The sequence below is a fragment of the Pseudomonas syringae genome, from assembly GCF_021606685.1.
Lineage (GTDB): Bacteria > Pseudomonadota > Gammaproteobacteria > Pseudomonadales > Pseudomonadaceae > Aquipseudomonas > Aquipseudomonas syringae_R.
This window is the reverse complement of record NZ_WKCB01000007.1, coordinates 1-57,671: the sequence shown is the minus strand read 5'-3', so window position 1 is coordinate 57,671 and position 57,671 is coordinate 1. Positions and strand designations below refer to the sequence as shown.

Sequence of the window (57,671 nt, the reverse complement as noted above, 5' to 3'; positions counted from 1 at the left end):
CAGTACGCCAGCAAGATCAAGCTGTACGAAGACAGCGTGCCGCTGTTCAACCGTTTCCAGATCGAAAGCCAGATCGAGACCGCTTTCCAGCGCGTGGTCGAACTGCCTTCCGGCGGCTCCATCGTGATCGACCCGACCGAAGCCCTGGTGTCCATCGACATCAACTCGGCGCGCGCCACTAAAGGCAGCGACATCGAAGAAACCGCCCTGCAGACCAACCTGGAAGCGGCTGAAGAAATCGCCCGCCAACTGCGCCTGCGTGATATCGGCGGCCTGATCGTGATCGACTTCATCGACATGACCCCCGCCAAGAACCAGCGCGCCGTGGAAGAAAAAGTCCGCGAATGCCTGGAAGCTGACCGTGCTCGCGTACAGGTCGGCCGCATCTCGCGCTTCGGCCTGCTGGAAATGTCCCGTCAGCGCCTGCGTCCGTCCCTGGGCGAAAGCAGCGGCATCGTCTGCCCGCGTTGCAACGGCACCGGCATCATCCGTGACGTTGAATCGCTGTCCCTGGCGATCCTGCGCCTGATCGAAGAAGAAGCCCTGAAAGACCGCACCGCCGAAGTCCGCGCGCAAGTGCCGATCCCGGTTGCAGCTTTCCTGCTCAACGAAAAACGCAACTCGATCACCAAGATCGAACTGCGCACCCGTGCCCGTATCGTGATCTTGCCGAACGATCACCTCGAAACCCCGCACTTCGAAGTGCAGCGCCTGCGTGACGACAGCCCGGAAGCCCACAGCGGCCAGTCCAGCTACGAAATCGCCGCTGCCGCTGCCGAAGTGGAAGAAGTCCAGCCGGCCGCCGCGACCCGCACCCTGGTTCGCCAGGAAGCCGCCGTGAAGACCGCACCAGCGCGTGCCAACGCACCGGTGCCGACTGAAGTGGCTGCCCCGGCTGCCGCACCGGCCGCCCTGCCTGAACCAAGCCTGTTCAAAGGCCTGGTGAAGTCGCTGGTCAGCCTGTTCGCTACCAAAGAAGAGCCAGCCGCTCCGGTCGTGGTTGAAAAACCTGCCACCGAGCGCCCGGCGCGCAACGAAGAGCGTCGCAACGGTCGTCAGCAGAGCCGTAACCGCAACGGTCGCCGTGACGAAGAGCGCAAGCCTCGCGAAGAACGTGCACCGCGTGAAGAACGCGCACCACGTGAAGAGCGTGCGCCTCGCGAAGCCCGTGAAGAAACCCCGACCGTAGCCCGTGAGGAACGTGCACCGCGCGAAGAGCGCGCACCACGCACCCCACGTGCTCCGCGTGAAGATCGCAAGCCACGTGGCGAGCGTGAAGAGCGCGTGCGTGAACTGCGCGAGCCGCTGGACGCAACGCCTGCCGTTGCTGCCGAAGCCTCCACCGAAGAACGCCCGGCGCGCCAGCCGCGTGAAGAGCGTGCACCCCGTGAAGAGCGCCAGCCGCGCGCACCGCGTGAAGAACGTCAACCACGCGCCGAGCAAGCCGCAGCTGCCAGCGAAGAAGAAGTACTGACCGGCGAAGAGCTGCAGGAAGATGGCCAGGACAACGCCGAAGGCGATCGTCCACGCCGCCGCTCCCGTGGCCAGCGTCGTCGCAGCAACCGTCGTGAGCGTCAGCGTGACGCCAACGGCAACGTAATCGAAGGCTCTGAAGAAGCCGGCGAGAACGCAGAAGCCGCTACCAGCGAACCGACTGGCGCCGACCTGGCTGCCGGCCTGGCCGTCACCGCTGCCGTTGCCAGCACGGTCATCAGCGCCCCCGCTGAAGCCCAGGCTCACGAGCAGGCTGAACGTGCTACCGCTGCTGTCGAAGAAACCGCTGCTGTAGAAGCGCCAGTCGCCGAGACGCCAGTAGTAGAAGCGCCAGCCGCTGAAGCCGCTGTCGTGGAAGCGCCGGTTGTTGAAGCCGCCGTGGTCGAAGCCCCAGTGGTCGAAGCGACTACCCCAATCGAAGCGCCAGCCGCTCCGGAAGTGGAAGTTGCCCCGGCTCAAGAAGCCCAGCCAGAAGTGGAAGTGGCCGCTGTCGAGCCTGCACCGGTCATCGAGCCTCAGCCAGTGGTTGAAGCCATCGTTGAAGCGCCAGTTGTCGAAGCTGCCCCGCAAGTGCGTGAAGTTCGCGAAGAACAAACCGCCTTCCAGTGGTCTGCCGAGCCAGCCGCACCGGTTGAAGCGCCTGCACCTGCCCCTGTGGTAGAAGAAGCGCCAGCACCGGTTGTCGAAGCCGTGGTTGCCGAGCCAACCCCAGTGGTTGAGCCAACACCGGTAGTTGAGGCCGCGCCAGTGGTTGAAGCGCCAGTGGTTGCCGAAGTCGCCGCCCCGGTGGTTGAAGCCGCACCGGCCAGCGCCCTGACCGAAAACGGCCGTGCGCCGAACGACCCACGTGAAGTGCGTCGTCGCCGCAAGGAAGCTGAGGCGGCCGCGGCTGCTGCAGCGGCTCAGGAAACAGAGCACGAGAGCAAACCTCTCGCCTGATTCCACCCGCGACTAAAAAGCCCCGCCTGATCACTCAGGCGGGGCTTTTTTTTGCAGTCTTGCCGGTGAAATGCCATTCAATGTGGGAGCGGGCTTGCTCGCGAACGCGGTGGGTCAGTCAATGTTTTGGGTGACTGGCGCACCGCATTCGCGAGCAAGCCGGCACTCACCGTCAAAGAGGTTTAAAGTCCAGCCGCTGAGGCAGATCGACATCCCACAACACCCCAGGATCGTTCACCTGCACCTCATGCACGGTCGCACGGGCGAATAGCGGCTTCGCGCCACGGTCCCCGCTCAACGCCATCAAGCCAGGCCCGAACTCACGGCCAAACGCCACAGGGTGGCCGTATTCACCCGCCTGCACTGGCACGCTGATGCTGCCCTCGTCCAGCGCGTCGATCACCTGTTCGATGCTCGACGACTGAATAAACGGCATATCCCCCAGCACCACCAGCCAGCCATCCGCCTCACCACTGGCAGCGACTACCGCTGCCAAGCTGTCGCCCATGCCGCCTGAGCGCAACAGCAAAACCTCGCAACCATAAGCCCCGGCCAAGCGAATAACGTCCGTACGCTCCGGCGTGGTCACGACCCAGCGATTCACCACCGTCGCCGGCAAATTCACCAGCACGTGCTCGATCACCGGGCGTGTCACGCCATCGCGGCCGACGCAATCAGCCAGCAACTTATCCTGACCCGCACCGGCCTGGGCACGAAAACGACTGCCCTGCCCCGCCGCCAGCACGATGGCCGTGATGTTCACTGCGCCACCACCGGCAGCGGCTTTTTCTGCAGCGGGGCCACGCCATTCTTGATCGCGACGATTTCGGCCATCAACGACAAGGCAATTTCCGCCGGCGTATGGCTGCCGATATGCAGACCAATCGGCCCATGCAAACGTGCAATGGCTTCGCCGGACAACCCCAGGGCCGCCAGGTCTTGCCGGCGTTTCTGGCTATTGACCCGCGACCCCAGCGCGCCAATGTAGAACGCACTGGAGTTCAACGCCGTCAGCAACGCCATATCGTCCAGACGCGGGTCATGGGTCAGGCAAACAATGGCGGTGCGCTCGTCGGTCTGGATATTCAACACCGCCTCATCCGGCATGCCCGGCACGAAGCGACCATGCTGCTCCTCCCAGCCGTAGACGAACTCCTCACGCGGGTCGCAGATCAGCACTTCGAAATCCAGCAACCGCGCCATTTCCGCGACATAGCGCGACAGCTGCCCCGCGCCGATCAACAGCAGGCGCCAGCGCGGGCCGTAGATGGCGCGCAGACGCTCACCGTCGAAGGTCACCACATCGGTCTTGCTGGCACTGCTCAGCGTCACCTGACCGGTGGCCAGGTCCAGCTCCCGCGCGACAACCTGATGGTCCTCACAACGTGCGAGCAGTTGCGACACCCATTCCCAGTCGTCCACATGCTCTTGGGTCAGGCGCAACGTGCCGCCGCACGGCAGGCCGAACCGCGCCGCCTCATCGCGCGTAACACCGTAGGTCACCAGTTGCACCGTGGGGCCGTCGGCGGCCAGGCGGCCGTCCTGCAGGCGCGCGATCAAATCGTCCTCGATGCAGCCGCCCGACACCGAGCCGATCACCACACCATCGCCACGCAGCGCCAACATCGCGCCCGGCGGACGCGGCGCGCTGCCCCAGGTCTGCACCACGCTGTACAACACCACTTGCTGCCCGGCGCGGCGCCATTCAAGCACGCTGCGCAGGACATTCAGATCCACACTGTCCATCAAGCCTCCCGCCAGCGTTATTGATGAAGTATTAACTGACTGTAAAACAAAAAGTTCCAAAACGGCCGGGCTGAAATGCAAACGCCCCGAACAAGTCGGGGCGTTTGTGGATCGCTTGGGCGTCAGTTCACGCCAGCAGCCTTTACTTCAGAGTCGCAGGAGCAGGGCCTTCGGCCACACCCAGGTCATCTTCAGGGCGGGTTTCCGAGATACCGGTACCGCCGGACGCCAGCTCGCTTTGCAGCTTGTCGGTGTCCAGTTCCTTGACCCACTTGGCCACAACGATGGTGGCAACGGCGTTACCAACCAGATTGGTCAGTGCGCGGGCTTCGGACATGAAGCGGTCGATACCCAGGATCAGCGCCAGACCGGCAACCGGCAGGTGGCCAACGGCCGAGAGGGTTGCAGCCAGAACGATGAAGCCCGAACCGGTCACGCCCGCAGCGCCTTTGGAGGACAGCAGCAGCACCAGCAGCAGGGTGATCTGGTGGGTGATGTCCATGTGGGTGTCAGTCGCTTGAGCGATGAACACGGCCGCCATGGTCAGGTAGATCGAGGTACCGTCGAGGTTGAACGAGTAGCCGGTTGGGATCACCAGGCCTACTACGGATTTTTTCGCGCCCAGACGCTCCATCTTGATCAGCATGCGTGGCAATGCGGATTCGGAGGAGGAAGTACCCAGAACGATCAGCAGCTCTTCACGGATGTAGCGAATCAGTTTGATCACGCTGAAACCGTGAGCGCGGCAGATACCGCCCAGAACCACCAGCACGAACAGGATGCAGGTGATGTAGAAGCAGATCATCAGCTGACCCAGCTGCACCAGCGAACCCACACCGTAGGCACCGATGGTGAACGCCATGGCGCCCAGGGCACCGATTGGCGCGAGCTTCATGATCATGTTGATGATGTTGAACATCACGTGGGCGAAGCGATCGATGAAGTCCAGCACCGGCTTGCCGTAGGCACCCAGGCGATGCAGGGCAAAACCGAAGATCACCGAGAACATCAACACTTGCAGGATGTCACCGTTGGCGAACGCACCGACGATGGTGTTCGGGATCACGTTGAGGATAAAGCCGACGATGCTCTGGTCTTTACCGGCAGTGACGTAGGCCGCTACTTTGGAAGCGTCCAGGGTCGCGACGTCGATGTGCATGCCGGCGCCCGGTTGCACAACGTTCACCACGATCAGGCCGATCAGCAAGGCGACGGTGGAAACGATTTCGAAGTACAGCAGCGCGTAGCCGCCGGTTTTGCCGACCGATTTCATGCTTTGCATGCCAGCGATGCCGCTGACAACGGTGCAGAAGATGATCGGGGCAATGACCATTTTGATCAGCTTGATGAAGCCGTCACCCAGTGGCTTGAGGGCCACACCGGTCTGCGGGTAGAAGTGGCCGAGCAAAATACCGATAACGATTGCAACGATCACCTGGAAATACAGGGATTTGTAGATTGGCTGACGAGTCGTCATTGCAAAGTTCCTCAATCGTCCCGTGTGGCAAATATCCGCCATTGCCCACGACACTTGAATTGCGAACCCTCCTGCACTGGAGGGATTTGTTGTTTGCGAGACCTGTTCGACCAGACCTGCGCTGCCGTATGTATCGCAAAGGGCGTGCCACTTTGCTGAAAACTCGTGCAAGCCTTTACCCATAGGGGCTGGGGTTTGTCAGCCGACATTCACGGCAGTCAAATAGGTGGCGGATTTCCGCCCACTCACCCAATCCCGTCCTACAATTTGGCGGATATCCGCCTTGTCGCTCTCCCGCAGGGGTGGCTACCATCCGCCACTCCACGGACGAGGCCATCGCATGCGTGAACGTACCATCGCCAGTCACTATGCCCGAGCAGCCCTGGGCGGTGCGCGTCGAGCCGGTTACGACTACTCGGGCCTGCTTTTGCAGGTGGGCATCGCCCCGCCCTTGCTGAACGAGCCCCGCGCCCGTATCGCGCCGGAGCAATTTACCCGGTTGCTGCAAATGCTCTGGCAGGCACTGGACGATGAGTACCTGGGTTTCGCCGACGGCCCCAGCAAACCCGGGACCTTCGCCATGATGTGCCACGCGCTGATCCACTGCCGCACCCTGGAGAAGGCTCTGGAACGCGGCTTATTGTTTTATAGCCTATTCCCGCAAGGCCCGCGCTGGCAGCTGACACGAGAAGGCGATATGGCCCGCCTGAGCCTGGATGACTCCCCGCTGTGGGACCCGGATCACTTCCTCAGCGAATGCCTGCTGGTGATCTGGCACCGCCTGGGCAGTTGGCTGATCGGCCGGCGTATTCGCCTGCATCAGGCCACCTTCAGCTACCCGGCGCCGGCCCACGCCCGCGAATATGACCTGTTGTTTCCCTGCCCCCAGGTATTCGGTGCACCGAACAGCAGCCTGGTCTTTCCCTGCCGCTACCTGGAACTGCCGCTGTTGCAGGACGAGCGCACCCTCAAGCATTTCCTGCAACGCTCCCCGGCCGATCTGTTGTCGCGCCCGGATGAAGGCGACAGCCTGAGCAGCCAGTTACGCCGCCTGCTGAGCCGCGACCGCACGCCCTGGCCAGACCTGGAGGCGGTGGCCCAGCACCTGCACATCAGCCCGCAAACCCTGCGCCGGCATCTGCGCGAAGAAGGCACCAGCTTTCAGGCACTCAAGGACGAGCTGCGGCGGGACATCGCCATCTATCACCTCGGGCGGGCGGATTTGTCGTTGCAGGCGATCGCCGAGCAGTTGGGGTTTTCCGAACCTTCGGCGTTTCATCGGGCGTTCAAGAAGTGGACGGGGTTGACGCCGGGGGCTTACCGGGCACAGGAGGGTTAGAGGTGTGGTGTTTGGGAGGGCCTCATCGGGAGCAAGCCCCCTCCCACACTTGACTGGGTTCACAGCACTGGACTTGTGAATACAGTCCAGTGTGGGAGGGGGCTTGCTCCCGATGAGGCCAGCAAGGCCACTAAAGATCAGACTGCCGGAAAATGAATCTTGAACGCCGCCCCACCCAACGGTGAATCCCCAAGCGTCAACCGCGCGCCATAGCTTTCAATAATATCCTTGACCACCGCCAGCCCGATCCCCTGCCCCGGGTGCTGACGGTCCAGCCGTTCGCCCCGTTGCAGTATCCGCGCACGCTGATCCGGCGGCACACCCGGCCCGTCATCCTCGATGCACAACTCGGAACCTTCGAGGCTTTCCACCAGGCTGATGCGCACTTCGCTCAGGCACAGGCGGTAGGCGTTTTCCAGCAGGTTGCCGAGCAACTCCAGCAGGGCGCCCTTCTCGATGGGTACATCGCAGTCCGGCGGCAGTTCAAAGGACACCGCCACACGCTTGTCGCGGTACACCTTGTTCAGCGTGTCGCACAGGCTTTGCAGCACCGGTTCCAGGCGCACCTGGTGGCGCACCAGGCCGCTTTTGCGCAAGCTGGCGCGCTGCAACTGGTAGCTGATCTGTTGGCTCATGCGTTCGATCTGAGATTGCAGCACCCACGCCTGGTCCCGATCCTCAGGGCGCTGGGCCATGTCTTCACTCACGCCCTGCAGCACCGCCAGCGGGGTTTTCAGGCTGTGGGCAAGGTCGTCGAGGGAGTCGCGATAGCGTGCCCGTTGCTCACGCTCGCTGTGCAGCAAACGGTTGAGGGAGCCGGTCAGGCGCAGCAGTTCGCGCGGGTGCTCTTCCGTGAGGCTTTCGCGGGTCCCGCCTTCGATCTGGTCAAGCTCCTGGCTCAGCCGCCGCAGGGCCTGCAAGCCCCAGGTCAGGCCCAGCCAGAGCAAGGTCAAGAGCACCAGCAAGGCCGCGCCGAAGCCCAAATAGAGGTTTTCGCGCAGGCCTTCGAGGGTCAGTTGGTATTCGCGCACCGGTTGCAGGGCGACGATACTGAACGCGGCGCTTTTGCCGCCAAGCAGCTTGACCTCAACGTCATACACGAAGAATTCCTGGCCGTTGGCCTCGCGGATCCGTGCGAACTCATTGCCGCGCCCGTCATAGCGCGGCTTGTAGTTGATGTTTTCTTCCTTGGTCGCGCGCGAACGCCAGACCAGGTGGCCTTCACGGTCATAGATATAGCCCAGCAGCCGGCTGTCGGTGAGGTTGAAGCGCTCATCCGGCAACTGCGCCGGCATCAGCAGACGGTTGTTTTCAACCCGCGCGGCGGAAATCAGCGTGGTGACGTCCGACGCCAGGCGCTGTTCGATGGAATCCTGCAACGCCAGGCTGAAGGCGCCCTGCATGGCCGGCAACAAACCCAGCATAAACAGCACGGCCAGGGTGGCGGCCGCCAGCATCAAGCGCACGCGTAGCGAGCGAATCAACGGCAGCGCTCATTGAACAGGTAGCCCAGGCCGCGCACCGTGTCGATCGGTTTGAACCCCGCCGGGCCTTCCAGTTTGCGGCGCAGGCGACCGACCAGCACTTCGATGACGTTCGGGTCGCGCTCGTCGTCGTCAGGGTAGAGCTGTTCCATCAAACGGTCCTTGGCCACCACTTGCTGGTGATGGCGCATCAGGTATTCGAGGATCCGGTATTCGTAGGCGGTGAGCGCCAGGGGCTGCTCGTCGAGGGACGCCTGCTTGCGGTTGAGGTCCAGCAACAGAGGGCCAGCAACAATGGTCGACTGGGTAAAGCCACTGGAGCGGCGCAGCAAGGCGTTCATCCGCGCCTCCAGCTCTTCGAACTGAAAGGGCTTGACCACGTAGTCGTCGGCGCCGGCGGCCAGGCCTTCGACCTTGTCCTGCCAGTTGCCGCGCGCAGTGAGGATCAGAATCGGGAAGGTCTTGGCCTCGGTGCGCAATTTGCGGATCAGGTCCAGGCCGCCCATGCCGGGCAGGCCCAGGTCGATGATCGCCAGGTCATGGTTGAATTGGCCGGTCTGGTACAGGGCCTCTTCGGCATTGGCCACGGCCTCGACCACATGCCCGCTGTCGGTCAGGCGGGTCAACAGGTGATGACGCAGCAGCGCCTCATCTTCCACCACCAGCAATTTCATAAGGCTCTCCAAAGCAAATCAACTGTCCGACAGGGGAATATCATAGCGGCCCTGAAGGTATTGCGGGCGCAGTTTAATGCCATTGAACTGCCCCGACTCAAGCTCATAACCGCCGCGGTAGTTCGGCTGCGGGGCACTGAGGCCCAAGGCCTGCCCCCACGGCGCGGGCTGGCTGCCCGCGTCTTCGAAACTGACACGCTGGATCACTGTGCTGGTTTTTTTGGTTTTCTCACGACCGAATTCAGCAAAGGCCCCATCAGAGGCCTGGACCCCGGCGGTGGCACTGAGCATGGTTAACGCCAACATCAGCTTTTTGATCGCAGTCATGGGTGTTACCTCTACGCGTTGGCTGTAGGCCCTTGTGTGTCCAAGACTACGCAGGCGCCCCTGAACTCCCCCTGAACAGGCTCTGAACCGCACCTGAACCACCTCAGGCTATGCGCAAGCGTTTCAACTCGGCAAAATACCGCCCATGACGCCCTTACCCGCTTGTTGCACCCCACTCGATGCCCATTGGCCGCTGCCTGAACCCTTGCCGGGCGCAGTGTTGCTCAGCACCCGTTTCGACCCTGCTTTATTAACCGCAGGCGATTTCCAACGCAGCGCCGTGCCGCCACCGCCGAGCATCCAGCGTTCGGTGGCCAAGCGTCAGGCCGAGTTCCTGGCCGGACGCCTGTGCGCCCGCGCCGCCCTGCAGCAGCTCGACCACTTGGACTGCATCCCCGCAATCGGCGAAGACCGCGCGCCCGTGTGGCCGGCGCATATCAGCGGCTCCATCACCCACAGCACCGGGCATGCCGCCGCGATTGTCGCGCACAAGGCGCAATGGCGCGGGCTGGGGATGGATCTGGAAAATATCCTGAGCCTGGAACGCGCGGAACGCCTGGCGGGGGAAATTCTCACTGCCGATGAGCTGCAGCGCATGGCATTGCTGCCGCGTGAGCAGCTTGCCCTGCTGGTAACGCTGACGTTTTCGGCCAAAGAGAGCCTGTTCAAGGCGCTCTACCCGATTGCGCAGAAGCGCTTTTACTTTGAGCATGCCGAGGTGGTGGAGTGGTCGCAGGCCGGGGCTGTAAGGCTGCGGTTACTGACGGACCTGTCCAGTGAGTGGAGCCATGGCAAGGAGCTGGTTGGGCAGTTTGCGGTGAATGGCGGGCAGTTGTTGAGTCTGGTGGCTGTGGGCGCCTGATAGGCCGCTATCGGGAGCAAGCCCCCTCCCACAGGTGAACGCATTCCAAATGTGGGTGGGGGTTTGCTCCCGATAGCGGTATCAGGTTTTATCCTGATCCCGTGGCCAACTCAGGCTGAAACACGCCCCGCCCAGGTTGTTGCTCTTGCTGATCAGCGCCCGCCCGCCGTGCCAATAGATGATCCGCCGCACAATCGACAACCCCAGGCCATGCCCGCCCGAGGCGCGGGTACGGCTGTCGTCCAGGCGCAGGAACGGCGTGAAGATGCGCTCCCAGGCACTTTCCGGCACACCCGGGCCGTCGTCTTCCACGTCGATGCGGCAGCGCACCTGGCCCACCTGATAGCTGATCAACACCTGGCCGTGGGCGTGACGCATGGCGTTGCTCACCAGGTTTTGCAGGGCGCGGTGCAGGTAGCGCGGCTCGGCGTCGACCCAGGCGTCGTCCCAGTGCGCCGAGGACAGGCAGATACCCCTGGCCACGTTGACCTGGGGGCGCAGTGGCGATAATTCGCCGATCACCTGATCGAGCAGCGCATCGAGGTCAACTCGCTGGAAATTCAGCGCCGGCGAGCCCTGCTCCAGGCGGGCATACGTGAGCATTTCATCGACCAGGCCATCGAGGTCCTGGATGTCGCTGTCCATGCCTTCCAAATATTTGCGCCGAGCCTCGGGGGTGGCGGCCTCGCCGAGCATCTCCAGGCCAAAGCGCAGGCGCGCCACCGGCGTGCGCAGCTCGTGGGACACCGCGCGCACCAGTTCACGCTGGATCGCCAACAGTTGTTGCAAATGCTCGGCCATGCCATTGAACGCCGCCGCCAGCCGCCCGACCGAGTCGGCACCCCGGGCCGGTACGCGCACCTCCAGGTTACCCTTGGCGATGCGCGTGGCAGCGGCCTCCAGGCCTTTCAAGCGGCGCTCCAGCTGCCGCACCAATAGATAGACGATGAGGCCAATCAGGGTCAGGCCGACCAACGCGATCAGGATCAGCCATTGCGCCGGGTAGGGGTTCATCTGAAACAGCGGACCGATCTCCAGCACCCAAGGCGTGCCGACCATGCCGGCGAACACGCGGATCGAATCGCCGCCTTTGCCCAGCGCCATCACCGTATCGCCCTCCGACACGCGACGGCGCTGGTCTTCGTCCATGTCTGCCTGATCAAGGGTCATCAGGTGCATCTCGAAGCCAAAACCCTTGGCCTCTTTTATAGCGGCCAGCCGCTGCGGCTGCTCGGCCACGGGAAAGCGCACCAGTTCGTCGGCCAGCAGGTAAATGGTCGCGCGGGCCAATTGCTCGCTGATCTGCTGCACTTCGCCGGTCAGCACCCACGGCTCCTGCTCGCTGACCAGGCGCAACACGCGCGCGGCATGGGGCCCGGTCTGTTGCACCAGCACCTGGCCGCGTTGCAGGCGGTTGCGCTGGCTGAGGTCGAGCTGTGCATCGCTGAGGCTGCGCAATTGCAGGGGGATGCCGAGCAAACGCTCCCACACGGCCAGGGCGCGCTGGCGCTCGATAGGGCTCATGGGCCGCAAGTTGTCGCCCATCAGGGCGAAGGTGCCGTGGGCCAGGCGTTCGCGGTATTGGTCGCTGCGCACCTCGTTGAGCAGGTGCAGGGCCAGTACGCCGAGCAGCGCGACCAGGATCAGCGCCGCGCACATGCCGCCATAGATGCGCAGGAAGATCGAGTTCACAGCGGCATGTCGGCAGCAGCTTCAGGGACGAACAAATAGCCTTTGCTGCGGACAGTCTTGATCAGCCGCGGGTGAATCGGATCGTCGCCGATTTTCGGGCGAATGCGCGAAATGCGCACATCAATGGAGCGGTCCTGGCCGTCATAGCCGATGCCGCGCAGGGCGATGAAGATCTCCTCGCGAGACAGGATGCGCCCGGCATTCGCCACCAACAGCCACAGCAGGTCGAATTCAGCGCTGGTCAGTTCGATGCTGCCATCGTGCAGCCAGGCTTCGCGCAGAGCGTTGTCGACCACCAGCGGGCCGAATTGCAGGCGGCGCTGGTTTTCTACAGTGGTCGGTTCCGCCGGCTCGCTGCGCCGCAGCAGGGCCTGGATGCGCGCCAGCAACAGGCGTGGACGCACGGGTTTGCACACGTAGTCGTCGGCGCCCATGTCCAGGCCCAGCACTTGGTCCATGTCGTCGGTGCGCGCGGTGAGCATCAGGATCACACCGTCATAGCGCTCGCGCACCTTGCGGCAGATGCTCAGGCCGTCTTCGCCGGGCAGCATCAGGTCAAGGATCACCAGGTCGGGTTGCTCGGCAATGATGCGCGCTGCCGCCTGGGCTCCATCGCCTTCCACCGATACCCGCAGGCCATTGCTCTCCAGATAGTCGCGGGTCAACTCGGCCAGCCGCTGGTCGTCCTCGACAATCAATACCTGCCAGGCTTCTTGCTCCATGCGTGATCCTCGTTGTTATTGGTTTTTTTGGGCAACTCGGTCAAATGTGGGAGGGAGCTTGCCCCGATAGCGGTGTGCCAGTGATAGATCTATCCACTGAATCACCGCCATCGGGGGCAAGCCCCCTCCCACATTTTGATCTACAGCGGCGCTACCTTGTTTGTAATGTTCGCAGGGCATAACAAAGCCGATTGTAGCCATGGGCCAACCCTCAAACACAAGCCAGGAAATCCATTCGGTGATCGCGTTTTTTTGTGATAGGGTTCGCGCCCTCAAAAATCCAATCGGCTGTTTGGAGCTTGGAATATTCGGTGACAAACGGCCGAATCCAGCAGTACTGCGGCCTACACGGCTGTTCCACGTTTCATACACATTTTACCCACAGCGTTATCCACAGGTAGTGCGTTGCTAAGCCCCCCAAAACGCATTATCTTGTAGCTCGGCGCAAAAAAAACCCTACATGTAGGGTTTTCAGCGAAAAGACCAAACACAGATCAGACAAGAAACTCAAGTCCTTTCTTGCTCCTGTTTGGCCTGAACCCAGCATTTTTTGAAAGCCCAAACCGCGCACGCGGATGGCGGCCGTTTTCCAGCTCCAATAGCGCAAAACGGTACGGGTGTTGCAGTGCTTGAACCGGGCAACTGTCACCCAGCAGGAATAGGCCAAGGGCATTTAAGCCCCGACCCAAGACTTCGGCATGGAAGCGGCGCGAATAGCCCCCTTCCTCCTGTCCCGAAGTTGTTATGCCAGGCCCAAGGCCTGTTGTAAGTGCTTCAGGACGGAACGGTGGGCACCGTGATGGTGCCCAAATAAATATAGAATGTGGAGACAACCCCCCATGCAAACCGACACAACTCGCGAGAACCCGCAAGGCTCCGTGCCGCAGGCCGCTGATTCGAATATGGATCTGGCCGCCACCGCACCTGGCCAATTGCGCGTGATCAAGCGTAACGGCACTGTCGTTCCTTACACCGATGACAAAATCACCGTCGCTATCACCAAAGCGTTTCTTGCAGTTGAAGGCGGCACCGCTGCCGCTTCGTCGCGCATCCACGACACCGTTGCCCGCCTGACCGAACAAGTCACCGCGACCTTCAAGCGTCGCATGCCGTCGGGCGGCACCATCCACATCGAAGAAATCCAGGACCAGGTCGAACTGGCCCTGATGCGTGCCGGCGAGCAAAAAGTTGCCCGCGACTACGTGATCTACCGTGACTCGCGTGCCAAGGAACGTGCCGTACGCTCCCCGGCCGAAGAAGCGGCTGTGCAAGCGCACCCGTCGATCCGCATTACCCTGGCCGACGGTTCGTTTGCACCGCTGGACCTGGGCCGCCTGAACACCATCATCACCGAAGCCTGTGAAGGCCTGGAAGAAGTCGACGGTGACCTGATCCAGCGCGAAACCCTGAAGAACCTGTACGACGGCGTGGCCCTGACCGACGTCAACACCGCCCTGGTGATGACCGCCCGTACCCTGGTTGAACGCGAGCCGAACTACTCGTTCGTGACCGCGCGCCTGCTGATGGACACCCTGCGTGCCGAAGGCCTGGGCTTCCTCGGCGTCGCCGACAGCGCCACTCACCACGAAATGGCTGACCTGTACGCCAAGGCCCTGCCTGCCTACATCGCCAAGGGTATCGAATTCGAATTGCTGAACCCGATCCTGGCCACCTTCGACCTGGAAAAACTCGGCAAGGCGATCAACCACGAGCGCGATCAGCAGTTCACCTACCTGGGGCTGCAAACCCTGTACGACCGTTACTTCATCCACAAGGACGGTATCCGCTTCGAACTGCCGCAAGTGTTCTTCATGCGCGTGGCCATGGGCCTGGCGATTGAAGAGAAGCACAAAGAAGACCGCGCCATCGAGTTCTACAACCTGCTGTCGTCCTTCGACTACATGTCGTCGACCCCGACCCTGTTCAACGCCGGTACCCTGCGTCCACAGCTGTCCAGCTGCTACCTGACCACCGTGCCGGATGACCTGTCGGGCATCTACCACGCGATCCACGACAACGCCATGTTGTCCAAATTCGCTGGCGGCCTGGGCAATGACTGGACGCCAGTGCGTGCACTGGGTTCGTACATCAAGGGCACCAACGGCAAGTCCCAGGGCGTTGTACCGTTCCTGAAAGTCGTGAACGACACCGCCGTCGCGGTCAACCAGGGTGGCAAGCGCAAAGGCGCTGTGTGTGCCTACCTGGAAACCTGGCACATGGACATTGAAGAGTTCATCGAGCTGCGCAAGAACACCGGTGATGATCGTCGTCGTACCCACGACATGAACACTGCCAACTGGATCCCTGACCTGTTCATGAAGCGCGTCTTCGATGACGGTCCGTGGACCCTGTTCTCGCCATCCGAAGTGCCGGACCTGCACGACCTGACCGGCAAGGCCTTCGAAGAGCGTTACGAGTACTACGAAGCCCTGTCCCAGTACCCAGGCAAGATCAAGCTGTTCAAGACCATCCAGGCCAAAGACCTGTGGCGTAAAATGCTCTCCATGCTGTTCGAAACCGGCCACCCATGGTTGACCTTCAAGGACCCATGCAACCTGCGCAGCCCGCAGCAGCACGTGGGCGTGGTACACAGCTCGAACCTGTGCACCGAGATCACCTTGAACACCAACAAGGACGAGATCGCCGTTTGCAACCTGGGCTCGATCAACCTGCCGAACCACATCGTCAACGGCAAGCTGGACACCGCCAAGCTGGAACGCACCGTCAACACCGCCGTACGCATGCTCGATAACGTTATCGACATCAACTACTACTCGGTGCCACAGGCGCAGAACTCCAACTTCAAGCACCGTCCGGTCGGCTTGGGCATCATGGGCTTCCAGGACGCGCTGTACCTGCAGCACATTCCTTACGGTTCGGATGCTGCGGTCGAGTTCGCCGACAAGTCCATGGAAGCGGTCAGCTACTACGCGATCCAGGCTTCCTGCGACCTGGCCGACGAGCGCGGTGCCTACGAGACGTTCCAGGGTTCGCTGTGGTCCAAAGGCATCCTGCCGCTGGACTCGCAACAGATCCTGATCGAAGCCCGTGGCCAGAAGTACATCGACGTTGACCTGAACGAATCCCTGGACTGGGCGCCGGTACGTGCCCGTGTGCAGAAAGGTATTCGTAACTCCAACATCATGGCCATCGCGCCGACCGCGACCATCGCCAACATCACCGGCGTATCGCAGTCGATCGAACCGACCTACCAGAACCTGTATGTGAAATCGAACCTGTCGGGCGAATTCACCGTGATCAACCCGTACCTGGTCCGCGACCTGAAAGCCCGCGGCCTGTGGGACTCGGTCATGATCAACGACCTGAAGTACTACGACGGTTCGGTGCAGCAGATCGAGCGCATCCCGCAAGAACTCAAAGAGCTCTACGCGACCGCGTTCGAAGTGGACACCAAGTGGATCGTTGACGCCGCCAGCCGTCGTCAGAAGTGGATCGACCAGGCGCAGTCGCTGAACCTGTACATCGCTGGCGCATCGGGCAAGAAGCTCGACGTGACCTACCGCATGGCTTGGTACCGTGGCCTGAAAACCACTTACTACCTCCGTGCCCTGGCCGCGACCAGCACCGAGAAGTCGACCATCAACACCGGTAAGCTGAACGCTGTGTCCAGCGGTAACCACGGTGATGATTCGGTACTCGCTGCTCCAGCCGGCCCGGCACCAGTGCCAAAGGCTTGCGCGATTGACGAGCCGGATTGCGAAGCTTGCCAATAAGCCGAGCATTGTCCCGGGCTTGAACGCCCGGGATTAAAAAAACCCGATAGACCCTGGAAACATTTGGGTTTATCGGGTGTTTTCATATGTGCGCACACGGGAACGCACGCTCAGCCCGGCATCAAACCAAGGCCAAGGCGTTAGATTCAGGCGGTGGCGGCGGCCCCTGCCGACCCCACACCTCCTCTCTCCCACCAATAACTGCCAGCGAATGGCCGATCACACCATCACGGGTCCTGATGCCATGCGTAACAACACCCAACTGCCCCGCAGCCAGCACCCCAGCAGTGGTTTCGACAATGTGATCTATCAGCCCCAGACGCTCCAGCCCCTCACGCCCATCCTCACCATCATTAAGGCTACGCAGCGCAGCAGCAAAACTCTGCCTGGCATAACCGTCGTTATTTTTTAATTGCGCCCGCTTCGCGCTCACTGCATACAGAAAATTAGCCTCATCCAACAGTGAGCGATCATCGCCCCGGAATTCTGAAGCCTTTTCGGCCTCCCTGAACTCAGCCTTGGACAGATAGAGCTTGAACCCATCGCGCATTTCTATGTGATAGCCGTTGCCGTCAGGCTTCACTTCCTTGTAAGTATCGGCAGGCTTCGTGCCAAATCTCATCATTGCCGCCTTGATTGCCGACACCGTCACGCAGTTTCCATCCGGGCCCTGCCTGAAACCAGACCAGATACTTCCGCGCCCAATCTCTGTGCTAGGAATGACTGGCCTTCTAATCGTCAAGTCATCAACTCGCTTGGCCGGCATCGCTTCACTATCAGGCTTGTAGGGGGCAGCCTTTGCAGGCTCAGCTTTATCTTCATTCACTGCCGAATGCTGTGATACAGAGGACGGAGTGGAGGTAGGACTAAGCATCCTACGCATGAACCCTAGAAGCTCGCCCAAGCCTTTGTGCACCGCCTCAAACAAAAGCCCCAGGTCGTTCATGAGCGCTCGCTCGCCCTGAGACGCCATACTTTTATCCGCCTTGCGATCAGCCTGCGCCCTGTTCACATGTTCGTCGCCTGCCAACCCTTTGAGCGCTCGATTCTTCGCGCTGCCCTCGAGCGCCACGGCGTTCTGGTTGCCCGTGGAAAAGCTCGCACTCTCCTGATGTTCATGACGCATCCCCACGCTCACTTGCCCGGGCACTGATGAAGTCCGCATCTCTACCCACCTTGTAATGGTTTGATTCAATGTCTCTCGGCTCAATCAGTGGAATAAAAGGAGCGCTCAGTTCCAACAAGCCTGTCGTCTGATGACGGGAAAGACCGTGGGAAAACCTCGATGCCAAATCTCACACAAAAAAAAGCCCCTCGGGCGAGGGGCTTTTTTAGCGCATCAAACCATCAGGTCATCTGAATGATGGTCTGCATGATGGTGCTCTGGGTGGAGATGGTCTTGGCGTTGGCCTGGTAGTTGCTCTGGGCCTTGATCAGGTCCACCAGCTCGTTGGTCAGGTTAACGTTGGAGTTCTCCAGGGAGTTGGCCACGATCGAACCCAGGGTACCGGCTTGCGGGCTGTCGTAACCCGGCTGGCCCGAGGCGAAGGTTTCTCTCCAGGTGGTACCGCCCGATGGCTGCAGGCCCTGTTCGTTGTTGAAGCTGGCCAGGGAGATCTGGCCGATGGCCTTGCTCTGCTGGTTGCTGAACGTCGCGAACAGTACACCGCTGCCGTCGATTTTCAGGCCGGTGATCTGGCCGGTGGCGTAGCCGTCGGTAACCGGAGGGTTACGGTAGCTGGCCGAGTTGTACTGGGTGATGTTGCCCATATTGACGGCAATCCCGTCCTTGTTGGCGTCGGCACCGTTGGTCGTCCACACGCCGTTGACCATGCTGCCCGGAATCCAGTCATCAATGGTCATGGTGGTGCCGTCGACGTTTGCGCCAACAATACCGGTGAGTTTGCCGGAACCATCAAAGCTCAACGTCGACGGTACAGGCACTTCATGGTCGGTAGGGTCAACGCCGCTGATCGCTGTGCCGTTCGGGTTGCGACCGTCGATCAAGGTGTAGGACTGCCATTCATTGGCGCCCGTCTTGACCATGTACTGCACCATCGAGTGGGCATTGCCCTGGGTGTCGTAGAGCGTGGTGGAGTACTGAGTGTTGAAGCTGTCGGTCTTGGTCGGATCAAACGGATGCAGCGTGGTATCGATCGGCTCGTCCGAGGAATTCAGGTTGCTGGTGGAGTCCACCTTGGTGGACGCCTTGGGCGGCAGGTTCGCCAGGTTCAGTTGCAGGTCAACCAGGCCGCCCTTGATGATTTTGCCGTTCTCGTCGGCGGCGTAACCTTGCAGGCGCGACGTACCGGTGTTGTTGGTGATGTAGCCATCTTTATCTGCACGGAAAGCACCGCTGCGGGTGTACTCCAGCGAGCCGTCGCTGCCTTTCTGTACGAAGAAGCCACCGCCCTGGATCGCCATGTCCAGGATGCCGCCGCTGTTGTTGACGTCACCTTGGGTGAACTGCTGGGACACTGCCGCCAGGTTCACGCCATTGCCGATGCTGTTCTGGCCGGTGCCCAGTTTGGATGCGGCATAGATGTCCGCAAATTCCGCGCGGGACGATTTGAAGCCGGTGGTCGCGACGTTGGCGATGTTGTTGCCGGTCACGTCCAGTTGTTTGTTGGCCGCATAGAGGCCGCTAAGGCCGATATTAAAAGACATGTTTCTCTCCCTCTGCCGTATTTAGCCGGCTCTATGTACCGATAGTCTGAATTTGCGACAGCTTGACGCTGCCCATGCCGCCCGCCAGGTTCAGCACCATTTCGCCGCCGGTCTTGCTCAGCGTCACGCTGGTGACTGTGGCCGGCAGCGAAGTCGCCAGGGCCACCGCGTCACCTTTGTCATTTTTCGTGGTGGCCGCGAAGGTGTAGGTGCCTGCAGGGGCAACCTCACCGGCGTCGTTCTTGCCATCCCAGATGAAATCCGAGGTGCCGGCGTTCTGGGCACCCATGTCGATGGTGCGCACCACGTTGCCGTCTTTGTCGGTGATCTTGATCGCGACATTGCCCACTGCCGACGTCACCGCCACCGAACCGGTCATGCTCTTGCTGGTGTCGACCAAGGCCTTGTCGGTCTGGGTGATGATCGAACGCCCCACCAGCGACGACGCCTGCAACGCTTGCGACGAGCTGAAGTTGCTGGAGATCGCATTCACCGAGTCGTTCAGGGTATTGATGCCTTCCAGGCTGCTGAACTGCGCCAGCTGGGCCACGAACGCACCGTTGTCCTGAGGCGACAGCGGGTCCTGGTTTTTCAGTTGTGTCACCAGCAGTTGCAGGAACGCATCCTTGCCCAGGGACTGGTTGCCGGTGGCGGCAGCGGCAGTGCTCGCAACGTTGTTGGTGGCGGTGCTGACCTTGGAATTGAAAAGGTCCTGGACTGCCGTGTTGGTAGACGTATCAACGATGGCCATTATTTGGCGCCCCTTATCACTGACCCAGGGTCAGAACCTTCTGCATCATGGTTTTGGCGGTGTTCATCATTTCCGCGTTGGTCTGGAACGAGCGGCTGGCGGAGATCATGTCTGCCATTTCCTCGACCACGTTGACGTTCGGGTAGTACACGTAGCCTTTTTCGTTGGCTGCCGGGTGGTTCGGCTCGTAGCGGGCTTCCAGATTGCTCTGGTCTTCCACCACACCGAGCACCTGCACGCCCTGGCCTGCGGCATCCTGGTTCTGGAACAGCGAAGCGCCGCTGCCACTCTGGCCGGCCTGGCCGTCTTGGAACATGGTGGCGAACACCGGGTGACGGGCACGGTAGGTCTGGTCAATGCTCGACGACACGGTTTCGGCGTTGGCGATGTTACTGGCGACGGTGTTCAAGCGCGTGGTCTGCGCGCTCATGCCACTGCCGGCAATATTGAAAACACTGGCTAGGGACATGGCTTACTCTCCACGCAGGGCTGACATCAGCCCTTTGAATTTACTGTTGAGCAGGGTAAAGCTGGCCTGGAAGTTCACCGAGTTCTCGGCATAGGCCGATTGCTCCAGCTGGGCGTCGACGGTGTTCTGGTCGATCGATGGCTGCATCGGCGTGCGATACAACAGCGACTCGTCACCACTGCTCAGGCCTTGCGCTTCGATATGACGGCTGTTGGTCATGTTCAAGGCGAAGGTGCCGTTCTTGGTCTTGTCCTGCTGTGCGGCGAGCACGGCGGAGAAGTCCAGGTCCCGAGCCTTGTAGTTCGGGGTGTCGGCGTTGGCAATGTTGTTGGCCAGGACTTCGGCACGCTGGGCGCGGAAGCCCAGGGCTTGTTCGTGGATACCGAGCGCTTTATCGAAGCTGATGCTCATGGCGGAAACCTTTTAGGCTGACCTGCTGTTCGTTAACAGGGCTATAGCAAGGTGCATGCCAGTTTGTGCGAGGCCCGTAATTCAAGGGTTTGCGAGATATTTGCCGGCGGCAATGCCAGAAAAGCGGCAAGCGGTTTCCGCGTGGCGCCAGTAAAGCGGCAATGGGGAGTTGCCGCTCTGTTGAAATTTGCCGCAAAAAAAATGTGGGAGGGGGCTTGCTCCCGATGACGGTGTGTCAGTGATAGCTATATCAACTGAAGCACCGCCATCGGGAGCAAGCCCCCTCCCACATTTTTGACCCAGTACGGCTTATTTGGCCTGGTAAATGATCCCCGGGCTGCACTGCACCATCTGGTAGTGATCCGGCAGACCGTTCAGCGCTTCGGAAGCACCGAGGAACAGGTAGCCGCCGCGCTTGAGCGTGCCATGGATGCGCAACAGGATGTCTTTCTTCACCTCGGCCGAAAAGTAGATCAGCACGTTGCGGCAGAACACCATGTCGAACTTGCCCAGGCTGGCGTAGCTGTCGAGCAGGTTGAACGAGCGAAACTCTACGCGGCTCTTGATCGGCGCCTTGACTGCCCAGCGCCCCGCCCCTTTCGGGTCGAAGTAGCGTTGCAGGCGCTCCGGGGACAAACCACGACCCAGGGCCAGGCTGTCGTACTCGCCGGTCTTGCAGTTGGTGAGCATGGTACCGGACAGGTCGGTGGCGACAATTTGCGCGCCCGCCTTGAGCTGGCCCATGTTGGTCCGCTCGAACTCGTCGATCGACATTGAAATCGAGTAGGGTTCCTGCCCCGATGAACAGGCAGCCGACCAGATGCGCAAACGCTGGCCAGGGCTGGCCTTGATGGCCTCCGGCAGCACTTTGCTCTTGAGCACTTCAAAGGGGTAGGTGTCACGAAACCACAAGGTTTCGTTGGTGGTCATGGCATCCACCACCATCTCTTTGAGCCCACTGCGCGGCTGGCCCTGGATACGCTGTACCAGTTCGCCCAGGGATTTGATGCCCTGCTGTTCCATCAGTTTGTTGAGACGGCTGGATACCAGGTACTGCTTGTTTTCACCGAGCAATATGCCACAGGCTTTTTCCAGGAAGACCCGGAACTGTTCGAAATCCAAATTACCCGTAGACAATGATACCGCCTCTTAAATCGTGTGACCGCCAGGAGAAAACCCCCTAGCCGTGATCTGCTGCCTTGATCCGGTCGACTACCCGGGATGCCAGGTCATCAGGACGGAATTTGGCCAGGAAGTCATCGGCACCGACCTTCTTGACCATCGCCTGATTGAATACACCCGACAACGAAGTATGCAGGATGATATGCAATTTTTGCATGCGTGGATCGTTACGTATCTCGGCCGTGAGGGTGTAGCCATCCATTTCCGGCATCTCGATGTCGGAGATCATCATCAAGAATTCTTCTTCCGGCTTCTTGCCGTCATCCACCAGCTTGCGCAGGTAGTCCAACGCCTGGCGACCATCATTGAGGGCCACCACTTCGACGCCGACGGTTTGCAGGCAACGGGTCACCTGTTTGCGCGCCACCGAGGAGTCATCCACCGTCAGCACACGCAGGGAGATCGCCTTGTGCGCGGTTTCAGCGTCCACCACACCGACGGAAATCGATTCCGAGGTAGGTGCCACTTCGGCGAGGATCTTCTCCACGTCGATGATTTCCACCAACTGGTTATCCACCCGCGTCACCGCCGTCAGGTAGTGATCACGGCCGGTGCCCTTGGGCGGCGGATGAATCTCTTCCCAGTTCATATTGACGATGCGTTCCACCGAGCGCACCAGGAAACCCTGGGTCTTGGTGTTGTATTCGGTAATGATGACGAACGGGTTTTCACGATCCTGCAAAGGCGCCGAACCGGTGGCCAGGGCCAGGTCAAGAATCGGAATGGTCGCGCCACGGATGTTGGCGACGCCACACACCACCGGGCTGGACTTGGGCATGATCGTCAGCTTGGGGCATTGCAGCACTTCCCGCACCTTGAACACGTTGATGCCATACAGCTGCTTGCCATCCAGGCGAAAAAGCAACAACTCCAGGCGATTCTGCCCTACCAGCTGTGTGCGCTGGTTTACTGAATCCATTACACCTGCCATGCCTTTACTCCTACGCTAAAACCTTGGGTCATACCTGCAGGGCAGCGCGCCCCCAACACTAAACGGCACGAGCTTTGCTATTTGTTGGTCATGGATATTAAAACGACAGTTTCCCGACGCCTTCGATCCCCACAGTACCGCAGATTATTCTGCGCCTGTGCGACGTTGCTTGCCTTGAGCCTGGGCACCGCGGCCCGCGCAGACAACGTCACCTTGCCTGATCTACTTATCGGCGTCACTCAAGGCTTTCTTGAGTTCACTGTAGAAGATTATCTGGCGAGCACCCAGACACCGGGGCGTTATGAAATCCAGGTCAACCAACTGGACCCACGCCTGCGCATGCCAATGTGCGACAAGGAATTGACAGCCACCCTGGAAAGCCCGGCCCAGCCAATCGGCCGCGTAACCGTCAAGGTCCGCTGTGACGGCGCCTCGCCCTGGACGGTGTTCGTGCCTGCCCAGGTCAAGCTGTTCCGCGATGTGGTGGTGGTTGCGCGCCCGCTGAAACGCACCGGCATCATCGGTTTCGAGGATGTTGTACTGCGCGAGCGCGACATCAGCATGATCAATCAGGGCTACCTGACGTCTCTCGATCAGGCCGTCGGGCAGAAATTGACCCGACCAGTGGTCACCGACCAGGTCATCACCCTGGTGCAATTGGAACAGGCAGAAGTGATTCGCAAGGGCGACCAGGTGGTGATTTCCGCCAGCAGCGGTGGGCTGAACGTGAAGATGCCGGGCGAAGCCCTGTCCAACGGCGGCATGAGCGAACAGATCCGGGTCAAGAACCTCAACTCCAATCGCGTGATCAAGGCGCGCGTGACTGCGCCGGGTCAAGTGGAGGTAGCTTTATAGATCACTGGTATCGGACGCCGGGTTTTCCTACACTGTCGGTTGGGTGCCGGCCTGTGCAGTTTATTGTCAATTGCGCCTAAAGTTTGTCCGGGTATGGCCGAAAACATGGCAAGCGTCCAAATACCCAGAGGTTTTTTTATCATGGTCATCGATTTCAGTCGTTTAAATAACACCCCGGCTACGTCGGGCACTACGCGCACCAGCGGTGCCAAGGACAGCGTAGAAGCCAAGGCCCAGCCACTGCCCGCCAAGGCGGAACAGGCCAGCGCCAGCCAGAGCGGGGAATCCGTACACCTGAGCAATGAGGCTCAACAGTTGCAGAAGGTCACTGACTCGCTGCGCGATCAACCGGTCGTCAATAAAGCCCGTGTGGCCGAATTGAAACAGGCAATCGCCGATGGCAGCTATAAAGTCGACAGCAACCGTGTAGCCAGCAAGCTGCTTAATTTCGAAGCCGAGCGCTAGGCAAAGGCCTGCGCCGGGCTTTTGGACGCTTAAACCCCAAGGCCAGCCATGCATCACGACGAACATTTGCTTCAACTGATCATTGATGATCACGCGCCGACGCAACAGCTGCTCGAGCTGCTCAAGGAGGAATCCTTGGCCCTCTACGGCCGGGACATGCCCTTGCTGGAAGAAATTCTCGCGCGCAAGCAGTCGTTGATTGTCCTGCTGGAACAGCACGGCAAGAAACGCAGCCAGATCCTCATCAGCCTGGGCCTGCCAGCCGACCACGATGGCCTGGCGCAACTGGCCAGCCATTCCTCGGTGGGCGATCAGCTACTGGCTCAGAGCAAAGAACTCAATCAATTGCTCGCCCAGTGCCAGGAAGCCAACCTGCTCAACGGTCAGTCGATCCAGCTTCAGCAAGCTACGACCGCCAACCAGTTGCGTATACTTCACGGCGGAGAGCCTCCGGCGCTTTACAACGCCCAGGGTTCCACCTCGCGCCTGGTCAAGCCAAGCACCCGCAGCCAAGCCTGATGTCGGTTTACGGCCCGCCCTATCCAAGGCGCGTTAGATACTGGCAGAATGCCTGCTTTTGCGTGTAGTCGTACTTTGTCTGGAGATGGAAGAACCGTGTTCAACGCCCTTAATGCGGAAGATGCACCGCAGCCACCCAAGGTACTCACCACGCCTCTGGAAATCGCCGGCACCTTGCGGATGCTGCAAGAAAGCCATGACCCACTGATCATCACCTTCCACGAACGCAGCCAGCGCTTCCAAAGTTACCTGGTAGACGTCGATCGGGACAACGGCACCCTGTCCCTGGACGAAATGATCCCCCGTGACGGCGAACGTCACCTGGAAAATGGCGAACCCTTCCGCATCGAAGGCTTCCACGAAGGCGTACGCGTCGCGTGGGAAAGCAACGGCAGCCTGAGCATCAGCGAAAAGGACGGCCACCGCATCTACACCGGTGGCATGCCGGACGAAGTGGTCTACCACCAGCGCCGCAACGCCTTCCGAGCGGCCTTGAAGCTGGCCCAACTGGTCAACATCGAACTGGGCGGCGAAAAACTCAAGGCGCCAGTCAGCGGCAAGCTGCTGGATATTTCTGCCACTGGCTGCAAATTGCGCTTTGAAGGCGACATCTCCGAGCGCCTGCAACTGGGCCAGGTCTATGACCGCTTCATCGCCGCCCTGCCCTTCGGCAGCATGACCACCTCGGTCGAACTGCGTTACCTGCATTTCGAAGACAAGATCAACACCACCTTCGCCGGCGTGCGCTTTCACAACATGAGCGGGCTGGTGCAGCGTCAGGTGGAGCGCTTTGTGTACCAATTGCAACGCGAAGCACGGCGCTTCGACAAAGACGACGATTTTTAACACGTAAAGATCGCGACAAAAAAACGGGCAGATCCTGATGGGATCTGCCCGTTTTTGCTTTCAGGGGCGCGCCCGGCTCAAGTCGTGGGGATGCTCGTCCGGGTCCAGCGGGTCGGACGGCTCCTCAGCAACAGGCTCCTCCACCGGCGATTCAGGCTCGGCCTCCGGCTCCGGGGCGGGATTCTGCATTTGCTCCTGCACCACCTGCTCATCCACCCGAGGGTCGAGCGCAGCCACCAGCGGCGAGCTGGACATACTGTCGGGCATCGCCACATGGTGCAGCGGTGCGTCGTCCACCTGATGCAGGTTGGTCACGGCTTTCGGCCGGATGCGCCACACCAGGATCAACGCGCACAGGCTGAAAAATGCGTACAGCATGTGGCTGCCGAACAGTTTCATTACCACACCGGCGAGCAACGGCCCGATACTCGCACCAACGCCGTAGGTCACCAGCAACATCGCCGTGAGCGACACGCGGCGGTCGCCCTCCACGTGGTCATTGGAGAACGCCACTGCCAGCGGGTACAGGCAAAACTGCACTAGGGAACACAAGAAACCGGCCACGAACAAGACTTCCAGCGGCACGTTGGTCATCACCGCCAAGGGTAAAGCCGCCACCGCCAGGCACAGGGCAAAGCAGCGAATCAGCAGGGCGCGGTCATAGCGGTCCGACAACCACCCCAACGGCCACTGCACCACCAGGCCGGCAAAAATGCAGCTACCCATAAACAGACCCACTTGCTCGGTGGTAAGCCCCTGCTGAGAGGCATACAACGGCGCCAGACCGTAAAACGACCCCACAATCAGCCCTGCACCCAGCACGGTACTCAGCGACTGCGGCACGCGTTTGATAAAGAAGCGCGGCTCCATCGGCGCCGGGTGCAGAGGCGCCGGGTGAATACGGCGCGTCATGGCCACCGGCACCAGGCACAGGGCAAAGCACAGCGCGACCAGCATCAGCAATTCGAGGCCGAGCTGGGGGTGCATCACCAGAATCAGTTGGCCCAACACCAACCCCAGGTAGGAAGCGATCATGTAGCCGCTGAACACCGCGCCACGCTGCTTGGCGTCCGCCTGCTCATTGAGCCAGCTTTCGATCACCATGTACTGGCACATCATCCCCAAGCCCACAATCATCCGCAGCACGATCCATGCTGGCAGCCAGTTGATCAGCCCATGGCCGAGCACCGCCGCTCCGACGATCCCGGCACAGGTAGCGTAAGCGCGGATGTGGCCGACCCGACCAATCAGGCGATGCCCGATCTTGCCACCCAGCACCAGGCCAAAATAGTTGGCGGCCATCAGCGCACCCACCCACAGGCTGTCGACATGGTCGGCCGCCAGGCGCAGGGCCAGGTAGGTACTGAGCAGGCCGGAGCCGATCAGCATCATCAAGGAGGCGAAATAAAGGGCTCGAAAAGGTTTCCAGATCTGGCGCATCGGCGTTCCGAGCGGCTCCTTGCAGTAAGAGACAGGGCTACCGAAATGATAGTCCGGGGTTGCCGGGCCCGGACAGGCGAAAGGCGCTGTTTCCGGGGATTATTTTGCTTAACAGCTCAGACGCTGCCGGGGGGCGTGCAAGGTACACCGTTGCGAAAAATACCCGACCGTACGTGCTGTGAACATTGATCGGCGGCAAGGTTCGACCGGGAGTTGAAAACAACCAACACGCACGAAAAAGCCCCGCCAGAATAATCTGTGCGGGGCTTTGTCATAGGCGTTTGATTGGTGTCCCAGGGCCGGTTCGAACGGCCAACCTTCCCCTTAGGAGGGGGATGCTCTATCCAATTGAGCTACTGGGACTAATGACAGCCATCAGGCCTTGGGCACTGAGACGGACGGCGTGCATGTTAACGGCCAAGGTGGGTTTTGTCATGTCGTCCTTAGGCTTTTTGAATGTAGGCCGATGCGGGTGCTGGCGATGTTGTTCAGGCCCCGCAAACACGGGCACCTGACGCCATCGTGCAAAATGCAACCCTCCAAAATGCCAGCATTGCAAATTGCAACCTTTGCACGCTTTAAAGTAGACTCAACCCATTGATTTTATTGAAATAAAACATTGGCACAAGACCTGCAATACTTCTCCTACGAAAGCCATTCAGCCACGGCGTTAAAGCGGAGAACATGACCATGAACAGTGCCCTTCTGTTAGCCCTCAACACCGTAGCCTTGGCTGCATTGCTGATGTTCCACTTCCAATCGACTGGCAGCAACGATCCCGCACAGATCAGCCAAGCCGTGCCGCACCATCTGCAACAGCGCCCACAACTGGCAGTGATGACCCCCGGTGCTCAATCGCCGGTACGCCTGACCCAAGGTACCCAGGCCGCACCCGCCTCTGAACACTGGGTTTTCTGAGGAAACCACTCATGACCAAACCAGCCTGGTTGTTTTTATGCCTGACCGTCGTCACTGGCCTGCTCGGCCTGAATGCCGACTCCCAGGACGGACAAACCACCGCGTTCATTGCCACCGGCGTGCTGGCCAGCCTGCTGCTGTTGACGCTGATCGTGGGCCGCCGCATCAAGTTCGACCCGGTTTTACGCTGACCCCTGCCCCCTCCCCTCCCCTCCCTACCTTATGTCGCCTCGCCCTCGCTAATCGGCAAATTGCCACTAGTCTTAAAGATAAGGGCAAAAGGCCAGTTTGCTATACGATGTGCGGCCTCAAAGCCCCTGTCGGCCTGGGCTTACGGGAAGTTCCCCTGCGCATTCACTGGTTGAAAAGTTTTCCAACCAGTCCGCAAAAATGTAAATGAGTGCTGGCATAAAGCCTTTAGGCAGTTCAATATTTGTCACAGAATTGACGCCAAGGAACTGTCAAATCTGAGGCATGATGCGGCCTCTTTGCAATTAGGGTTGAACTTTAGTCGTGAGCCTTGTCTTAACACTCATCTTGCGGCCAATTCCAAAAACCGCTCCCCTGAACTAACCGGTTAAATATATGCGCCCATTGAAACAGGCAATTTATTCCAGCCGTACGGCTGACAAATTCGTCGTACGTCTGCCAGACGGAATGCGGGAACGCATTGCCGAGGTGGCTCGCAATCATCACCGCAGCATGAACTCCGAAATCATCGCGCGCCTGGAACAAAGCCTTATTCAGGAAGGTGCGCTGGGTGAGGAGTTGAGCATGCGTCTGGACAGCCCGGAGCTGTCGCTGCACGAACGCGAACTGCTGCAGCGTTTTCGTCAGCTCTCCCATCGCCAGCAAAATGCTCTCGTCTCGCTTATCGCGCACGACGTTGAAGCGGCCGCAGAAGCCAATTGATTTAAAGCTGAAAGCCCAAGCCAGCCATGTGCTGGCTTTTTTTTGCCTGGAATTTGGCAGGAATACTCAGAGGAGCAAAGCAAGGCGGGAGCAGAGTTGCTCCCGCCGGACAGGTCACAGCAGGAAGATCGTCGCCAACCCCAGGAAGATGAAGAAGCCGCCACTGTCGGTCATGGCGGTGATCATCACGCTGGCGCCCATCGCGGGGTCGCGCCCCAGGCGCGCCAGCGTCATGGGGATCAGCACCCCCATCAGCGCCGCCAACAACAGGTTGAGTGTCATGGCAGCCGTCATCACCACGCCCAGCGACCAACTGCCGTACAGCAAGTAGGCAACCACGCCGATCACCCCACCCCACACCAAGCCGTTGATCAGGCCCACTGCCAACTCTTTACGCAGCAGACGCGAGGAATTGGCGGTACTCACCTGATCCAGCGCCATGGCGCGCACGATCATCGTGATGGTCTGGTTACCGGAGTTGCCACCAATGCCGGCCACGATTGGCATCAGCGCCGCCAGGGCTACCAGCTTTTCGATGGAGCCCTCGAACAGGCCGATCACGCGGGAAGCGATAAACGCGGTGATCAGATTGACGGCCAGCCATGCCCAACGGTTACGCAGTGAGCGCCACACGGAAGCGAAGATATCTTCCTCTTCACGCAAACCCGCCATGTTGAGGACTTCGGTTTCACTTTCTTCACGAATCAGGTCGACGATTTCATCGATGGTCAAACGGCCGATCAACTTGCCGTTCTTGTCGACCACCGGCGCCGAAATCAAGTCATAGCGTTCGAACGCCTGGGCGGCATCGTAGGCATCTTCATCCGGATGAAAACTGACCGTGTCACTGGCCATCAGATCCGCAACCTTCTTGTCCGGATCATTGACCAGCAATCGCTTGATCGGCAACACGCCCTTGAGGATGCCCTCGTAGTCGACCACGAACAGCTTGTCGGTATGGCCGGGCAACTCTTTGAGTCGGCGCAGGTAACGCAGGACCACTTCCAGGCTGACGTCTTCGCGGATGGTGACCATCTCGAAGTCCATCAGGGCGCCGACCTGATCCTCGTCATAGGACAACGCCGAGCGCACGCGCTCACGCTGCTGGGTGTCGAGGGCCTCCATCAGCTCATGGACAACATCACGCGGCAGCTCAGGGGCCAGGTCCGCCAGTTCGTCGGCGTCCATCTCCTTGGCCGCAGCCAGGAGCTCGTGATCGTCCATGTCGGCGATCAGGGTTTCCCGGACAGAATCGGACACTTCAAGCAGGATGTCGCCATCGCGGTCGGCCTTGACCAACTGCCACAGGGTCAGTCGATCATCCAGCGGCAAGGCTTCGAGAATATAGGCGACGTCGGCGGAGTGCAGATCATCGAGCTTGCGTTGCAGCTCGACGAGGTTTTGCCGGTGAACCAGGTTTTCTACGCGGTCCTGATTCGGACCTTCCTGGCGGTGCGTGAGGTCTTCGACCACGCGCTGGCGCTGCAGCAGCTCAATAACTTGAGCCAGACGATCCTGCAGGCTTTCTTGTGTTTTCTTTACTTCTACTTCGGTCATAGGCGAACTCCACTCCCAGCAGCGGGGCACGCCGGAAGGATCAATCAGTCAATTCATGATTGGTAAAGCGGGGTACTGAGTAACTACTGGGTAAGTCCATGGAGGTATTCCACAAGCCCCGGCGGGGCTGACGGGCGCAATGATACACGCTGCGCGCGCTTTAAACGTTAAAAAACTGGAAAGAACAAGCGCTTGCGAGCCAAAGCTGAGTATCGGCTGCATCTATGAACTGCGACGACGCCGTCCGAAAGGAAAACACACGAAAAGAAAGAATAGTTAAAGCCTGGGACAAATCCGACCCAAACCCCAGACGGCAAAAAGCCCGCACTAGGCGGGCTTTTTGTTTGTATGGTGCACTCGACAGGATTCGAACCTGTGACCGCTCGGTTCGTAGCCGAGTACTCTATCCAGCTGAGCTACGAGTGCAGAGTGTGTTTTTAGACCAGATCACAACTGGTTGGAGCCAAGCTACCTGCATTGCTGCAACTAACTCTTAAATGGTGCACTCGACAGGATTCGAACCTGTGACCGCTCGGTTCGTAGCCGAGTACTCTATCCAGCTGAGCTACGAGTGCATTTGTTGCCGCGCATTATAGGCCGTTCAATCTCTATGTAAAGCTATTTTTTCGAGTAATTTCAACAACTTACCGAAAAAACCAGATTGCAACGTACTAAGCAAATAATGGCGGAGAACGGGGGATTCGAACCCCCGACACCCTTTTGAGGTGTACTCCCTTAGCAGGGGAGCGCCTTCGGCCACTCGGCCAGCTCTCCGCAACACGGGGCGTATATTAACCACGTTCATCCCCGTTTGCAAACATAAAAAACGATAAAAATTAAAGGCTTGGTTCTTCGTCCTTCTCTTTCTTGATCCGCAGGTAGATTTCCTCGCGGTGCACCGCTACCTCTTTCGGAGCGTTAACCCCAATACGTACTTGATTGCCTTTGACGCCGAGCACGGTCACGGTGATTTCGCCATCACCGATAATCAGGCTTTCTGCGCACCGACGAGTCAGAATCAGCATACCTTTCTCCTCACGCATTTCAGTTCAGGAACAACAGTCTGCAAAAAAAAGGCGTTCGGCCCACGACCTCACGGTCGTAACCCTAACGGCCTAAGTATTGTCGAGCGCATGTAAAAGACCACGCGCCCTACAAAAAAATGAAAGGCGCGGTAAACCGCGCCTTCCTGGCATTGCATCACTCGCCCTGTCGGGCCGGAGCGTCCAGCTCAAACGCGGTATGCAGCGCACGTACAGCCAGTTCCAGGTACTTCTCTTCGATCACCACCGAGACTTTGATTTCCGAGGTGGAGATCATCTGGATGTTGATGCTTTCCTTGGCCAGCGCCTCGAACATGCGGCTGGCAACACCGGCATGGGAACGCATGCCCACACCCACGATCGACACCTTGGCAATCTTGGTATCGCCAACCACTTCACGGGCGCCAATCTCGCTCGCGGTGTTCTGCAGGATACGTTCGGCTGCATCGTACTCGTTGCGGTGTACGGTGAAGGTGAAATCGGTGGTGTTATCGTGCGAAACGTTCTGCACGATCATGTCCACTTCAATGTTTGCGCCGCTGATAGGGCCCAGGATCTTGAACGCCACGCCCGGGGTGTCTGGCACGCCACGGATCGTCAGCTTGGCTTCATCGCGGTTGAAAGCGATGCCGGAAATGATCGGCTGTTCCATGGATTCCTCTTCATCAATAGTAATGAGGGTGCCCGGACCCTCTTTGAAGCTGTGCAATACGCGCAGCGGAACGTTGTACTTGCCGGCGAATTCCACCGCGCGGATCTGCAACACCTTGGAACCGAGGCTGGCCATTTCCAGCATCTCTTCAAAAGTGATCTTGTCCAGGCGTTGGGCCACGGACACCACACGCGGGTCAGTGGTGTAAACGCCGTCCACATCGGTGTAGATCTGGCATTCATCGGCCTTGAGAGCCGCTGCCAGCGCCACGCCGGTGGTGTCCGAACCGCCACGCCCGAGGGTGGTGATGTTGCCCTGCTCGTCCACACCCTGGAACCCTGCTACAACTACCACACGCCCGGCCTTGAGATCTGTGCGGATTTTCTGATCATCAATCTGCAGGATGCGCGCCTTGGTATGCGCACTGTCGGTCAGGATGCGGACCTGGCTGCCAGTGTAGGACACCGCCGGCACACCGCGCTTGTTCAGCGCCATGGCCAACAGTGCAATGGTCACCTGCTCACCGGTGGACACGATCACATCCAGCTCACGCGGCAGCGGTTGTTGATCGCCGCTGATTGCCTTGGCCAGATCGATCAGGCGATTGGTTTCGCCGCTCATGGCCGACAGCACCACCACCAAGTCGTCGCCGGCATCGCGGAATTTCTTAACCTTGTCGGCCACCTGCTCGATTCTTTCGACAGAGCCGACCGAGGTGCCTCCAAATTTCTGTACGATCAAAGCCATTTCTAAGCCGCCTCAGCCCGTAAAGGGGCGCCCAATAAACGAATCTTCCAGCAACCGAGCGAGCCCACGACTAGACCATGGGCTCATTAACAGCGCCTTAAATACCTGCCTCGACAAACGGCACGGTCAGGGCCAGGGCCGCGTCCAGAGCACCGGCGTCTACACCACCGCCTTGCGCCATGTCCGGACGACCACCGCCCTTCCCGCCCACTGCCGCAGCGGCTTGTTTCATCAAATCACCGGCCTTGAGTTGGCCAGTCAGGTCTTTGGTTACACCGGCAACCAGAACGACCTTATCCTCATGGACACTGCCGAGCAGGATCACTGCGCGGCCGAGCTTGTTCTTCAACTGATCGACCAAGGCCAACAGCGCCTTGCCGTCCTGACCGTCCAGGCGCACAGCCAGGACTTTCACGTCCTTGACGTCCACCGCAGAAGCCGACAGGTCATCACCCGCAGCGCTGGCCGCCTTGGCTTGCAACTGCTCAAGCTGTTTCTCCAGCGCACGGTTGCGCTCCAGCACGGCGGACAGTTTGTCGATCAGGTTGTCGCGGCTGCCCTTGACCAGGGTGGCCGCTTCCTTGAGTTGTTCTTCAGCCGCATTCAGGTAGGCCAGGGCCGCAGCCCCGGTCACCGCCTCGATACGACGCACACCGGATGCTACGCCACCTTCGCTGACAATTTTCAGCAGGGCAATGTCGCCGGTACGGTTGGCATGGATGCCGCCACACAGCTCCACCGAGAAGTCGCCGCCCATGCTCAGTACGCGCACGTTGTCGCCGTACTTCTCGCCGAACAACGCCATGGCGCCTTTGGCCTTGGCAGTCTCGATGTCGGTTTCTTCGGTTTGCACCGGGGTGTTCTTGCGAATCTCGGCGTTGACGATGTCTTCCAGCGCCTTGATCTGCTCTGGCTTGATCGCTTCAAAGTGGCTGAAGTCGAAACGCAGGCGCTGGCTGTCGACCAACGAGCCCTTCTGCTGGACGTGCTCGCCCAACACCTGGCGCAATGCGGCGTGCAGCAAGTGCGTGGCCGAGTGGTTCAGCGCGGTGGCATGGCGTACGTCGGCATCGACCTGGGTGTCGACCGGCGCGCCCACCGTCAGGTTGCCCAGCACCAAAACACCGTGATGCAGGAACGCACCGCCGGTTTTGGTGGTGTCGCGCACTTCAAAGCGGCCGGAGGTCGAGCTCAGGAAGCCACAGTCGCCCACCTGGCCACCGGACTCGGCGTAGAACGGGGTCTGGTCCAGGACCACGACCGCCTCGTCGCCTTCGCTCAACACGTCGACCGACTTGCCGTCTTTATAGAGGGCAACAATCTTGGCCGAACCAACGGTGGCACTGTAGCCAGTGAATTCGGTGGGTACGTCAACCTTGACCAGGGTGTTGTAGTCCAGGCCAAACGAGCTGGCGGAACGCGCGCGCACGCGCTGGGCCTCCATCTCACGCTCGAAACCGACCTCATCGATGGTCAGCTCACGCTCACGGGCGATATCGGCGGTCAGGTCCATCGGGAAGCCGTAGGTGTCATACAGCTTGAACACCACGTCGCCCGGCACCACGGTGCCTTTGAGCCCGGCCAGGTCCTGCTCCAGAATCTTCAGGCCGTGTTCCAGGGTCTTGGAGAATTGCTCCTCCTCGGCCTTGAGCACGCGCTCGATATTGCCTTGCTGCTGCTTGAGTTCCGGGAAGGCTTCGCCCATCTCGGCAACCAGTGCGGCAACGATTTTGTAGAAGAAGCTGCCAGTGGCGCCCAGCTTGTTACCGTGACGGCAGGCGCGTCGGATGATGCGACGCAGCACATAGCCACGGCCTTCGTTGGACGGCAGCACACCATCGGCAATCAGGAAGCCGCAGGAACGGATGTGGTCCGACACCACCTTGAGCGAAGACTGGTTTTCATTGGCGCAGCCAATGGCCGCCGCCGACGCGCTCAGCAGGTTGGTGAACAGGTCAATTTCATAGTTGGAATGCACGTGCTGCATGACCGCACTGATCCGCTCCAGGCCCATGCCGGTATCCACCGACGGTGCCGGCAGCGGATGCAACACGCCGTCGGCGGTGCGGTTGAACTGCATGAACACGTTGTTCCAGATCTCGATGTAACGGTCGCCGTCTTCTTCCGGCGAGCCTGGTGGGCCACCCCAGATGTCGGCGCCGTGGTCGTAGAAGATCTCGGTGCAAGGGCCACACGGGCCGGTATCGCCCATGGTCCAGAAGTTGTCGGATGCGTATGGCGCGCCTTTGTTGTCGCCGATGCGGATCATGCGCTCAGCGGGCACACCGATTTCCTGGGTCCAGATGTCATACGCTTCGTCGTCCGTCGCGTACACGGTGACCCAGAGTTTTTCCTTGGGCAGCTTCAGCACGCCGGTCAGGAAGGTCCAGGCGAAGGTGATCGCGTCTTTCTTGAAATAGTCGCCAAAGCTGAAATTACCCAGCATTTCGAAGAAGGTGTGGTGGCGTGCGGTGTAACCGACGTTTTCCAGGTCACTGTTCTTACCGCCGGCGCGTACGCACTTCTGGCTGCTGGTGGCGCGGGTGTAGGCGCGCTTTTCCTGGCCCAGGAAGCAGTCCTTGAACTGGTTCATCCCCGCGTTAGTGAACAGCAGGGTTGGGTCATTGCCTGGGATCAAGGAGCTGGAGGCGACACGGGTGTGACCTTGCTCTTCGAAGAAGCGAAGGAAGGCTTCACGGATTTCTGCGCTTTTCATAGGTTCTTCCACGGAGGCTGCGGCCAAAGGCCAGTGCGCAACATCATCAGACGGAGCGACGGCAAAGGGCCGCATTATATCGGCCCTTTGCCGGTGGTACAGCGTGTTTATGCGATAGAGAGGTTCAATTAGACGGTCTGCACGCTCATTTTTGCGAGAATTCGACGAATGTCTGCGCCACCTGCTCGATCTGCGCCCGGCTTACATCCAGGTGCGTGACCATGCGCAGACGCGGCGCGACGCTCAGCTTGATCCCGCGCTCGGCGGCAAACGCCTTCAAGGCCTGCGCCCGGTCGCCAATCTGCACGTAGACCATATTGGTTTGCACCGACTCCACCTCATAACCGGCCTGACGCAGCGCATCGCCCAGCCATTGGGCATTGGCGTGGTCATCGGCCAGGCGCTCTACCTGATGATCCAGCGCATACAGCCCCGCCGCCGCCAGCGAACCGGCCTGGCGCATGCCGCCGCCGACCATCTTGCGCAAACGGCGCGCCTTGGCGATCAAGGCCGTGGAGCCGCACAGCACCGAGCCAATCGGCGCGCCGAGGCCCTTGGACAGGCACACCGAGACCGAGTCGAAATGCCGGGCGATCTCCCGCGCATCCACCCCAAGCTTGACCGCAGCGTTGTAGAGCCGTGCGCCATCCAAGTGCAGGGCCAGGCCGTGTTCACGGGTAAAGGCGCGCGCCTGCTCCAGGTACGCCAGCGGGAGCACCTTGCCCTGCATGGTGTTTTCCAGCGCCAACAGCCGGGTGCGGGCGAAGTGGAAGTCATCCGGCTTGATGGCCTCGAGCACCTGGGCAAGGTCGAGGGAACCGTCTGCCTGCACCTCCAGCGGCTGCGGCTGGATCGAGCCCAGCACCGCCGCGCCACCGCCTTCATATTTGTAGGTGTGGGCCTGCTGGCCGACGATGTATTCCTCGCCGCGCTCACAGTGAGCCATCAATGCCAGCAGATTGCTCATGGTGCCGGTGGGCACGAACAGCGCCGCGGCAAACCCCAGGCGCCTGGCCAGTTCGGCTTCGAGATGATTGACGCTCGGGTCTTCGCCGTAGACGTCATCGCCGCTGACGGCAGTCGCCATCGCGTCGAGCATGCCGGGCGTGGGTTGGGTCACGGTGTCGCTGCGCAGGTCGATCACAGACATCAAACAAACCTCGAAGGGGTGCATTGAGTTTCTTATGAAGATGATTACTGCGGGCAACACCACGGAATATCAAGCCCCGACTGCATTCAATCGAATACCAACCAAACAAACCGATATAGGTTATCGATACGGCGATCGTGCAGTTTTTGAAAAACCATGTTAAAAACTCTCCGCCGCCAGGGTTCTGGCGGCAACGTTCTCAGGGCGGGGTGCAATTCCCCACCGGCGGTAATTGCACGCAATGTGCATAGCCCGCGAGCGCTTGGCGCCTCGAACTGCTCACGCAGGACGGCGACAAGGTCAGCAGACCCGGTGTGATCCCGGGGCCGACGGTCATAGTCCGGATGAAGAGAGAACGGGATTGGCACCTAAGGGCCGCGCACCTATTGTGCAGGCGTACCCTTAAATCCCATTCGATTCATAACGCCCTGTTTTTTTCTTAAACAGGAGTCAGAACATGCAACCCACCGCAATCGACAGCAAAAGCAAAAACCACCACGGCGAGCGCGTCGCGTTTATCCAGGCCTGCTGGCACAAGGATATTGTCGACCAATCCCGTAAAGGTTTCCTCGCCGAAATGATCGCCCAGGGCTACCAGGAATCGGACATCGATTTCTTCGAAGTCGGCGGCGCCTTTGAAATGCCCCTGCACGCCAAGCTGCTGGCCAAGACCGGCCGTTACGCCGGTATCGTCGCTGCCGCGCTGGTGGTAGACGGCGGCATCTACCGCCACGAATTCGTCGCCCAGTCGGTGGTCAGCGGCCTGATGCAGGTGCAGCTGGAAACCGAAGTGCCGGTGTTCTCGGTGTCCCTGACCCCGCACCACTTCCACGCCGGCAGCGAACACCACACCTTCTTCTACGAACACTTCGTGCACAAGGGCCAGGAAGCTGCACGCACCTGCGCCGACACCCTGCACAAGGTCCGCGCGATCCGTCGCAGCGAGCCGCGCGCTGTAGCGGTCTAAGCAACACTGCAAAACCAATGTGGGAGGGGGCTTGCTCCCGATGGCGGTGCATCAGCTAAATATAAGCTGGCTGACACACTGCTATCGGGAGCAAGCCCCCTCCCACATTTGGATCCGGTTAAACCTTGGGATTCAGGCCAGCCCGGCATCCGTGGTCGGCACGATCAATATTCCTGCTCGTGCTGTAGCGGTCCAAGCAACACTGCAAAACCAATGTGGGAGGGGGCTTGCTCCCGATGGCGGTGCATCAGCTAAATATAAGCTGGCTGACACACCACTATCGGGGGCAAGCCCCCTCCCACATTTGGATCCGGTTAAACCTTGGGATTCAGGCCAGCCCGGTATCCGTGGTCGGCACGATCAATATCCCTGCTCGTGCTGTAGCGGTCCAAGCAACACTGCAAAACCAATGTGGGAGGGGGCTTGCTCCCGATGGCGGTGCATCAGCTAAATATAAGCTGGCTGACACACTGCTATCGGGGGCAAGCCCCCTCCCACATTTGGATCCGGTTAGACCTTGGGATTCAGGCCAACCTGGCATCCGTGGTCGGCACGATCAATATCACTGCTCGTGCTGTAGCGGTCCAAGCAACACTGCAAAACCAATGTGGGAGGGGGCTTGCTCCCGATGGCGGTGCATCAGCTAAATATAAGCTGGCTGACACACCACTATCGGGGGCAAGCCCCCTCCCACATTTGGATCCGGTTAAACCTTGGGATTCAGGCCAGCCCGGCATCCGTGGTCGGCACGATCAATATTCCTGCTCGTGCTGTAGCGGTCCAAGCAACACTGCAAAACCAATGTGGGAGGGGGCTTGCTCCCGATGGCGGTGCATCAGCTAAATACAAGCTGGCTGACACACTGCTATCGAGGGCAAGCCCCCTCCCACATTTGGATCCGGTTAAACCTTGGGATTCAGGCCAACCCGGCATCCGTGGTCGGCACGATCAATATCCCTGCGCGCAAGCCATTCTTTACCTTGGGGTTGGGGAAGATGATGCGGGCGCCCTCCTCCTCGATCACCCAGCGGGTCTTGGCCACGTCTTCGGCCAGCAGATAACCCGGTGCCAGCGGCGAAAAGTTTTCCACGTCCATCGGCAGGTGCATCAGGAAGGCGTCGCTGTGCTTGATGACTTCACGGGACACGGCAAACAGTTGCAGGCCATCCAGGCTGTCGGTTGCCGGCTCGTTGCCCTCGATGATCTGCTTGAGGCGGGTTTCCAGTCGGGACACGTCCACACCCTGGTTCTGCCCGAACGGCCGCGCCTTGCCCAGCTCCAGGGTGAAGGCTTCGGCCTCCAGCTGCTCGTAGGTAAACGCGGTGAAGGTGATTGAGGTCTTGTTCTGCAGCAGCACCGCTTGCATGCCGGCCGCGTGCAGACGCGCCAGCTCGTGGCGTGAGTGCTGGCGACCGTCCTTCCACGGGTACAAGGCGAACTGCTCGATTTTCGAGCCGCGAATGGCCGTGTGCAGGTCGTAATGCAGGCGCGAACGGCCCGGCAGGTTGAAGAAGCTGCGCGCCCGTTGCTCAAGTTCAGCGGCGCGCATGGCTTCGGGGCCGATGTTTTTTTCATGCCGGCCGTTGAACAGCCGGTTGACGTCCAGTTCGAGGTAACGCTCGCCGCGGCGCATGGCTTCGGGGTTGCCGAACAGGAACAGAATACGGGAACGGGGTTTGATCTCCCCGCGGGCGATGCCATGCAACAGGCGGTCGAGCAGCTCGATCGGCGCGGTTTCATTGCCATGGATGCCGGACGACAGCAGCAGGTCACTGCCGTTGTCCAACGCCTGCGGCGGGCGCACTTCGAGTGCGCCCTCGCTGAGCCAGCGCATCTGCACGCCGTCGACAGTCAGTTGAATTTTTTGCGCCGGTTCACGACCGGCGAGGGTCAGTTCAAGCAGTTTGCCAAGGGCGAGCATAAGCAGCTTCCTTAGTGGTTGCAGCCAGGACCGTGGACGTGATCGTCGTCGTCACCTTCAACGTCGGCCGGTTCCATTTCCAGTTGCAGGCTCATCAGGTTGGTGGCCAGTGGGCGCATCAGCAGGTTGGCGTATTCGGCGTCGCCTTCTTCCACGTCCACACCGATCAGCAGTTGGCCACGGCCGTCGTGTTGGATCCAGATTTCCTTGCCCTGCCAGACCACGGCGACGCGGGTGCAGGAAGTTTCCAGCTGGGTGCCGTCGGTGTCTTCAAGAATCAGTTTCAGGGTGTCGGTAGTCATAAAATAACTCTCAGCATAGGGCGTAAAAGAAGGTGGCGTTAATTGATCTGGAAAGGATAAACCGAGCCCAGTTTAAGGATTTGCGTCAGTTCATCCAATGCCGTCCGGCACTCCAGCAACAATTGCGGGTCAGCCAGGTCGGTTTCGCGCAGGCTGTCGCGGTAGTGCTTGTCGACCCACTGGGTCAGCGTGTCGTACAACGGCGCGGTCATGATAACCCCTGGGTTCACCGCCGCCAGTTCCGTTTGGTTCAACGCTACGCGCAAGCGCAGGCACGCCGGGCCACCGCCGTTCTGCATGCTTTGCTTGAGGTCGAAGACTTTTACCTCGCGAATCAACCCACCGGAGGCGGTCAGGTTTTGCAGGTAGTGCCACACGCGTTCGTTGGCGCGGCATTCTTCCGGCACGATCAGCAGCATCGAGCCGTCGGCACGGGTCAGCAATTGGCTGTTGAACAGGTAGGAACGCACCGCGTCTTCGACGCTGACCTGCGCACGAGGCACGCAGACCGCCTGGAAGTTGCCGCCCAGCTTGCCCAACTTGCCGTGCAGTTCGCCGAGCATCTGTTCGGTATTGAGGAACGCGTCCTCGTGATAGAACAGCACTTCGCCATTGCCCACCGCGATCACGTCGTTGTGGAACACACCAGCATCGATCACCGCCGGGTTCTGCTGGCCATAGACCACGCCGTCGTCCTTTAGCCCGTGCAGGCGTGCAACCGCCTGGGATGCTTCAAGCGTCTGGCGCGCCGGGTATTTCTGCGGCGCCGGGTAACGGGTGTCGAACGCGCTGCGGCCGAACACGAAAAACTCGACGCCCGCCTCGCCGTAGTCACGGCAGAAGCGCGTGTGGTTGGCCGCGCCTTCGTCACCGAACTGCGCCACCGCCGGCAATGCCGCGTGGTGGGCGAAGTGCTTGGCGTCGGCGAACATCGCGCCCAGCACGCGGCTGGTGGTTGGGTGCTCGATGCTGCGATGGTATTTGCAGTTGAGGTTGGCGGCGGTGAAATGCACGCGGCCATCCGCCGTGTCGGCGCTTGGGCTGACCGTGGCGGCGTTGGCCACCCACATGCTCGAGGCCGAGCAGCTGGCGACCAGCAACGGCATGGCCTGCTTGGCCGCCTGTTGGATGACCTGAGCGTCGGTGCCGCTGAACCCGAGGTTGCGCAAGGCGGCGACGTCCGGGCGTTCCTGCGGCGCGAGCACGCCTTGCACAAAGCCCATGTCCATCAGCGCTTTCATTTTCTGCAGACCCTGCAACGCCGCTTCCTTGGGGTTGGAAGACTGCTGGCTGTTGCTCTGGGACGCGACGTTGCCGTAGGACAAACCGCCGTAGTTATGGGTCGGCCCCACTAGACCGTCAAAATTGACTTCATAGGATTTCATCGGCGAGGCTCCACGAACATCTGTTTTTATAGGCATCAAATTACTTGAACACACCACTGCCCTCTGTGGGAGGGGGCTTGCCCCCGATAGCAGTGGATCAGTCACCTGATTCATCAACTGACACACCGCCATCGGGAGCAAGCCCCCTCCCACATTTAGATCAGCGTAATTCCTGGCGTCAGTGTGGCTGGAACCACCAGGCTTGGGGTTTCCAGCGAGGCCACCGGGTACGCGCAATAATCCGCCGCGTAATACGCACTGGCGCGATGGTTGCCCGAGGCACCTACCCCACCAAACGGCGCAGTACTCGCAGCGCCGGTCAGCTGTTTGTTCCAGTTGACGATCCCGGCGCGACTCTCCAGCCAGAACTGCTGGTAACGCGCTTGGGAGTCCGACAGCAAGCCGGCAGCCAGGCCGTACTGGGTGTTGTTGGCCTCGGCAATCGCCGCCTCGAAATCAGCGTAGCGGATCACCTGCAGCAACGGGCCGAACAGCTCTTCGTCTTCGCGCTCGGTCACGCCGGTCACGTCGATGATGCCTGGGGTCAGCAAGGCAGCCTGGTCCTGTGGCTGGGTCATTTCCAGCAGCGCGACCGCGCCGTTGGCGAGCATCAGTTCCTGGGCGTCCATCAAGGCTTTCGCCGCACCGAGGGAAATCACCGAGCCCATGAACGGCGCCGGTTGCTGGTCAAACGCGCCGACTTCAATTGTCGCGCTGACCGCCACCAGGCGCGCCAGCAACGCATCGCCCCAGGCGCCTTGCGGCACCAGCAGGCGGCGCGCGCAGGTGCAACGCTGGCCGGCGGAGATAAACGCCGACTGGATAATGGTGTAGACCGCCGCATCCACGTCGGCCACTTCGTCGACCACCAGTGGGTTGTTGCCGCCCATTTCCAGGGCCAGGATCTTGTCCGGGCGCCCCGAGAACTGCTGATGCAAGTGGTTGCCGGTGCGGCTCGAACCGGTGAAGAACAAACCGTCGATGCCCGGGTTGGCCGCCAGCGCGATGCCGGTTTCCCGTGCCCCTTGCAGCAGGTTCAGCACGCCCGCCGGCAGGCCGGCTTCGATCCAGCATTGCACGGTCAGCTCGGCGACTTTAGGGGTCAGCTCGCTGGGCTTGAACAGCACGGTATTGCCCGCCAGCAAGGCCGGGACGATATGCCCGTTCGGCAAGTGACCGGGGAAGTTGTAGGGGCCGAATACTGCCACCACACCGTGGGGCTTGTGGCGCAATACGGCGGTGGCGTCGCCCAGGGGGCCGCTCTTTTCGCCGGTACGCTCGCGGTAGCTTTGTACCGAGATCGCGATCTTGTTGGCCATGCTGGTGACTTCGGTGGCCGATTCCCACAGTGGCTTACCGGTTTCTTCACCAATGCAGCGGGCGATTTCATCAGCGCGGCTTTTCAGGGTGGCGGCAAAGGCTTCGAGCACGCCGATACGTTCTTCCAGCGGGCGCCGAGCCCAGGCCGGGAACGCCTGGCGTGCGGCCTGCACAGCGGACTCGACCTGCTCGGCCGTGGCGCCATTGCCGGCCCACAGCACCTGCTGGGTCACCGGGTTGCGCGATTCAAACAGTTCACCCTGGCCAGCCAGCCAGCTACCTGCGATATACAGCGAATTCATTGTTTCGACTCCCGAGCAGCAGACAACGCAACAGCACGCACTTGATCACCCACCACCAGTTGCAGGCGCTTGGCGGTCTGCGGATCAACCACCAGCGTGCCTGCCGCCAGCCGGGCCGGAGCAGCCGTGATGCGGCACTCCTCGCGCTTGCGGTTATGGATCAGGAACGGCGTGGCGTCGTCCCCCGGTGTACCGATGGCGAGCACCAGCGACTGGCTGTCGCGCACGGCACGGATCTTGGTGGTTTCACACTCCACCGCCGGGCCTGCGTCAAAAATATCGACATAGCCCTGGTAGCTGAAGCCTTCGCTCTTGAGCATGCTCAGCGCGGGCTCGGTATCGGGGTGAACCTTGCCGATCACGTTGCGCGCGTCTTCGGAGAGGAAGCAGCTGTACAGCGGAAACTTGGGCATCAGCTCGGCAATAAACGCCTTGTTGCCCACGCCGGTGAGGTAGTCGGCCTGGCTGAATTCCATCTTGAAGAAGTGCCGACCCAGGCTTTCCCAGAACGGCGAGCGCCCGGCGTCGTTGGACACCCCGCGCATCTCGGCGATGATCTTGCTGCCGAACAGCTGCGGGAATTCGGCGATAAACAGCAGGCGCGCCTTGGCCAGCATGCGACCGTTGAGACCGCTGCGGTAATCGGCGTGCAGGAACAACGAGCACAATTCGGAATTGCCGGTGAGGTCGTTGGCCAGAAACAGCGTCGGGATCTCGCGGTAGATGTTCAGCTCCTGGGAGGCGCTGACCGTCAGGCCAACCCGGAAGTTGTACCAGGGCTCACGCAGGCCGACCGCACCGGCGATGGCGGAAATACCCACCACGCGGCCTTCGTCGTTTTCCAACACGAACAAGTAGTCGGCATCGCCGCGCCCGGCGTCGCCACGAAAGGTTTTTTCCGCCCAGCCCACGCGGTGGGTCAGGCGCTCTTCGTTGGCCGGCAAGGTAGTCAGGCCGGTGCCGGTGCTGCGTGCCAGATCAATCAGGGCCGGTAAATCGCTGCTGCGTACGGGACGAACGATCATGCTATCTCCTCAGACGGGCCGCCTGTTCAGGCCACCCGCGAAACTCTGTTCTTTAAACCGCAACCAGACGCACGCTGGCGCCTTCGCCGACACCCAGGGCCTCGGCCGCTGCCAGGTCCAGGGTCACCGGCTTACCGGGCGCGTAGTCCAGCTCGAGCATCACCGCGCGGTAATCCTGCAACTGCGCGTTGCTGACCAGGTACTGACGGCCAACACCCTTGACCATCTCGCCGATCTTCACCGGCACCACGCGGCTCTGGGCGATCGAGCGAATGCCCGAGACCCGCGCATGCAGCGTCGGGCCGCCGTCGAAGATGTCGATGTAGTGGTCGGTCTCGAAGCCTTCACGCATCAGGATGTCAAAGGTGATCTGTGCACGCGGGTGTACCTGGCCCATGGCTTCCTGGGCTTCGTCCGGCAGCAGCGGCACGTAGATCGGGTAATGCGGCATCAGCTCAGCGAGGAAGGTGCGGCTTTTCAGCCCGCACAGGCGCTCGGCGGCGGCGTAATTGAGGTCGAAGAAGTTGCGACCAATGGCGTCCCAGAACGGCGAGTCACCGTTCTCGTCGCTGTAGCCGACGATCTCGGTCACCACCGAGCCGGCAAAGCGCTCGGGGTGGCTGGCGACGAACAGCAGGCGGCCACGGGAATTGAGTTCCGACCACGGCGAGCCGACCAGCTCGGGCACCACGTAGAAACTGGTGAGCAGGCTGTTGCCGGTCAGGTCGTGGCACTGGGAAAGCACGTGGATTTTGTTGTGGATCTTCAGCTCGCGGGAGGCGTGCACGAAGGTCTCGTTACGAAAGCTGTAGAACGGCTCCGAGTAACCGGCCGAGGCGACAATGGCCGAACAGCCGGCGAGCTTGCCGGTCTCGGTGTCTTCAAGCACGAAGAAATAGCTTTCTTCACCGTTGAAACTCACCTCGGCCGCGAAGGATGCTTCGCTGGCGGCGATCTTGTCGCTCAGGCGTTCCACATCATCCGGCAAGGAGGTGACACCAATCGGGCTGTCTGCAGCCAGACGCTGTACCTCGCCCAGATCAGCCATTTGCGCGGGGCGCATCACCAGCATGGTGTCACTCCTTAACTCGAAAAACTCATAGGAAAAATACCGGACAGGCCTGAAAACAACACCTATCCCCTTGTAGAGCAAATTCCAATGTGGGAGGGGGCTTGCCCCCGATAGCAGTCTGTCAGTTGATAAATCAGGTGACTGATCCACCGCTATCGGGGGCAAGCCCCCTCCCACACTTGATCCCGTCAAGCCAATCAGGCTTGGGTGAGGGTCTTCACAGCACGTTCGAAGCGATCCAGGCCTTCGTTGATGTCCGCCTCTTCCACCACCAAACTCGGCGCAAAACGCACCACGTCCGGGCCGGCTTGCAGGATCATCAGGTTTTCTTTTTCGGCCGCGTTGAACACGTCCTTGGCCTTGCCTTTGAAGGCGTCGCTCAGCACGCAACCGATCAGCAGGCCCATGCCGCGCACCTCGGTGAAGATGCCGTACTGTTTGCCGATCTGCTCCAGGCGCGCTTTGAACAGGTCGTGCTTGGCATTCACGCCCGCCAGCACTTCAGGGGTATTGATCACGTCGATCACCGCTTCCGCCACCGCGCACGCCAGCGGGTTGCCGCCGTAGGTGGTGCCGTGGGTGCCGACTACCAGGTGCTTGGCCAGCGCCTCAGTGGTGAGCATCGCCGCAATCGGGAACCCGCCGCCCAGGCTCTTGGCGCTGGTGAGGATGTCCGGCACCACGCCGTAATGCTGGTAGGCGAACAGATGGCCGCTGCGGCCCATGCCGGTTTGCACTTCGTCGAACACCAGCAGCGCGTTGTTCGCGTCGCACAGTTCGCGGGCACCTTGCAGGTAGGCCAGTTCGGCCGGCAACACGCCCCCTTCGCCCTGGATCGGCTCCAGCACCACGGCGCAGGTCTTGTCCGACACGGCGGCTTTCAGCGCATCCAGGTCGTTATAAGGAACGTGGGTGATGCCGGTGATTTTAGGCCCGAAACCATCGGAGTACTTCGACTGGCCACCGACGTTGACGGTGAACAGGGTACGGCCGTGGAAGCTGTTGAGCGCGGCGATGATCTCGTACTTCTCAGTGCCGAAACGGTCGAACGCGACGCGACGGGCCAGCTTGAACGCGGCCTCGTTGGCTTCGGCGCCGGAGTTGCAGAAGAACACGCGCTCGGCGAACGTGGCGTCGATCAGCTTGTGGGCCAGGCGCAACGCCGGCTCATTGGTGAAGACGTTGGACACGTGCCACAGCTTGTTGGCCTGTTCGGTCAGTGCACCGACCAGCGCCGGGTGCGCATGGCCCAGTACGTTGACCGCGATGCCGCCGGCAAAGTCGATCAGCTCGCGACCCGCCTGGTCCCATACGCGCGAACCTGCGCCACGCACGGGGATAAAGGCGGCAGGTGCGTAGTTGGGAACCATCACCTGGTCGAAATCGGCACGTTGCACCGGGGCTTGCTCAACGGACATCGGAGTCTCCTGAAGAGGAACGCCTGCCTGGAACTGGCGGGCGATGCAGGGATTGTAAGGACAGTTTTGGGCGCGGCCTTGCCGCCAAGCGACAACTTCTTATAGCGCCAACCCGCGATTTTCGCGGGTTTACGCCAATGCGACAAATAGCGTCGCAATGGCGCAGTTTAAACGCTGGCGCACGGTTTGCGGCATCGGCGGGCGGATTTGTCCATCACCCGGTAAAAACCATCTATGCACCGCCTGCCGCCCGGCACGCTTTGGTCCCATTGGCCGTCATCCCATTTGGATTCCCCGCCATGAACGACCGTACTTCCAGCCCTCACTATCGCCAACTGATCAACGCCGTGCCGCTATGGCTAGGCAATGCCAGCCCGGCCCGGCACCAACAACTCAAGGGCACCACGCTGACGATCCCGAATTGGTACAGCAGCGCCTCGGCCGCCGATCACTACACCCTCAAAACGCTCAACCGTGCCGCCTGGGCGGCGCAGAACCCGGTGGATCAGGCCCTCGGCAGGCTGCAGGATATCAACGCCTTCGCCCGGCCCAAACTGCAACAGGCGCTCAGCACCCGGTTCAGCCTGGAGCTGGACGTGGAAGCGACCCTGGTGCGTTTCTACCTCCCCGCCAGCATCCCGTGGTTCCCCATTCGCTCCGGTGCCGCACGCACCTGGACCGTCTCGTTGCTGGAAGCCGCGCTGCACAACTTCGAACCCGACGAAACCCGCGCCGATGCCCACGAGCGCGCCTCAAGCTACCTGCGCAAAGTCACCGATACTGAACAGTTCGAAATCCTCACCACGGTCAAAGACCGCATGAGCATCGAGGCCTTTACCCAGTTGTGCCGGGAGCTGGACCTCGGCGGCCAATACCAGACGTATCTGGCCGAGCAACTGCTGGAACCGGTGGCCTCGGCAGTGCTGCAACGCCAGGTCGACGCCAGCCAGAAAGCCGCCCTGAAGGTGGCCCTGCAGGTTGCGGTGATCAAGCGCGACCTCAGCGAGACGCTGCAACGTCTGATCGAAGGCATCGTCGACGGCCTGCAGGGCATGCGCCTGGACGGCAAGACCTGGCGGGCCCACGACTTGACGATGATGTCGGCACAGTTGACCGGCATCGTGCTGTTTGCGCCGGACCTGGAACAGCATCAGCAGAACGTGCCGGTGGTGGCCTATATCCCGGACGACCCCGACCACCCGATCAAGCACTACGCCTCGAGTGCCGCACTGATGCAGGCGCTGACGCAAAAACTGCGCGCCCCCACCTATCAGGCGTTTTTCAGCCGGTTTGTGGCCCACGAAGAACGCGGCTATTTCTTCGCCGACCTGCGTCAACGCTTGAGCAGCGTAACCTGGCACCAGCACGTCAGCGGCGACCCGATGCCCACCTGGCGCGACACGCCGACCAGCAAACCCAACCTGCAATTTGCCGCCAAACCCATCAGCGGCGAGCTGTTGACACATCTGTATCAACGCAAACTCAACAAGATCATCAACGACGCTGCGGTGATGGCCGTCTCCACCGCCAACGCCGACCGCAAAGCGCGCTGGGAGCGTTGGGACGCCCTGCAGAATATCGCCTCGACCTTGCTGCAGATTGCCGCCTTTATTGCCGCGCCGTTTTTCCCGCCACTGGGGGCGCTGATGATCGGCTATACGATTTACCAGGTGCTGGATGAAACCTTCGAATCCATCATCGACTGGGCCGAAGGTCTCAAAACCCAAGCGTTCAGCCACTTTATGACGTTGCTGGAAACCCTGGTGCAACTGGGCATGTTCAGCGTGGGCATGCCCATCGCCGAGAACCTGCTACGCCAAGCGCTGCCCCGAGAGCTGTGGGATTTCATCGACCGACTCACACCGGTGCAGCTTCCCGACGGCCAGACACGCATGTGGAACCCGGACCTGAGCCCTTATCGCCAGCCCAGCGCCCCCGGCTCCCAAGCGCTGGGGCTTTACGAGGACGGCAACACCGCAAGCCTGCGTTTACCTCACGGCCAGTTCGGCGTCAGGCAGGTGGGCGACACCGGCGTATACAAGATCCAACACCCCAGTCGCACCAATGCCTACCAACCGCTGGTGCGGCACAACGGCGCCGGCATCTGGAGTACCGAACTGGACCAGCCGCTGACCTGGAACGACGAGCACCTTATCCAGCGCCTCGGCACGATGGCCGAGGGCCTGCCGCCGGCTACCCTGCGCCGCGCCTGCGCCTTCAGCGAAACCGACAATAACGCCCTGCGCAAAATGTACCTGGACAACGAACCATTGCCGCCGCTGCTCGAAGACCAGATCGCACGTCTGAGAATCGACCAGGACCTGCAGCGCTTTATCGACCAGATGCACAGCGATGACCCCGCCCTCTATACCCAGGCCGACCCGCATGCCCAGCTGCAACTGCTCACCACCTATGACCTGTGGCCCGAAACCAAAGCCCTGCGTTTTCTCAATGCCAACGGCGATATCACCTGGCAGTACGCGCCGAAAACCCAATACCCGGTGGTGCAGATTCACGAGGCACAACTGGCGCGGGGCGACTTGCTGAGCATCGTGTTGCAAAGCTTGAATGAAACAGAAATCAGAACCCTGCTGGGCGAGCCGTCGGCAGGCGCACCCAACACGCTGCCGGTGCGTACCTCGATGCTGCGCAAAAAAATCGCGCAACTGGCCGATGAAAAACGCGCCGCATTGTTTGACTCGCGCTACCGCGGCCTGGAAGCCAGACACTCGCCCAGAATTCAGGCACTGATCGACACGCAGCCAGGCCTGCCCACCAGCGTCGCCCGCGAACTGCTGCGCGGTGCCAGCCGTGAAGAACTCAAGCAGATCGATCGGGCCCAGGTACCCGCGCGCCTAAAAGAGCTGGCGCGCTGGGCCCAGCAGGAAGTGCGCCTGACCCGCGCCTATGAAGGGCTGTTTCTCAAATCCTCCGACAACCTGGACAGTGATTTACTCGCACTGCACTCGCTGGAACGCCTGCCAGGCTGGCCGAGCAAGGTGCGTATCGAAGTCAAAAACTATTCGTTCAATGGCCTGTTGCGCGACAGCATCGGCCAGCCCACGGCGCCGACACGCAGAGTGCTGGTGATGACTGAAAACGCTGAATACGAAACCTACGATCACAACGGCCTCCATCTGTTTGGCCGCACCGACCTGTACACCGCGATTCTGCAAGCATTGCCGGATGCCGAGCGAGAGGTCCTGGGTTTGAACATCGGCGAAGGCGAAAAACTGCGGCAGAGCCTGAGCGACGCGCTGCTGCCGCGTGACAGCCTGCGTACCGTCCTGCTGCAACACCCCGTGAGCAAACCAGCCTATGACCCCACAACGATGCGCCTGCCCGGTGGCATGATCGGCTATCCCGCTGCCACGGGTCGCAGCCTGGTAGACCGCGCACAACAGCTGTTTCCCAGTATGCAACCCGCACTTTTGCAAGAACTGGTGGCGACCCTCAATCAACAGCCCGGCGGCGCATTGAGTGCGCTGGTGTCGTTGCAAAGCCAATACTTTGGCCTCGAACACGACCTATCACTCTGGGAAGCCAACACCCCTCGGCTGTACCCGGGAACCCAAGTGCGCATGGGCCGTCATGACTACGCCGACGCAAAAAGCGCCCGTCGACGCTGGGCAGAACAGCTCAAGCAATGCTGGCGCCTGGAAACCGCCCCTGATGATGCTTTCGAGGGCGGTTTTCAAGGCTTCAAGCTGGAATTGCCGGACCCCGTCCAAGGCGCCCTGCCCACCTTGAACATGCAACTGGCGCACGTGACGTTCCTTGAGCTGACAGGTGATTCCCACACCGAGGGCGTCACAGCGTTCTTGCAATACTTCCCGACACTCCGTCACGTGGCACTGCGCAACCTGCCCTTGAACAGCATCCCTCCCGCCCTGTCCAGCATGCCCGGCCTGACCGAGCTGGTGCTGAGCAATTGCGGCCTCACCTTGAGCGCCTCTGACGCAGCCGCCCTCGCCGCCATGAAACAACTGCGGGTGCTGGACCTTTACGCCAACCCGCTGGAACGCATTCCGAATCTTACGGACCTGCGCGACCTGAGCTTTCTGGACCTGGCCGAAACCCGCATCAACACACTGCCTCAGGGCCTGCTGCAATTGCCGGAACTGGGCACTGCCGTGCTGCGGGACAACCGCTTCAGCACGTTGCCCCAAGCACTGTTCGACCTGGCCCCGGAGGCCAGCAGCGCGTTTGATTTCTCCGGCAACCCGCTGTCCCTGGCGACCCGTAACAAGGTCAAGGCGCACTACCAACTAACGGGGGAAGACTGGGGCATTGCCGCGCCACAGGCCGACCTCGCCACCACCCAGGCGCTTTACCCCACGTTTACCCTCGAGGAAGCCCAGCGTTTTGTCATGGGGTTACCCGGCGACTTAGCCGCTGGCCAGCGCACGCTGGCCGGGCTGAAACAGGAGTATCAGGTACTGCAAGCCGACCTTGACCTGTGGGTCGTCTCGCAACCGGCAGAGCATCCCATCCTCGGTATCGCGTTGGACGCCCAAAGCGCCGCGCAGGAGCAGTACAAACGCGCCCAACTTAAACAGCTGCTGGAGCAGACTTGGCGTCGCGAAACCCAAGTGGATACGGATAACCCCGACATGCGCATCAGCCACAAGCTGATTTTCACGCAGCCGATACTGGGCGAGTATCCCGCACTGAGGGCTAACTTTGAGCACGTCTCGGTGATGAAGCTGCACTGCGACCACCTCACCACAAGTGTGGATGCGTTCCTCAACAGTTTTCCCAAACTGCATGAACTGAGCATTCACAGCGGCGCGCTGGGAAACATCCCCGAGGCGGTTTTCCGCATGCCGAAACTGCGCCATCTGACCCTGACGCGCTGCGAGCTCACGCTCACCCCCGCCAGCGCGGGGTCTTTGACAGGGATGGAGAACCTCGTCTGGCTGGATTTGCACGGCAACCCGCAACTGACGATCACCCCCGACCTCAGCCAGATGCCGGCCCTGCGCTTGCTGTCGTTGAACCGATGCTCGATCACCGAGTTGCCCGTGGGGCTGTTGACCCGCGACCAACTGGAGGTGGCGGACTTGCGCAATAACCTGATCACTCACTTGCCCGCCGCGCTTTACGAAACGCCGCGAGAACGGGTCAACACCCTGTTTTTACGCGGCAACCCGTTCACCCCGAGAGGTCAAGCGCAGGTCGTGCAATTTGCGCGTGACACCGGCATCGATCTGCTGCGCCCGCTGGATGCGGTCAACTTCCCGGCACTTGAGCCAATGGAGGTCGACGAGTAGCGCGCCCTAGCCGCGCTCGGAGGGCACTGACGACAATTCGAACGGGCTGCTGCTGCGCCGTTGGTTGCGGTCTTCACGTGGGGTGGCGCCGAAGAAGTTGCGGTAGGCGCTGGAGAAGTGCGGCCCCGAGGAGAAGCCGCACGACAGGCCGATCTGGATGATCGACTTGCTGGTTTGCATGAGCATCTGGCGGGCCTTGTTCAGGCGCAGTTCCAGGTAATACTGGCTGGGGACGCGGTTGAGGTATTGCTTGAAGATGCGTTCGAGTTGTCGTCGCGACACGCACACGTGCTGGGCGATTTCGTCGGTGGTCAACGGCTCTTCGATATTCGCTTCCATCAACAAAACGGCCTGGGTCAGCTTAGGGTGGCTGGAACCCAGGCGGTTTTGCAGCGGGATGCGCTGGCGCTCGCCGCCTTCGCGGATGCGTTCTACCACCAGTTCTTCGGACACCGCTCCGGCCAGCTCGGCGCCGTGATCGCGGGCCAGTACCGCCAGCAGCAGGTCGAGCACCGACATGCCGCCACAGGCGGTCAGGCGGTCACGGTCCCAGTCGAACAGATGGCTGGTGGCGATGACCTTGGGGAAACGCTCGGCAAAATCATCCTGCCAGCGCCAGTGCACGGCGGCGCGGTAGCCATCCAGCAAACCGAGCTGGGCCAACGGATAGACGCCAGCCGACAAGCCACCGATCACGCAGCCTGCGCGCACCAGTTGTTTGAGCGCGGTGCTCAGTTGCGAGGCGATGACGGTCGGCGGCTCATCCGCCAGCAGGAACAGTTTCTGGAAGCCTTCGAGTTTGCCGGCCCACGGCTCGCCCGGCAGTTGCCAGGCGCCCTCGGCTGGCGGCTCCGCTTGCAGGAACGACAGCTCGTAGACCACGTCCGGATGCACCCGCTGGGCAACGCGCAAGGCCTCCTCAGCCAGCGCAAGCGTCAGTGCTTTTGTGCTGGGCCAAATCAGGAAACCAATTTTATGGGCGGTCATGGAGTGCTATCCGAAGCTAGTAACGGTAATGAAGACAAAGGCCAATGCTAGCCGGTAAACCCACACAAATCTCAAAAACGATAAAGATCCACTATGGAGATCCAATGTGGAAGGGGGCTTGCCCCCGATAGCGGTGCATCAGATAAACATGCACTAGCTGATACACCGCTATCGGGGGCAAGCCCCCTCCCACATAAAGCAACTTCAGCAGTAAGGGACTATTTCAAGCTGCCAGACAAGAACTGCTGCAACCGCTCCGATTGCGGGTTCACCAGCACTTCACGCGGGTTGCCACGCTCTTCTACGATGCCTTTGTGCAAAAACACCAGCTGGTTCGACACCTCACGGGCAAAGCCCATTTCGTGGGTGACGACCACCATGGTACGGCCTTCCTGGGCCAGATCCTGCATGACCTTGAGCACTTCGCCGACCAACTCCGGGTCCAGCGCCGAAGTAGGTTCGTCGAACAGCATCACCTCCGGCTCCATCGCCAGGGCACGGGCGATCGCCACGCGCTGCTGCTCACCGCCGGACATGTGGCCGGGGAACGCATCCTTACGATGGCCCACGCCGACTTTGGCCAGGTAGTGCTCGGCTTTTTCACGCGCGTCTTTTTTCGACATACCCAGCACGTGCACCGGGGCTTCCATCACGTTTTCCAGCGCGGTCATGTGCGACCACAGGTTGAAATGCTGGAACACCATGGACAGGCGCGAACGCATGCGCTGCAGCTGTTTAGGGTCGGCGGCCTTCATGGCGCCGTCCTTGTTGGCCACCAGTTTCAGCTCTTCGTTGTTGAGCAGAATCTTGCCGGCGTGGGGTTGCTCGAGCAGGTTGATGCAGCGCAAAAAGGTACTTTTGCCCGAACCACTGGAACCGATGATGCTGATCACATCACCGGCCGCGGCGGCCAGGGACACGCCTTTGAGCACTTCATGACTGCCATAGCGTTTATGCAGGTCTTGGACTTCAAGTTTGTACATGCGGTCGGTTCTCACAAAAACAGGTGGTCAGTCGTTGAGCAAGCGCCCGTGACGCAGCGCTTCGCGCCCCGCCACCTTGGCCAGCCAGAAACCCGCTTGGGCATAACGTAGCCGTTCAACGGCAAACAACACTCCCGAAGTGCCTGCGCAAATGATGCTTACGCGGTCCTCCAGGGGGTCAATCACTTCAAAAATCGGCTCGCCTTTTTCAACCACATCACCGGCTTTACGCAGGTAACTGATCACCCCGGCGTGGGGCGCGAACAACAGCTCGGTGCCTTCAAACGGCAGGCCTTCACAAGGTTCGAACCGAGGCGCGTGCCATTCCCCCTTGATCAAGCCCTGCTCGGCGAGGAACGCGAGGATGCCTTCGGCGTGGAAGATCGCTTCGTCACGGCCAGTGTCGGCCTGGCCGCCCAGCTCCAGCGTAGTCGCCAGACAGGCCAGCGGGATCTGCGCCTCAGGGAACGCCTGGGATAAACGCAGCCATGGCAGCGAACAGGCCTCATCGAACGAACTGCCGCCGGAGTCTTCCGCCAGCAGGCCGACTTTCACATTCAGGTGCGCCGACAGCGAACGCCACTGCGGCCAGTGCTGCGGCAGCGCATACATGTGCAGCGCGGCTTCGGCGTCGCAATGCAGGTCGAGGACCACATCGGCGGTGCACGCGTGGCTGAGCAAGATGCGCTGCATGCCTTGCAGCTGGCTGCTTGGCGCGGGCAGCGCGTTGAGCGCGTCGCTCATCGCCTGGCGGATCAGACGCACGTTGGCGTGCGGGTCATCACCCAACTTGCCGTTGAGCAACGCGGCAACCGGCTCACTCAACTCAACGAAATCGCGGTTGAAGTTTTTGCCGCTGCCTACCTCGAAGCGCCCCTGGTGGCTGCCTTGCAGCAGCTGGCCCAGGCCCATCGGGTTCGCCACCGGCACCAGCTCGATCACACCATTGAGGGCGCCTTGCTGCTCCAGTTCGGTGAGACGTTTTTTCAGCTCCCAAGCGGCGCGCATCCCCGGTAGTTCGTCGGCGTGCAGGCTGGCCTGGATGTAGGCCTTGCGCTCGCCACTGCCGAAACGGAACACGCTCAGCTGGCGTTCGCAGCCCAGGTGACCCCAGGGCAACCGGTGGTCGATACGTTCCATATCAGTGCTTCCTCGGCGCCAGGTAGCTTAGCCAGCGGCGCTCGGCCAACTTGAACAGGCGTACCAGGATAAAGGTCAGGCACAGGTAGAACACGCCTGCGGTGATATAGGCTTCGAACGGCAGGTAGAACTGGGCGTTCACCGTGCGCGCGGCGCCGGTGATGTCGATCAGGGTGACGATGGACGCCAGACTGGTGGTCTGCAGCATCATGATCACTTCGTTGCTGTACTGCGGCAGCGCGCGGCGCAGGGCCGACGGCAACAGGATGCGGCGGTACAGCTTGTAACGCGACATGCCCATGGCCTTGGCGGCTTCGATCTCGCCGTTCGGCGTGGCCTTGAGGCTACCGGCAATGATTTCGGCCGTGTAGGCGCTGGTGTTGATCGCAAAGGCCAGGCACGCACAGAACGTGGCGCTGGAGAGCAGCGGCCACATAAAGCTTTCGCGTACCGCTTCGAACTGCGCCAGACCGTAGTAGATCAGGAACAACTGCACCAGCATCGGCGTGCCGCGAATCACGTAGGTGTAAAGCCAGGCGACGCCGTTGATGAGCGGCTGCTTGGACACACGCATCAGGCCCAGGGGCAAGGCGGCAAGCAGGCCGAAGAACAGCGAGATAGCCAGCAATTTCAGGGTGGTCAGCAGGCCGCCAAGGTATAGCGGCATGGCCTCCCAGATGACGTTGTAGTCGAAGATCATAGATCAGCCGCCCTTACGCCTACCGAGTAGCGCTTCTCAAGATAACGCAGGGCCAACAACGACACGCTGGTGATCACCAGGTACATCGCCGCCACTGCGAGGAAGAAGGTAAAAGGCTCGCGGGTGGCATCTGCCGCCTGCTTGGCCTTGAACATCATGTCTTGCAGGCCCACCACCGAGATCAGCGCAGTGGCCTTGGTGAGGACCAGCCAGTTGTTGGTGAAACCGGGGATCGCCAGACGAATCATCTGCGGCACCATCACCCGGAAAAACACCTGGAAGCTGCTCATGCCATACGCAAGGCCGGCCTCGGCCTGGCCCTTGGGAATGGCCATGAAGGCGCCGCGGAAGGTCTCCGACAGGTAGGCGCCAAAGATGAAACCCAGGGTGCCGATACCGGCGGCCAAGGGGTTCAAGTCGATATAGTCGTCATAGCCGAGCATCGGCGCGACGCGGTTGAGCAGGTCCTGACCGCCGTAGAAAATCAGCAGGATCAGCACCAGGTCGGGGATCCCGCGGATCACCGTGGAATACAAGTCACCCAGCCAGGCCAACCAGCGCACCGGCGACAGGCGTAACGCGACCCCGATCAGACCCAGAACAATGGCCAAGGCCATGGACGACAAGGCGAGCTGAAGCGTCAACCATGCGCCATCGAGGATGACGGCCCCGTAGCCTTTCAACATGATTCAGGTCCTCGAAAAGGGGGGATGAAAAAATGGCGCAAACCGCAGGAATTCTGTTGCTTGCGCCATTTAGGACAGACAGCTGCGACGAGTTACTTAGGGTCAGCGCCGTAAATATCGAAGTCGAAGTACTTGTCCTGGATTTTCTTGTATTCGCCGTTGGCACGGATCGCGGCAATGGCGGCGTTGATGCGGTCCAGGTTTTCCTTGTCGCCTTTACGCACAGCGATGCCGATGCCGTCACCGAAGTACTTGGCGTCGGTGAACTGTGGGCCCACGAACGCGTAGCCTTTACCGGCCGGGGTTTTCAGGAAACCGTCCTGCAGCAGGGTGGCGTCAGCCACGGTGCCATCGAGGCGGCCGGCTTCCACGTCCAGGTAGATTTCGTTCTGCGAGCTGTAAGGCACCACAGTAGCGCCCTTGGGAGCCAGGACTTCCTTGGCGAAACGGTCGTGGATCGAACCGCGCTGCACACCGATCTTCTTGCCTTTCAACTCATCCAGGCTGTCGCTGACGCTGGTGCCTTCCTTCATCACCAGCTGCGCTGGGCTCAGGTAGTAGCGGTTGGTGAAGTCCACGGACTTCTTGCGGTCTTCAGTGATGGACATGGACGACAGGATCGCGTCGATCTTGCGCACTTTAAGCGCAGGGATCAGGCCGTCGAACTCTTGCTCAACCCACGTACATTTGACCTTCATTTCTGCGCAAAGGGCGTTGCCGATGTCGTAGTCAAAGCCGACGATGCTGCCGTCCGGCGCCTTCGAGGCAAACGGCGGGTAAGCCGCTTCGATACCAATTTTCAGCGGCTTGCCTTCAGCGAAAGCCTGCATGGACAGCACGGACAGCGCCAGGGCGCCCAACAGCACGAGTTTCTTCATCTTGGGACTCCATCGGTATAGGGCAAAACAGCAGTATGAGCCATGGCCCACGATGCGACGTAAAGGAACCGAATTGCGGTACTGCGTCCTACGCCAGCTCAACACTGGAGACGACGAGCGGGTGATCGGCATTCTAACGACAGGCCGGAAGCCGATATTTCCTCAATGCGACAACTATTTACAGAAGCACCGAGAAAGCGGTTCCAGCACATTGACAGCCTCTGAATTTTATGCAGAGACAAAAGATATTAAACCTGTTGATGCTGCAAATTGCGGGCCTATTATTCGCAAACCCTTCTAGCACGGCAAGTCTGGCGTTTAATCTTATTTCTGGGGGTGTCTGGAACGCGGCTTTTCGGGGCGTTGGCGTAGCACATTGCCTCATGTTTGGGCGCGGGGTTACACATTTAGGCTGAGCGGTAACATAAAGAAACCTTCTACTGCAGAAACCGATATTTATTGGGCTGTGGACTGGAGACCTGTAAGCCCCCCATGATTCCTGACCTGGAATGCAATCCAAATGTGGGAGGGGCGGTGCGACGATTCGACTTGCCCCCGATTGCAGTGTGTCAGCCAGCTCATCTGTTACTG

The 57,671-nt window shown here is 60.5% G+C and carries 47 protein-coding genes, 4 tRNA genes and 1 riboswitch (1 of these 52 running past the window's edge); of the genes, 13 read left to right on the top strand and 38 right to left on the bottom strand.

The genetic code is table 11. From position 1 onward, the window contains the following. Positions 1-2,433 carry the 3' portion of a ribonuclease E gene (gene rne / locus GIW02_RS04715; protein ID WP_236413984.1) on the top strand. Its footprint begins 732 nt before the window's first position, so 2,433 of the gene's 3,165 nt are visible here — the last part of the coding sequence; its start codon lies beyond the left edge, outside the window; its stop codon occupies positions 2,431-2,433. Between the two features lie 172 nt (positions 2,434-2,605). On the opposite strand, the gene GIW02_RS04710 is transcribed toward rne, so the two are convergent. From GIW02_RS04710 to GIW02_RS04700, 3 genes are all read right to left on the bottom strand, one after another. Beyond that, positions 2,606-3,196 carry a nucleotidyltransferase family protein gene (locus GIW02_RS04710; protein ID WP_236413982.1) on the bottom strand — a complete coding sequence of 197 codons (591 nt, stop codon included), beginning with the start codon at positions 3,194-3,196 and terminating at the stop codon, positions 2,606-2,608. Then, positions 3,193-4,179, bottom strand: coding sequence for an XdhC family protein (locus GIW02_RS04705; protein WP_236413980.1), 987 nt, complete (start codon positions 4,177-4,179; stop codon positions 3,193-3,195). The genes GIW02_RS04710 and GIW02_RS04705 overlap by 4 nt, the downstream gene beginning before the upstream one ends. 142 nt (positions 4,180-4,321) lie before the next feature. Further along, entirely contained in the window at positions 4,322-5,656 is a 1,335-nt protein-coding gene (locus tag GIW02_RS04700) for a dicarboxylate/amino acid:cation symporter (RefSeq protein ID WP_236413978.1), read from the bottom strand. 340 nt (positions 5,657-5,996) lie between these two features. On the opposite strand from GIW02_RS04700, the gene GIW02_RS04695 reads away from it, so the two are divergent. Then, complete coding sequence (locus GIW02_RS04695) at positions 5,997-6,995, top strand: AraC family transcriptional regulator (protein ID WP_236413976.1); 999 nt, start codon at positions 5,997-5,999, stop codon at positions 6,993-6,995. Between the two features lie 137 nt (positions 6,996-7,132). Here GIW02_RS04695 and GIW02_RS04690 read toward each other — a convergent pair whose 3' ends face one another. Genes GIW02_RS04690 through GIW02_RS04680 form a run of 3 tightly spaced genes read right to left on the bottom strand, consistent with a single transcriptional unit; the run spans position 7,133 to position 9,480 of the window. Next, the gene (locus GIW02_RS04690; RefSeq protein ID WP_236413974.1) at positions 7,133-8,479 is read right to left on the bottom strand and encodes an ATP-binding protein; all 1,347 of its coding nucleotides are present in this window, start codon (positions 8,477-8,479) and stop codon (positions 7,133-7,135) included. After that, complete coding sequence (locus tag GIW02_RS04685; protein ID WP_236413972.1) at positions 8,476-9,153, bottom strand: response regulator; 678 nt, start codon at positions 9,151-9,153, stop codon at positions 8,476-8,478. Before GIW02_RS04685 ends, GIW02_RS04690 begins: the two co-directional genes overlap by 4 nt. Positions 9,154-9,171: 18 nt before the next feature. Further along, the gene (locus tag GIW02_RS04680) at positions 9,172-9,480 is read right to left on the bottom strand and encodes a hypothetical protein (protein ID WP_236413964.1); all 309 of its coding nucleotides are present in this window, start codon (positions 9,478-9,480) and stop codon (positions 9,172-9,174) included. A gap of 145 nt (positions 9,481-9,625) precedes the next feature. On the opposite strand from GIW02_RS04680, the gene GIW02_RS04675 reads away from it, so the two are divergent. After that, positions 9,626-10,342, top strand: a complete 717-nt coding sequence (locus GIW02_RS04675; RefSeq protein ID WP_236413957.1) for a 4'-phosphopantetheinyl transferase superfamily protein — start codon at positions 9,626-9,628, stop codon at positions 10,340-10,342. A gap of 81 nt (positions 10,343-10,423) precedes the next feature. Here the strand turns inward: GIW02_RS04675 and GIW02_RS04670 are convergent, their stop codons facing one another. Further along, entirely contained in the window at positions 10,424-12,034 is a 1,611-nt protein-coding gene (locus GIW02_RS04670; protein ID WP_236413949.1) for an ATP-binding protein, read from the bottom strand. Next, positions 12,031-12,756 carry a response regulator gene (locus tag GIW02_RS04665; RefSeq protein WP_236413947.1) on the bottom strand — a complete coding sequence of 242 codons (726 nt, stop codon included), beginning with the start codon at positions 12,754-12,756 and terminating at the stop codon, positions 12,031-12,033. The genes GIW02_RS04670 and GIW02_RS04665 overlap by 4 nt, the downstream gene beginning before the upstream one ends. Positions 12,757-13,595: 839 nt before the next feature. Between GIW02_RS04665 and GIW02_RS04660 the strand changes: the two genes are divergently transcribed. After that, positions 13,596-16,490: a ribonucleoside-diphosphate reductase subunit alpha gene (locus tag GIW02_RS04660; protein WP_236413945.1), complete on the top strand. Its 2,895-nt coding sequence runs from the start codon at positions 13,596-13,598 to the stop codon at positions 16,488-16,490. Between the two features lie 121 nt (positions 16,491-16,611). On the opposite strand, the gene GIW02_RS04655 is transcribed toward GIW02_RS04660, so the two are convergent. The 7 genes from GIW02_RS04655 to GIW02_RS04625 all read right to left on the bottom strand — a co-directional run bounded on the left by GIW02_RS04655 (position 16,612) and on the right by GIW02_RS04625 (position 22,901). Next, on the bottom strand, positions 16,612-17,616 hold the full coding sequence (locus GIW02_RS04655) for a hypothetical protein (RefSeq protein WP_236413938.1): 1,005 nt from the start codon (positions 17,614-17,616) through the stop codon (positions 16,612-16,614). Between the two features lie 221 nt (positions 17,617-17,837). After that, positions 17,838-19,157: a flagellar hook protein FlgE gene (flgE, locus tag GIW02_RS04650; RefSeq protein WP_236413936.1), complete on the bottom strand. Its 1,320-nt coding sequence runs from the start codon at positions 19,155-19,157 to the stop codon at positions 17,838-17,840. Between the two features lie 31 nt (positions 19,158-19,188). Then, on the bottom strand, positions 19,189-19,908 hold the full coding sequence (gene flgD / locus GIW02_RS04645; protein ID WP_236413934.1) for a flagellar hook assembly protein FlgD: 720 nt from the start codon (positions 19,906-19,908) through the stop codon (positions 19,189-19,191). Positions 19,909-19,924: 16 nt separating this feature from the next. Continuing rightward, positions 19,925-20,377, bottom strand: a complete 453-nt coding sequence (gene flgC / locus GIW02_RS04640; RefSeq protein WP_122720802.1) for a flagellar basal body rod protein FlgC — start codon at positions 20,375-20,377, stop codon at positions 19,925-19,927. A 3-nt stretch (positions 20,378-20,380) separates the two neighbouring features. Beyond that, a complete protein-coding gene (gene flgB, locus GIW02_RS04635; protein WP_003175633.1) occupies positions 20,381-20,788 on the bottom strand; it encodes a flagellar basal body rod protein FlgB in 408 nt (135 codons plus the stop codon). Positions 20,789-21,097: 309 nt separating this feature from the next. Beyond that, positions 21,098-21,925, bottom strand: a complete 828-nt coding sequence (gene cheR, locus GIW02_RS04630; protein ID WP_236413932.1) for a CheR family methyltransferase — start codon at positions 21,923-21,925, stop codon at positions 21,098-21,100. A 43-nt stretch (positions 21,926-21,968) separates the two neighbouring features. Continuing rightward, positions 21,969-22,901 carry a chemotaxis protein CheV gene (locus GIW02_RS04625; protein ID WP_236413930.1) on the bottom strand — a complete coding sequence of 311 codons (933 nt, stop codon included), beginning with the start codon at positions 22,899-22,901 and terminating at the stop codon, positions 21,969-21,971. A gap of 90 nt (positions 22,902-22,991) precedes the next feature. Here GIW02_RS04625 and flgA point away from each other — a divergent pair, with 90 nt between their 5' ends. The 4 genes from flgA (at position 22,992) to GIW02_RS04605 (ending at position 25,586) form a co-directional block, all read left to right on the top strand. Beyond that, a complete protein-coding gene (gene flgA / locus GIW02_RS04620; protein ID WP_236413928.1) occupies positions 22,992-23,756 on the top strand; it encodes a flagellar basal body P-ring formation chaperone FlgA in 765 nt (254 codons plus the stop codon). A gap of 141 nt (positions 23,757-23,897) precedes the next feature. Then, positions 23,898-24,221, top strand: coding sequence for a flagellar biosynthesis anti-sigma factor FlgM (gene flgM / locus GIW02_RS04615; RefSeq protein ID WP_236413921.1), 324 nt, complete (start codon positions 23,898-23,900; stop codon positions 24,219-24,221). 48 nt (positions 24,222-24,269) lie between these two features. Continuing rightward, positions 24,270-24,740, top strand: coding sequence for a flagellar protein FlgN (locus tag GIW02_RS04610; protein ID WP_122540751.1), 471 nt, complete (start codon positions 24,270-24,272; stop codon positions 24,738-24,740). 96 nt (positions 24,741-24,836) lie between these two features. Beyond that, the gene (locus tag GIW02_RS04605; protein ID WP_236419721.1) at positions 24,837-25,586 is read left to right on the top strand and encodes a flagellar brake protein; all 750 of its coding nucleotides are present in this window, start codon (positions 24,837-24,839) and stop codon (positions 25,584-25,586) included. Positions 25,587-25,646: 60 nt separating this feature from the next. Here the strand turns inward: GIW02_RS04605 and GIW02_RS04600 are convergent, their stop codons facing one another. Together GIW02_RS04600 and GIW02_RS04595 are read right to left on the bottom strand one after the other, a co-directional pair. Next, positions 25,647-27,026 (bottom strand): MFS transporter, encoded by a 1,380-nt coding sequence (locus GIW02_RS04600; protein ID WP_236419719.1) that lies wholly within the window; start codon positions 27,024-27,026, stop codon positions 25,647-25,649. A gap of 286 nt (positions 27,027-27,312) precedes the next feature. Then, positions 27,313-27,389: transfer RNA gene (locus tag GIW02_RS04595), tRNA-Arg, on the bottom strand. A gap of 327 nt (positions 27,390-27,716) precedes the next feature. Here GIW02_RS04595 and GIW02_RS04590 point away from each other — a divergent pair. The 3 genes from GIW02_RS04590 to GIW02_RS04580 all read left to right on the top strand — a co-directional run bounded on the left by GIW02_RS04590 (position 27,717) and on the right by GIW02_RS04580 (position 28,856). Beyond that, a complete protein-coding gene (locus GIW02_RS04590) occupies positions 27,717-27,944 on the top strand; it encodes a hypothetical protein (protein ID WP_236419717.1) in 228 nt (75 codons plus the stop codon). A gap of 11 nt (positions 27,945-27,955) precedes the next feature. Then, entirely contained in the window at positions 27,956-28,135 is a 180-nt protein-coding gene (locus GIW02_RS04585; protein ID WP_236421785.1) for a PA3371 family protein, read from the top strand. 394 nt (positions 28,136-28,529) lie between these two features. After that, positions 28,530-28,856, top strand: a complete 327-nt coding sequence (locus tag GIW02_RS04580; RefSeq protein ID WP_003193592.1) for an Arc family DNA-binding protein — start codon at positions 28,530-28,532, stop codon at positions 28,854-28,856. A gap of 114 nt (positions 28,857-28,970) precedes the next feature. On the opposite strand, the gene mgtE is transcribed toward GIW02_RS04580, so the two are convergent. The 8 genes from mgtE to ltaE all read right to left on the bottom strand — a co-directional run bounded on the left by mgtE (position 28,971) and on the right by ltaE (position 36,721). Further along, on the bottom strand, positions 28,971-30,413 hold the full coding sequence (gene mgtE, locus GIW02_RS04575) for a magnesium transporter (RefSeq protein ID WP_236421784.1): 1,443 nt from the start codon (positions 30,411-30,413) through the stop codon (positions 28,971-28,973). Positions 30,414-30,762: 349 nt separating this feature from the next. Then, positions 30,763-30,839, bottom strand: a tRNA-Arg gene (locus GIW02_RS04570). Positions 30,840-30,911: 72 nt separating this feature from the next. After that, a tRNA-Arg gene (locus tag GIW02_RS04565) sits at positions 30,912-30,988 on the bottom strand. Positions 30,989-31,096: 108 nt separating this feature from the next. Next, positions 31,097-31,187 (bottom strand) — tRNA-Ser (locus GIW02_RS04560). Positions 31,188-31,249: 62 nt separating this feature from the next. Beyond that, entirely contained in the window at positions 31,250-31,438 is a 189-nt protein-coding gene (gene csrA / locus GIW02_RS04555) for a carbon storage regulator CsrA (RefSeq protein WP_003175645.1), read from the bottom strand. A gap of 175 nt (positions 31,439-31,613) precedes the next feature. Further along, positions 31,614-32,855: an aspartate kinase gene (locus GIW02_RS04550; RefSeq protein WP_056861669.1), complete on the bottom strand. Its 1,242-nt coding sequence runs from the start codon at positions 32,853-32,855 to the stop codon at positions 31,614-31,616. A 97-nt stretch (positions 32,856-32,952) separates the two neighbouring features. Beyond that, the gene (alaS, locus tag GIW02_RS04545; protein WP_236418931.1) at positions 32,953-35,571 is read right to left on the bottom strand and encodes an alanine--tRNA ligase; all 2,619 of its coding nucleotides are present in this window, start codon (positions 35,569-35,571) and stop codon (positions 32,953-32,955) included. A 145-nt stretch (positions 35,572-35,716) separates the two neighbouring features. Next, on the bottom strand, positions 35,717-36,721 hold the full coding sequence (gene ltaE / locus GIW02_RS04540) for a low-specificity L-threonine aldolase (RefSeq protein WP_236418929.1): 1,005 nt from the start codon (positions 36,719-36,721) through the stop codon (positions 35,717-35,719). A gap of 191 nt (positions 36,722-36,912) precedes the next feature. Continuing rightward, positions 36,913-37,082: riboswitch (FMN riboswitch) on the top strand. 96 nt (positions 37,083-37,178) lie between these two features. On the opposite strand from ltaE, the gene GIW02_RS04535 reads away from it, so the two are divergent. Further along, positions 37,179-37,688 carry a 6,7-dimethyl-8-ribityllumazine synthase gene (locus GIW02_RS04535; RefSeq protein ID WP_003233516.1) on the top strand — a complete coding sequence of 170 codons (510 nt, stop codon included), beginning with the start codon at positions 37,179-37,181 and terminating at the stop codon, positions 37,686-37,688. A 916-nt stretch (positions 37,689-38,604) separates the two neighbouring features. On the opposite strand, the gene astE is transcribed toward GIW02_RS04535, so the two are convergent. The 7 genes from astE to GIW02_RS04500 all read right to left on the bottom strand — a co-directional run bounded on the left by astE (position 38,605) and on the right by GIW02_RS04500 (position 46,433). Then, positions 38,605-39,609: a succinylglutamate desuccinylase gene (astE, locus tag GIW02_RS04530; protein ID WP_236417226.1), complete on the bottom strand. Its 1,005-nt coding sequence runs from the start codon at positions 39,607-39,609 to the stop codon at positions 38,605-38,607. Between the two features lie 11 nt (positions 39,610-39,620). Next, positions 39,621-39,911 carry a hypothetical protein gene (locus GIW02_RS04525; RefSeq protein WP_003214319.1) on the bottom strand — a complete coding sequence of 97 codons (291 nt, stop codon included), beginning with the start codon at positions 39,909-39,911 and terminating at the stop codon, positions 39,621-39,623. Between the two features lie 38 nt (positions 39,912-39,949). Then, positions 39,950-41,296 (bottom strand): N-succinylarginine dihydrolase, encoded by a 1,347-nt coding sequence (astB, locus tag GIW02_RS04520; RefSeq protein ID WP_236417224.1) that lies wholly within the window; start codon positions 41,294-41,296, stop codon positions 39,950-39,952. A 155-nt stretch (positions 41,297-41,451) separates the two neighbouring features. Next, positions 41,452-42,918 carry a succinylglutamate-semialdehyde dehydrogenase gene (astD, locus tag GIW02_RS04515; RefSeq protein ID WP_236417223.1) on the bottom strand — a complete coding sequence of 489 codons (1,467 nt, stop codon included), beginning with the start codon at positions 42,916-42,918 and terminating at the stop codon, positions 41,452-41,454. Then, positions 42,915-43,943, bottom strand: coding sequence for an arginine N-succinyltransferase (gene astA, locus GIW02_RS04510; protein ID WP_236417221.1), 1,029 nt, complete (start codon positions 43,941-43,943; stop codon positions 42,915-42,917). Before astA ends, astD begins: the two co-directional genes overlap by 4 nt. Before the next feature lie 52 nt (positions 43,944-43,995). Continuing rightward, entirely contained in the window at positions 43,996-45,015 is a 1,020-nt protein-coding gene (gene aruF, locus GIW02_RS04505; protein ID WP_236417219.1) for an arginine/ornithine succinyltransferase subunit alpha, read from the bottom strand. Between the two features lie 197 nt (positions 45,016-45,212). Continuing rightward, the gene (locus GIW02_RS04500; protein ID WP_236417218.1) at positions 45,213-46,433 is read right to left on the bottom strand and encodes an aspartate aminotransferase family protein; all 1,221 of its coding nucleotides are present in this window, start codon (positions 46,431-46,433) and stop codon (positions 45,213-45,215) included. A 299-nt stretch (positions 46,434-46,732) separates the two neighbouring features. On the opposite strand from GIW02_RS04500, the gene GIW02_RS04495 reads away from it, so the two are divergent. Beyond that, entirely contained in the window at positions 46,733-51,706 is a 4,974-nt protein-coding gene (locus GIW02_RS04495; RefSeq protein ID WP_236417216.1) for a dermonecrotic toxin domain-containing protein, read from the top strand. 6 nt (positions 51,707-51,712) lie between these two features. Here GIW02_RS04495 and GIW02_RS04490 read toward each other — a convergent pair whose 3' ends face one another. From GIW02_RS04490 to GIW02_RS04465, 6 genes are all read right to left on the bottom strand, one after another. Further along, positions 51,713-52,693 (bottom strand): GlxA family transcriptional regulator, encoded by a 981-nt coding sequence (locus GIW02_RS04490; protein ID WP_236417214.1) that lies wholly within the window; start codon positions 52,691-52,693, stop codon positions 51,713-51,715. A 218-nt stretch (positions 52,694-52,911) separates the two neighbouring features. Further along, entirely contained in the window at positions 52,912-53,676 is a 765-nt protein-coding gene (locus tag GIW02_RS04485; RefSeq protein WP_003214336.1) for an ABC transporter ATP-binding protein, read from the bottom strand. A 27-nt stretch (positions 53,677-53,703) separates the two neighbouring features. Beyond that, the gene (locus GIW02_RS04480) at positions 53,704-54,816 is read right to left on the bottom strand and encodes a succinylglutamate desuccinylase/aspartoacylase family protein (protein WP_236421783.1); all 1,113 of its coding nucleotides are present in this window, start codon (positions 54,814-54,816) and stop codon (positions 53,704-53,706) included. Position 54,817: 1 nt separating this feature from the next. Continuing rightward, positions 54,818-55,516 (bottom strand): ABC transporter permease, encoded by a 699-nt coding sequence (locus GIW02_RS04475; protein WP_236419748.1) that lies wholly within the window; start codon positions 55,514-55,516, stop codon positions 54,818-54,820. Beyond that, positions 55,513-56,202 (bottom strand): ABC transporter permease, encoded by a 690-nt coding sequence (locus GIW02_RS04470; RefSeq protein ID WP_032886746.1) that lies wholly within the window; start codon positions 56,200-56,202, stop codon positions 55,513-55,515. Before GIW02_RS04470 ends, GIW02_RS04475 begins: the two co-directional genes overlap by 4 nt. A 92-nt stretch (positions 56,203-56,294) precedes the next feature. Continuing rightward, positions 56,295-57,080 (bottom strand): ABC transporter substrate-binding protein, encoded by a 786-nt coding sequence (locus GIW02_RS04465; RefSeq protein WP_236419750.1) that lies wholly within the window; start codon positions 57,078-57,080, stop codon positions 56,295-56,297. Positions 57,081-57,671: the final 591 nt, after the last annotated feature.

Excerpts from the sequence above, each read along its gene's own strand:
- GIW02_RS04525 (WP_003214319.1), bottom strand. The coding sequence starts at position 39,911 with ATGACTACCGACACCCTGAAACTGATTCTTGAAGACACCGACGGCACC.
- astB (WP_236417224.1), bottom strand. The coding sequence starts at position 41,296 with ATGAAATCCTATGAAGTCAATTTTGACGGTCTAGTGGGGCCGACCCAT.
- GIW02_RS04625 (WP_236413930.1), bottom strand. The coding sequence starts at position 22,901 with ATGGCAGGTGTAATGGATTCAGTAAACCAGCGCACACAGCTGGTAGGG.
- GIW02_RS04475 (WP_236419748.1), bottom strand. The coding sequence starts at position 55,516 with ATGATCTTCGACTACAACGTCATCTGGGAGGCCATGCCGCTATACCTT.
- GIW02_RS04590 (WP_236419717.1), top strand. The coding sequence starts at position 27,717 with ATGAACAGTGCCCTTCTGTTAGCCCTCAACACCGTAGCCTTGGCTGCA.
- flgE (WP_236413936.1), bottom strand. The coding sequence starts at position 19,157 with ATGTCTTTTAATATCGGCCTTAGCGGCCTCTATGCGGCCAACAAACAA.
- GIW02_RS04695 (WP_236413976.1), top strand. The coding sequence starts at position 5,997 with ATGCGTGAACGTACCATCGCCAGTCACTATGCCCGAGCAGCCCTGGGC.
- astE (WP_236417226.1), bottom strand. The coding sequence starts at position 39,609 with ATGCTCGCCCTTGGCAAACTGCTTGAACTGACCCTCGCCGGTCGTGAA.
- GIW02_RS04490 (WP_236417214.1), bottom strand. The coding sequence starts at position 52,693 with ATGACCGCCCATAAAATTGGTTTCCTGATTTGGCCCAGCACAAAAGCA.
- astA (WP_236417221.1), bottom strand. The coding sequence starts at position 43,943 with ATGATCGTTCGTCCCGTACGCAGCAGCGATTTACCGGCCCTGATTGAT.
- GIW02_RS04500 (WP_236417218.1), bottom strand. The coding sequence starts at position 46,433 with ATGTCCGTTGAGCAAGCCCCGGTGCAACGTGCCGATTTCGACCAGGTG.
- GIW02_RS04550 (WP_056861669.1), bottom strand. The coding sequence starts at position 32,855 with ATGGCTTTGATCGTACAGAAATTTGGAGGCACCTCGGTCGGCTCTGTC.
- GIW02_RS04580 (WP_003193592.1), top strand. The coding sequence starts at position 28,530 with ATGCGCCCATTGAAACAGGCAATTTATTCCAGCCGTACGGCTGACAAA.
- GIW02_RS04685 (WP_236413972.1), bottom strand. The coding sequence starts at position 9,153 with ATGAAATTGCTGGTGGTGGAAGATGAGGCGCTGCTGCGTCATCACCTG.
- GIW02_RS04470 (WP_032886746.1), bottom strand. The coding sequence starts at position 56,202 with ATGTTGAAAGGCTACGGGGCCGTCATCCTCGATGGCGCATGGTTGACG.
- GIW02_RS04610 (WP_122540751.1), top strand. The coding sequence starts at position 24,270 with ATGCATCACGACGAACATTTGCTTCAACTGATCATTGATGATCACGCG.
- GIW02_RS04660 (WP_236413945.1), top strand. The coding sequence starts at position 13,596 with ATGCAAACCGACACAACTCGCGAGAACCCGCAAGGCTCCGTGCCGCAG.
- GIW02_RS04495 (WP_236417216.1), top strand. The coding sequence starts at position 46,733 with ATGAACGACCGTACTTCCAGCCCTCACTATCGCCAACTGATCAACGCC.
- alaS (WP_236418931.1), bottom strand. The coding sequence starts at position 35,571 with ATGAAAAGCGCAGAAATCCGTGAAGCCTTCCTTCGCTTCTTCGAAGAG.
- flgD (WP_236413934.1), bottom strand. The coding sequence starts at position 19,908 with ATGGCCATCGTTGATACGTCTACCAACACGGCAGTCCAGGACCTTTTC.
- GIW02_RS04680 (WP_236413964.1), bottom strand. The coding sequence starts at position 9,480 with ATGACTGCGATCAAAAAGCTGATGTTGGCGTTAACCATGCTCAGTGCC.
- flgA (WP_236413928.1), top strand. The coding sequence starts at position 22,992 with ATGGATATTAAAACGACAGTTTCCCGACGCCTTCGATCCCCACAGTAC.
- GIW02_RS04705 (WP_236413980.1), bottom strand. The coding sequence starts at position 4,179 with ATGGACAGTGTGGATCTGAATGTCCTGCGCAGCGTGCTTGAATGGCGC.
- flgM (WP_236413921.1), top strand. The coding sequence starts at position 23,898 with ATGGTCATCGATTTCAGTCGTTTAAATAACACCCCGGCTACGTCGGGC.
- GIW02_RS04535 (WP_003233516.1), top strand. The coding sequence starts at position 37,179 with ATGCAACCCACCGCAATCGACAGCAAAAGCAAAAACCACCACGGCGAG.
- GIW02_RS04485 (WP_003214336.1), bottom strand. The coding sequence starts at position 53,676 with ATGTACAAACTTGAAGTCCAAGACCTGCATAAACGCTATGGCAGTCAT.
- ltaE (WP_236418929.1), bottom strand. The coding sequence starts at position 36,721 with ATGTCTGTGATCGACCTGCGCAGCGACACCGTGACCCAACCCACGCCC.
- GIW02_RS04465 (WP_236419750.1), bottom strand. The coding sequence starts at position 57,080 with ATGAAGAAACTCGTGCTGTTGGGCGCCCTGGCGCTGTCCGTGCTGTCC.
- flgB (WP_003175633.1), bottom strand. The coding sequence starts at position 20,788 with ATGAGCATCAGCTTCGATAAAGCGCTCGGTATCCACGAACAAGCCCTG.
- mgtE (WP_236421784.1), bottom strand. The coding sequence starts at position 30,413 with ATGACCGAAGTAGAAGTAAAGAAAACACAAGAAAGCCTGCAGGATCGT.
- GIW02_RS04675 (WP_236413957.1), top strand. The coding sequence starts at position 9,626 with ATGACGCCCTTACCCGCTTGTTGCACCCCACTCGATGCCCATTGGCCG.
- csrA (WP_003175645.1), bottom strand. The coding sequence starts at position 31,438 with ATGCTGATTCTGACTCGTCGGTGCGCAGAAAGCCTGATTATCGGTGAT.
- GIW02_RS04655 (WP_236413938.1), bottom strand. The coding sequence starts at position 17,616 with ATGCGTCATGAACATCAGGAGAGTGCGAGCTTTTCCACGGGCAACCAG.
- aruF (WP_236417219.1), bottom strand. The coding sequence starts at position 45,015 with ATGCTGGTGATGCGCCCCGCGCAAATGGCTGATCTGGGCGAGGTACAG.
- GIW02_RS04665 (WP_236413947.1), bottom strand. The coding sequence starts at position 12,756 with ATGGAGCAAGAAGCCTGGCAGGTATTGATTGTCGAGGACGACCAGCGG.
- GIW02_RS04700 (WP_236413978.1), bottom strand. The coding sequence starts at position 5,656 with ATGACGACTCGTCAGCCAATCTACAAATCCCTGTATTTCCAGGTGATC.
- GIW02_RS04585 (WP_236421785.1), top strand. The coding sequence starts at position 27,956 with ATGACCAAACCAGCCTGGTTGTTTTTATGCCTGACCGTCGTCACTGGC.
- GIW02_RS04600 (WP_236419719.1), bottom strand. The coding sequence starts at position 27,026 with ATGCGCCAGATCTGGAAACCTTTTCGAGCCCTTTATTTCGCCTCCTTG.
- GIW02_RS04480 (WP_236421783.1), bottom strand. The coding sequence starts at position 54,816 with ATGGAACGTATCGACCACCGGTTGCCCTGGGGTCACCTGGGCTGCGAA.
- flgC (WP_122720802.1), bottom strand. The coding sequence starts at position 20,377 with ATGTCCCTAGCCAGTGTTTTCAATATTGCCGGCAGTGGCATGAGCGCG.
- astD (WP_236417223.1), bottom strand. The coding sequence starts at position 42,918 with ATGAATTCGCTGTATATCGCAGGTAGCTGGCTGGCTGGCCAGGGTGAA.